Annotated in this window: 51 protein-coding genes and 1 pseudogene (2 of these 52 running past the window's edge); 18 read left to right on the top strand and 34 right to left on the bottom strand. The window is 66.5% G+C overall.

Annotated features, from left to right (window positions below):
* Positions 1–1,064, bottom strand: the 5' portion of a protein-coding gene (gene xdhA / locus PKB_RS28370; protein ID WP_043256644.1) for a xanthine dehydrogenase small subunit. 361 nt of this gene lie to the left of the window's left edge; the window shows 1,064 of its 1,425 coding nt (coding positions 1–1,064); the start codon lies at positions 1,062–1,064; its stop codon lies off the left edge, out of view.
* A 211-nt stretch (positions 1,065–1,275) separates the two neighbouring features.
* Between xdhA and PKB_RS28375 the strand changes: the two genes are divergently transcribed.
* From PKB_RS28375 to ahpF, 5 genes are all read left to right on the top strand, one after another.
* Positions 1,276–2,805, top strand: coding sequence for an ABC transporter ATP-binding protein (locus PKB_RS28375; RefSeq protein ID WP_043256647.1), 1,530 nt, complete (start codon positions 1,276–1,278; stop codon positions 2,803–2,805).
* A 10-nt stretch (positions 2,806–2,815) separates the two neighbouring features.
* On the top strand, positions 2,816–3,916 hold the full coding sequence (locus PKB_RS28380) for an ABC transporter permease (RefSeq protein ID WP_043256650.1): 1,101 nt from the start codon (positions 2,816–2,818) through the stop codon (positions 3,914–3,916).
* 66 nt (positions 3,917–3,982) lie between these two features.
* Positions 3,983–4,909, top strand: a complete 927-nt coding sequence (locus PKB_RS28385; RefSeq protein WP_043256652.1) for an ABC transporter permease — start codon at positions 3,983–3,985, stop codon at positions 4,907–4,909.
* Between the two features lie 213 nt (positions 4,910–5,122).
* Entirely contained in the window at positions 5,123–5,686 is a 564-nt protein-coding gene (gene ahpC, locus PKB_RS28390; protein WP_043256654.1) for an alkyl hydroperoxide reductase subunit C, read from the top strand.
* Positions 5,687–5,869: 183 nt separating this feature from the next.
* Entirely contained in the window at positions 5,870–7,435 is a 1,566-nt protein-coding gene (gene ahpF / locus PKB_RS28395) for an alkyl hydroperoxide reductase subunit F (RefSeq protein WP_043256656.1), read from the top strand.
* A 125-nt stretch (positions 7,436–7,560) separates the two neighbouring features.
* Here the strand turns inward: ahpF and cls are convergent, their stop codons facing one another.
* The 8 genes and pseudogenes from cls to choX form a co-directional block, all read right to left on the bottom strand.
* On the bottom strand, positions 7,561–8,985 hold the full coding sequence (cls, locus tag PKB_RS28400) for a cardiolipin synthase (protein WP_043256658.1): 1,425 nt from the start codon (positions 8,983–8,985) through the stop codon (positions 7,561–7,563).
* A 40-nt stretch (positions 8,986–9,025) separates the two neighbouring features.
* Positions 9,026–10,509: pseudogene (locus PKB_RS28405) on the bottom strand (amidase).
* A 243-nt stretch (positions 10,510–10,752) separates the two neighbouring features.
* Complete coding sequence (locus PKB_RS28410; protein WP_043256659.1) at positions 10,753–11,001, bottom strand: hypothetical protein; 249 nt, start codon at positions 10,999–11,001, stop codon at positions 10,753–10,755.
* Between the two features lie 566 nt (positions 11,002–11,567).
* Positions 11,568–12,488 carry an alpha/beta hydrolase gene (locus PKB_RS28415; RefSeq protein WP_242411203.1) on the bottom strand — a complete coding sequence of 307 codons (921 nt, stop codon included), beginning with the start codon at positions 12,486–12,488 and terminating at the stop codon, positions 11,568–11,570.
* A 2-nt stretch (positions 12,489–12,490) separates the two neighbouring features.
* Positions 12,491–12,964 carry a thioesterase family protein gene (locus PKB_RS28420; RefSeq protein WP_043256661.1) on the bottom strand — a complete coding sequence of 158 codons (474 nt, stop codon included), beginning with the start codon at positions 12,962–12,964 and terminating at the stop codon, positions 12,491–12,493.
* Positions 12,965–13,015: 51 nt separating this feature from the next.
* Complete coding sequence (locus PKB_RS28425; protein WP_043256663.1) at positions 13,016–13,981, bottom strand: L-carnitine dehydrogenase; 966 nt, start codon at positions 13,979–13,981, stop codon at positions 13,016–13,018.
* Positions 13,982–14,106: 125 nt separating this feature from the next.
* Positions 14,107–14,994 carry a 3-dehydrocarnitine:acetyl-CoA trimethylamine transferase CdhC gene (gene cdhC, locus PKB_RS28430; RefSeq protein WP_043256665.1) on the bottom strand — a complete coding sequence of 296 codons (888 nt, stop codon included), beginning with the start codon at positions 14,992–14,994 and terminating at the stop codon, positions 14,107–14,109.
* Between the two features lie 69 nt (positions 14,995–15,063).
* On the bottom strand, positions 15,064–16,002 hold the full coding sequence (choX, locus tag PKB_RS28435; protein WP_043256667.1) for a choline ABC transporter substrate-binding protein: 939 nt from the start codon (positions 16,000–16,002) through the stop codon (positions 15,064–15,066).
* A gap of 212 nt (positions 16,003–16,214) precedes the next feature.
* Here choX and PKB_RS28440 point away from each other — a divergent pair, with 212 nt between their 5' ends.
* On the top strand, positions 16,215–17,168 hold the full coding sequence (locus tag PKB_RS28440) for a GlxA family transcriptional regulator (RefSeq protein WP_043256669.1): 954 nt from the start codon (positions 16,215–16,217) through the stop codon (positions 17,166–17,168).
* A 170-nt stretch (positions 17,169–17,338) separates the two neighbouring features.
* Positions 17,339–17,809 (top strand): nuclear transport factor 2 family protein, encoded by a 471-nt coding sequence (locus PKB_RS28445; protein ID WP_043256670.1) that lies wholly within the window; start codon positions 17,339–17,341, stop codon positions 17,807–17,809.
* Between the two features lie 74 nt (positions 17,810–17,883).
* On the opposite strand, the gene PKB_RS28450 is transcribed toward PKB_RS28445, so the two are convergent.
* The 4 genes from PKB_RS28450 to PKB_RS28465 form a co-directional block, all read right to left on the bottom strand.
* The gene (locus tag PKB_RS28450; RefSeq protein WP_043256672.1) at positions 17,884–19,503 is read right to left on the bottom strand and encodes a GMC family oxidoreductase; all 1,620 of its coding nucleotides are present in this window, start codon (positions 19,501–19,503) and stop codon (positions 17,884–17,886) included.
* A gap of 122 nt (positions 19,504–19,625) precedes the next feature.
* On the bottom strand, positions 19,626–20,459 hold the full coding sequence (locus tag PKB_RS28455; protein ID WP_043256673.1) for an ABC transporter ATP-binding protein: 834 nt from the start codon (positions 20,457–20,459) through the stop codon (positions 19,626–19,628).
* Positions 20,447–21,253: an ABC transporter permease gene (locus tag PKB_RS28460; protein ID WP_043256675.1), complete on the bottom strand. Its 807-nt coding sequence runs from the start codon at positions 21,251–21,253 to the stop codon at positions 20,447–20,449. The genes PKB_RS28455 and PKB_RS28460 overlap by 13 nt, the downstream gene beginning before the upstream one ends.
* An 89-nt stretch (positions 21,254–21,342) precedes the next feature.
* Entirely contained in the window at positions 21,343–22,326 is a 984-nt protein-coding gene (locus PKB_RS28465; RefSeq protein ID WP_043256676.1) for an ABC transporter substrate-binding protein, read from the bottom strand.
* 604 nt (positions 22,327–22,930) lie between these two features.
* Between PKB_RS28465 and PKB_RS28470 the strand changes: the two genes are divergently transcribed.
* The 3 genes from PKB_RS28470 to PKB_RS28480 all read left to right on the top strand — a co-directional run bounded on the left by PKB_RS28470 (position 22,931) and on the right by PKB_RS28480 (position 25,227).
* A complete protein-coding gene (locus PKB_RS28470; protein WP_043256677.1) occupies positions 22,931–23,635 on the top strand; it encodes a sulfotransferase family 2 domain-containing protein in 705 nt (234 codons plus the stop codon).
* An 11-nt stretch (positions 23,636–23,646) separates the two neighbouring features.
* Positions 23,647–24,246 carry an adenylyl-sulfate kinase gene (gene cysC / locus PKB_RS28475; RefSeq protein ID WP_043256679.1) on the top strand — a complete coding sequence of 200 codons (600 nt, stop codon included), beginning with the start codon at positions 23,647–23,649 and terminating at the stop codon, positions 24,244–24,246.
* A 66-nt stretch (positions 24,247–24,312) separates the two neighbouring features.
* Positions 24,313–25,227 (top strand): AEC family transporter, encoded by a 915-nt coding sequence (locus tag PKB_RS28480; protein ID WP_043256690.1) that lies wholly within the window; start codon positions 24,313–24,315, stop codon positions 25,225–25,227.
* 4 nt (positions 25,228–25,231) lie between these two features.
* Here the strand turns inward: PKB_RS28480 and PKB_RS28485 are convergent, their stop codons facing one another.
* Positions 25,232–25,720, bottom strand: a complete 489-nt coding sequence (locus tag PKB_RS28485) for an LEA/WHy family protein (RefSeq protein WP_043256692.1) — start codon at positions 25,718–25,720, stop codon at positions 25,232–25,234.
* Between the two features lie 260 nt (positions 25,721–25,980).
* On the opposite strand from PKB_RS28485, the gene PKB_RS28490 reads away from it, so the two are divergent.
* The 5 genes from PKB_RS28490 to PKB_RS28510 all read left to right on the top strand — a co-directional run bounded on the left by PKB_RS28490 (position 25,981) and on the right by PKB_RS28510 (position 33,106).
* Entirely contained in the window at positions 25,981–27,702 is a 1,722-nt protein-coding gene (locus PKB_RS28490) for a Na/Pi cotransporter family protein (protein WP_043256694.1), read from the top strand.
* Between the two features lie 66 nt (positions 27,703–27,768).
* Positions 27,769–28,815 carry an AraC family transcriptional regulator gene (locus PKB_RS28495; RefSeq protein WP_043256695.1) on the top strand — a complete coding sequence of 349 codons (1,047 nt, stop codon included), beginning with the start codon at positions 27,769–27,771 and terminating at the stop codon, positions 28,813–28,815.
* Positions 28,816–28,885: 70 nt separating this feature from the next.
* Entirely contained in the window at positions 28,886–29,209 is a 324-nt protein-coding gene (locus PKB_RS28500; protein WP_043256697.1) for a hypothetical protein, read from the top strand.
* 157 nt (positions 29,210–29,366) lie between these two features.
* Positions 29,367–31,544, top strand: a complete 2,178-nt coding sequence (locus tag PKB_RS28505; RefSeq protein ID WP_043256698.1) for a putative bifunctional diguanylate cyclase/phosphodiesterase — start codon at positions 29,367–29,369, stop codon at positions 31,542–31,544.
* Positions 31,541–33,106 carry a methyl-accepting chemotaxis protein gene (locus PKB_RS28510; protein WP_043256700.1) on the top strand — a complete coding sequence of 522 codons (1,566 nt, stop codon included), beginning with the start codon at positions 31,541–31,543 and terminating at the stop codon, positions 33,104–33,106. Before PKB_RS28505 ends, PKB_RS28510 begins: the two co-directional genes overlap by 4 nt.
* Here the strand turns inward: PKB_RS28510 and PKB_RS28515 are convergent.
* Positions 33,103–34,068, bottom strand: coding sequence for an SDR family oxidoreductase (locus PKB_RS28515; RefSeq protein WP_043256701.1), 966 nt, complete (start codon positions 34,066–34,068; stop codon positions 33,103–33,105). The genes PKB_RS28510 and PKB_RS28515 overlap by 4 nt on opposite strands.
* A 213-nt stretch (positions 34,069–34,281) precedes the next feature.
* Between PKB_RS28515 and PKB_RS28520 the strand changes: the two genes are divergently transcribed.
* On the top strand, positions 34,282–35,673 hold the full coding sequence (locus PKB_RS28520; protein WP_043257886.1) for a M16 family metallopeptidase: 1,392 nt from the start codon (positions 34,282–34,284) through the stop codon (positions 35,671–35,673).
* On the opposite strand, the gene PKB_RS28525 is transcribed toward PKB_RS28520, so the two are convergent.
* The 6 genes from PKB_RS28525 to PKB_RS28550 all read right to left on the bottom strand — a co-directional run bounded on the left by PKB_RS28525 (position 35,670) and on the right by PKB_RS28550 (position 41,755).
* Entirely contained in the window at positions 35,670–36,224 is a 555-nt protein-coding gene (locus tag PKB_RS28525; RefSeq protein ID WP_043256703.1) for a GNAT family N-acetyltransferase, read from the bottom strand. The two genes, PKB_RS28520 and PKB_RS28525, sit on opposite strands and share 4 nt — an antisense overlap.
* Positions 36,225–36,344: 120 nt before the next feature.
* A complete protein-coding gene (tcuC, locus tag PKB_RS28530; protein ID WP_043256704.1) occupies positions 36,345–37,634 on the bottom strand; it encodes an MFS transporter in 1,290 nt (429 codons plus the stop codon).
* Positions 37,635–37,850: 216 nt separating this feature from the next.
* Positions 37,851–39,080: a nucleoside recognition domain-containing protein gene (locus PKB_RS28535; RefSeq protein WP_043256705.1), complete on the bottom strand. Its 1,230-nt coding sequence runs from the start codon at positions 39,078–39,080 to the stop codon at positions 37,851–37,853.
* A 259-nt stretch (positions 39,081–39,339) separates the two neighbouring features.
* Positions 39,340–40,674: a glutamate/aspartate:proton symporter GltP gene (gene gltP, locus PKB_RS28540; RefSeq protein ID WP_043256707.1), complete on the bottom strand. Its 1,335-nt coding sequence runs from the start codon at positions 40,672–40,674 to the stop codon at positions 39,340–39,342.
* A gap of 642 nt (positions 40,675–41,316) precedes the next feature.
* Positions 41,317–41,478: a DUF1328 domain-containing protein gene (locus PKB_RS29480; protein ID WP_043256709.1), complete on the bottom strand. Its 162-nt coding sequence runs from the start codon at positions 41,476–41,478 to the stop codon at positions 41,317–41,319.
* A 37-nt stretch (positions 41,479–41,515) separates the two neighbouring features.
* Complete coding sequence (locus tag PKB_RS28550; RefSeq protein ID WP_043256710.1) at positions 41,516–41,755, bottom strand: hypothetical protein; 240 nt, start codon at positions 41,753–41,755, stop codon at positions 41,516–41,518.
* Between the two features lie 358 nt (positions 41,756–42,113).
* Here PKB_RS28550 and algB point away from each other — a divergent pair, with 358 nt between their 5' ends.
* Positions 42,114–43,460 carry a sigma-54-dependent response regulator transcription factor AlgB gene (gene algB, locus PKB_RS28555; RefSeq protein ID WP_043256712.1) on the top strand — a complete coding sequence of 449 codons (1,347 nt, stop codon included), beginning with the start codon at positions 42,114–42,116 and terminating at the stop codon, positions 43,458–43,460.
* Entirely contained in the window at positions 43,457–45,244 is a 1,788-nt protein-coding gene (locus tag PKB_RS28560; protein ID WP_156958102.1) for an ATP-binding protein, read from the top strand. Before algB ends, PKB_RS28560 begins: the two co-directional genes overlap by 4 nt.
* Here PKB_RS28560 and PKB_RS28565 read toward each other — a convergent pair.
* The 13 genes from PKB_RS28565 to PKB_RS28625 form a co-directional block, all read right to left on the bottom strand.
* The gene (locus tag PKB_RS28565; RefSeq protein WP_043256714.1) at positions 45,223–46,038 is read right to left on the bottom strand and encodes an N-acetylmuramoyl-L-alanine amidase; all 816 of its coding nucleotides are present in this window, start codon (positions 46,036–46,038) and stop codon (positions 45,223–45,225) included. The genes PKB_RS28560 and PKB_RS28565 overlap by 22 nt on opposite strands.
* 11 nt (positions 46,039–46,049) lie before the next feature.
* Positions 46,050–46,637 carry a MarC family protein gene (locus PKB_RS28570; protein ID WP_043256716.1) on the bottom strand — a complete coding sequence of 196 codons (588 nt, stop codon included), beginning with the start codon at positions 46,635–46,637 and terminating at the stop codon, positions 46,050–46,052.
* Positions 46,638–46,795: 158 nt separating this feature from the next.
* The gene (glmU, locus tag PKB_RS28575) at positions 46,796–48,163 is read right to left on the bottom strand and encodes a bifunctional UDP-N-acetylglucosamine diphosphorylase/glucosamine-1-phosphate N-acetyltransferase GlmU (protein WP_043256718.1); all 1,368 of its coding nucleotides are present in this window, start codon (positions 48,161–48,163) and stop codon (positions 46,796–46,798) included.
* 135 nt (positions 48,164–48,298) lie between these two features.
* Positions 48,299–48,724, bottom strand: a complete 426-nt coding sequence (locus PKB_RS28580) for a F0F1 ATP synthase subunit epsilon (protein ID WP_043256720.1) — start codon at positions 48,722–48,724, stop codon at positions 48,299–48,301.
* 41 nt (positions 48,725–48,765) lie between these two features.
* Positions 48,766–50,142 carry a F0F1 ATP synthase subunit beta gene (gene atpD / locus PKB_RS28585; protein ID WP_043256722.1) on the bottom strand — a complete coding sequence of 459 codons (1,377 nt, stop codon included), beginning with the start codon at positions 50,140–50,142 and terminating at the stop codon, positions 48,766–48,768.
* Between the two features lie 30 nt (positions 50,143–50,172).
* Positions 50,173–51,033 carry a F0F1 ATP synthase subunit gamma gene (atpG, locus tag PKB_RS28590; RefSeq protein ID WP_043256724.1) on the bottom strand — a complete coding sequence of 287 codons (861 nt, stop codon included), beginning with the start codon at positions 51,031–51,033 and terminating at the stop codon, positions 50,173–50,175.
* A 53-nt stretch (positions 51,034–51,086) separates the two neighbouring features.
* Positions 51,087–52,631: a F0F1 ATP synthase subunit alpha gene (gene atpA / locus PKB_RS28595; RefSeq protein WP_043256725.1), complete on the bottom strand. Its 1,545-nt coding sequence runs from the start codon at positions 52,629–52,631 to the stop codon at positions 51,087–51,089.
* Between the two features lie 18 nt (positions 52,632–52,649).
* The gene (locus tag PKB_RS28600) at positions 52,650–53,186 is read right to left on the bottom strand and encodes a F0F1 ATP synthase subunit delta (RefSeq protein ID WP_043256727.1); all 537 of its coding nucleotides are present in this window, start codon (positions 53,184–53,186) and stop codon (positions 52,650–52,652) included.
* An 11-nt stretch (positions 53,187–53,197) separates the two neighbouring features.
* Positions 53,198–53,668, bottom strand: a complete 471-nt coding sequence (locus PKB_RS28605; RefSeq protein ID WP_043256729.1) for a F0F1 ATP synthase subunit B — start codon at positions 53,666–53,668, stop codon at positions 53,198–53,200.
* A 51-nt stretch (positions 53,669–53,719) separates the two neighbouring features.
* Positions 53,720–53,977, bottom strand: a complete 258-nt coding sequence (atpE, locus tag PKB_RS28610) for a F0F1 ATP synthase subunit C (RefSeq protein WP_043256731.1) — start codon at positions 53,975–53,977, stop codon at positions 53,720–53,722.
* 113 nt (positions 53,978–54,090) lie between these two features.
* On the bottom strand, positions 54,091–54,960 hold the full coding sequence (gene atpB / locus PKB_RS28615; protein ID WP_043256732.1) for a F0F1 ATP synthase subunit A: 870 nt from the start codon (positions 54,958–54,960) through the stop codon (positions 54,091–54,093).
* A 16-nt stretch (positions 54,961–54,976) separates the two neighbouring features.
* Positions 54,977–55,384 (bottom strand): F0F1 ATP synthase subunit I, encoded by a 408-nt coding sequence (locus PKB_RS28620; RefSeq protein WP_043256735.1) that lies wholly within the window; start codon positions 55,382–55,384, stop codon positions 54,977–54,979.
* 149 nt (positions 55,385–55,533) lie between these two features.
* A protein-coding gene (locus PKB_RS28625) for a ParB/RepB/Spo0J family partition protein (protein WP_043256737.1) crosses the window boundary here: on the bottom strand, positions 55,534–56,142 show its 3' portion. It continues 264 nt past the right edge of the window; 609 of the gene's 873 nt are visible here — the last part of the coding sequence; its start codon lies off the right edge, out of view — the gene reads right to left on this strand; it ends in the stop codon at positions 55,534–55,536.

Consider the following 56,142-nt stretch of genomic DNA (forward strand, 5'->3'; position numbering starts at 1 on the left):
AGCCTGGGGATAACGATGGTTTCGATGTACTCGCCCGGCTGCAGCACGCTCTGCCGGTAGCCGGTGAAGAAGCCGTCGACGGGCACCTCACGCACTTCGCCGGCCCTCCGCAGGCGCAGGCGCGCGTCCAGCGCCAGCAGCACCGGCGGCATGTCGCCGATGGGTGAGGCGTTGGCGACGTTGCCGCCAAGCGTGCCGCGCTGGCGGATCTGCAGCGAGCCCAGGCGCTCCAGCAGCTCGGGCACGCCGGGGAAGGCATGCAGCGCATCCAGGCAGTCGGCGTAGGGACGCGCGGCGCCGATCAGCAGGTGGTCGGGGTGCTCCTCCAGGCGGCGCAGCTCGGCCACGCGCTCCAGGTGGATCAGTTGCGGGAAGCTCTTCAGCGCCTGGGTCGCCTCCAGCGCGAGGTCCGTCGCGCCTGCCACCAGGCGCGCCTGTGGATAATTCGTCAACAGGGCGTCGAGCGCGTCCAGCGAGGTCGGCAGGAAGGCGTGCTGCTCGTCGCAGTCGAGGCTGGCGTCGGCCGGCAAGGCGCGCAGGCGCTCGGCGATGGCCTGTTCGTTTGCGCTGAAGCGGTCGGCATCGGGTTCGGCGGCGATCTTTCCAGCTGCATCGAGGATCGGCCGGTAGCCGGTGCAGCGGCACAGGTTGCCCGACAGTGCCGTCAGCGCGCTCTCGCGGTCGTGGCTACAAGGCGCGTGGTGCCAGGCGAACAGCGACATGACGATGCCCGGCGTGCAGAAGCCGCACTGCGCGCCGTGGCAATCGACCATCGCCTGCTGCACCGGGTGCAGGCGCTCGGCTTCGGCGAGGCTCTCCACGGTCAGCAGCTGGCGGCCATGCACGGCGCCGATTGGCGTGATGCAGGCATTCACTGCGCGATAGCGCAGCCCTTCCCCCTCGGGTTCGGCGAGCACCACGGTGCAGGCGCCGCAGTCGCCGGAGGCGCAGCCCTCCTTGGTGCCGGTGCGCCCCAGTTGGGTGCGCAGGTAGTCGAGCAGGCTCGTTTCCGGTGCCAGACCATCGACCTGGCGCAGCTCTTCGTCGAGCAGGAATTGGATCATGCGAAACCTCGTCGGAACACGGCCAACGGCAGGTAGGAATATGCCGGGAAGGCCGTGCTAAAGCTGTCCATATGGTCAGGTAATGCACGAAATCTGCCAGTGGAAGAATCCTACAGACCTGAGTGAAAGCATAGGCTTGCGGCGCTCTTTGACCAGCTGGCCAGGAACTTGCTACGGCCCCGCCACTGGTGAATTCCCGACCGAGCCCTCCATGTCCACGACCGCCCCTCCCCGCCTGGAACTGCGCGCCATCAGCAAGCGCTATCCGGGCTGCCTGGCCAACGACCGCGTCGACCTCAGCATCCAGCCCGGCGAGATCCACGCCATGCTCGGCGAGAACGGCGCCGGCAAGAGCACCCTGATGAAGATCATCTACGGCGTGACCCGCCCGGACAGCGGCGAGCTGTTCTGGGATGGCCGCGCGGTGAGCGTGAAGGACCCGGCGCAAGCCCGCGCGCTGGGCATCGGCATGGTGTTCCAGCACTTCTCGCTGTTCGAGACGCTGACGGTGGCAGAGAACATCGCCCTAGCCCTGGGCGCGGCCGCCGGTACCCCGCGCCAGCTGGCGCCGCGCATCCGCGAGGTGTCGCAGCGCTATGGCATGCCGCTGGAGCCCGAGCGCCTGGTGCACGGGCTGTCCATCGGCGAGCGCCAGCGAGTGGAGATCGTCCGCTGCCTGATGCAGGACATCCGCCTGCTGATCCTCGACGAACCGACCTCGGTGCTCACCCCGCAGGAGGCCGAGGACCTTTTCGCCGTGCTGCGCCGGCTCGCCGCCGAGGGCTGCAGCATCCTGTTCATCAGCCACAAGCTGGCCGAGGTGCGCGCGCTCTGCGAACGGGCGACCGTGCTGCGCGGCGGGCGCGTCTCCGGCGATTGCGTGCCGGCGCAGTGCTCGGACCTGGAGCTGGCGCGGCTGATGGTCGGCGATGCCGAAGGGCTCGAGGCGCAGTACCCGAAAGCCCAAGGAGGCGAGGCGCTGCTGCAAGTGAGCGGGCTGCACCGGCGCAGCGCCGATCCCTTCGGCGTGTCCTTCGCCGGGCTCGACCTGGAGGTGCGCGCCGGCGAGATCGTCGGCATCGCCGGGGTCGCCGGCAACGGCCAGGACGAACTGCTCGCCCTGCTCAGCGGCGAACAACGCCTGCCGCGCGCCCAGGCCGAAGCCATCCGCATCGCCGGCGAAGCCATCGCCCATCTGCCACCGGATGCCCGCCGCGCGCGCGGCCAGGCCTTCGTCCCGGCCGAGCGCCTGGGCCACGGCGCAGTGCCGGAGATGAGCCTGGCCGACAACGCCCTGCTCACCGGCTTCCAGCACGGCCTGGTGCGTCACGGGCTGGTGCAGCGCGGCAAGGTGCGCGCTTTCGCCGACGCCATCATCCAGCGCTTCGGCGTGAAGACCCCGGACGCCCAGGCCGCCGCGCGCAGCCTCTCGGGCGGCAACCTGCAGAAGTTCATCCTCGGCCGCGAGATCCTCCAGCAGCCGCGCCTGCTCATCGCCGCGCACCCGACCTGGGGTGTCGATGTCGGCGCTGCAGCGGTTATCCACAGGGCGCTGATAGCCCTGCGCGATGCCGGCGCGGCCATCCTGGTGATCTCCGAGGACCTCGACGAGCTGTTCCAAATCAGCGACCGCATCGGCGCGCTCTGCTCCGGACGGCTGTCGCCGCTGGTGGAGACCGCCGCCACCGATCCCCTCGCCGTCGGCCGCTGGATGGCCGGGCAATTCGACGCCGCCGCCTGAGGAGCCCGTCATGCTGCTTTCCCTCGATCCGCGCGGCCAGCAATCGCGCCTGATGCTGCTGCTCTCGCCGCTGCTGGCCGGGCTGCTCACGCTGCTCTGCGGCGCGGCGCTGTTCGCCGCCCTCGGCCATCCGCCGCTGGCTACGCTGCACACCCTGCTGATCGAACCGGTGCAGGACTGGTACGGCGTCGGCGAACTGCTGGTGAAGGCCACGCCCATCCTGCTCTGCGCCCTGGGCCTGGCGCTGGCCTACCAGGCGCGCATCTGGAACATCGGCGCCGAAGGCCAACTGCTGGTCGGCGCCCTCGCCGGCAGCGCCATGGCGCTGCAACTGCTCGGCTGGGAAAGCCGCTGGGCGCTGGTCTGGACGCTGCTGGCCGGTATCGCCGGCGGCGCCGCCTGGGCCGCGCTGGTGGCCTGGCTGCGCACGCACTGCAACGCCAACGAGATCCTCACCAGCATCATGCTCAACTACATCGCCCTGAACCTGCTGCTGTTCTGCGTGCACGGGCCACTGAAGGACCCGCAGGGCTTCAACTTCCCGCAGTCGGCGCTGTTCGCCGATTCGGCGCGGCTGCCGACGCTGTTCGACGACAGCCGCATGCACCTGGGCGCCCTCTTCGCCCTGTTCGCCCTGGTCGCGGTCTGGGTGCTCGCGCAGCGCAGCTTCGTCGGCTTCCAGATCAAGGTGCTCGGCCTCGACCGCCGCGCCGCCGGTTTCGTCGGTTTTCGCGAGAAGCGCCTGGTGTGGCTGGCGTTGCTGCTTTCCGGCGCGCTGGCGGGGCTGGCGGGCGTCTGCGAAGTGACCGGGCCGATCGGCCAGCTGGTGCCGCAGGTGTCGCCTGGCTACGGCTATGCGGCCATCACCGTGGCCTTCCTCGGCCGCCTGAACCCCATCGGCATCCTCTTCGCCAGCCTGCTGATGGCGCTGCTGTACCTCGGCGGCGAGACGGCGCAGATGAGCCTGAACCTGCCCTTGGCGCTGACCGGGCTGTTCCAGGGAATGATGCTGTTCTTCCTGCTCGCCTGTGACGTGCTGATCCTGTACCGGCTGCGCTTCTCGGGCGGTTTTCGCCTGCAGGCCGCGCGCCGCAAGCTGAGCTTTTCGTAGGAGCGGACCTTGTCCGCGAAATCGCGGGCATGGCCCGCTCCTACAGGGATTGATCGGAGAATCACGATGGATATCGATCTGCTGGGCAACGTGCTCTTCGCCATGGTCCGCACCGGCACGCCGCTGCTGCTGGTGGCGCTGGGCGAGCTGGTCTGCGAGAAGTCCGGGGTGCTCAACCTCGGCCAGGAAGGAATGATGCTGTTCGGCGCGGTGATCGGCTTCATGGTCGCCTTCAGCACCGGCAGCCTGTGGCTCGGCGTGCTCTTCGCGATCCTCGCCGGGATGCTCCTGGCCAGCCTGTTCGCCGCCGTGGCCCTGGGCCTGAACGCCAACCAGGTTGCCTGCGGGCTGGCGCTGACCATCTTCGGCGTCGGCTTGTCGTCGTTCGTTGGCGCGGCCTGGGTCGGCAAGCCGCTGCAGGGCTTCGCGCCCCTGGCTCTTCCCTGGCTGGCGCAGCTGCCGGTGCTCGGCAAGATGCTGTTCGCCCAGGACGCGCTGGTCTACCTGAGCTTCGCGCTCTTCGCCGGGGTTGCCTGGCTGCTGCTGAAAAGCCGCGCCGGGCTGGTCATCCAGGCAGTCGGCGAGAACCCCGACGCAGCCGCCGCCATGGGCCTGCCGGTACTGCGCGTGCGCCTGCTGGCGGTGCTCTTCGGCGGCGCCATGGCCGGGCTGGCCGGCGCCTACCTGTCGCTGGCCTACACGCCGATGTGGGCGGAGAACATGAGCGCCGGGCGCGGCTGGATCGCCCTCGCCCTGGTGGTGTTCGCCAGCTGGCGGGTGCTGCGCGTGCTGCTCGGGGCCTGGCTGTTCGGCCTGGCGAGCATCCTCCACCTGGTGGCCCAGGGCGTCGGCCTGAGCATTCCGGCCAACCTGCTGGCGATGCTGCCGTACGTGGCGACCATAGTCGTGCTGGTGCTGCTGTCTCGTGACGGCCTGCGCACCCGCCTGTTCGCCCCGGTGTCCCTTGGCCAGCCGTGGAAGGCCGGGCACTGAACGGCCCTGTCATGCGGCGGTCGCATGCACTCGGCAGGATGGAAAGGAGCCACGCTCGATAGCGTGGCTCTTCCTTTTATATATCCGGTGATAGAGAGAGCCAATTTTTTCGATGCCTTAAATCAATGAGGCATTCGGGCTCTCAATCGATACTCTTGCCCACGTCGAATTTCCAAACCCGATTCGATCCACTCACTTTACGAGGAATGCCGAATGAACCTGATCAACACCCAAGTCCAACCGTTCAAGGTCAATGCCTTCCACAACGGCAAGTTCATCGAAGTCACCGAGCAGTCCCTGAAGGGCAAGTGGTCGGTCCTGATCTTCATGCCGGCAGCCTTCACCTTCAACTGCCCGACCGAGATCGAAGACGCCGCCAACAACTACGCTGCGTTCCGTGACGCCAACACCGAGGTGTACATCGTCACCACCGACACCCACTTCTCGCACAAGGTCTGGCACGAAACCTCGCCGGCCGTTGGCAAGGCCCAGTTCCCGCTGATCGGCGATCCGACCCACCAGCTGACCAACGCTTTCGGCGTGCACATCCCGGAAGAAGGCCTGGCCCTGCGCGGCACCTTCGTGATCAACCCGGAAGGCGTGATCAAGACCGTCGAAATCCACAGCAACGAGATCGCTCGTGACGTCGGCGAGACCCTGCGCAAGCTGAAAGCCGCCCAGTACACCGCCGCTCACCCGGGCGAAGTCTGCCCGGCCAAGTGGAAAGAAGGCGAGAAGACCCTGGCTCCGTCGCTGGACCTCGTCGGCAAGATCTAAGCCCTTCGCGCAGCGTTCGCGCTGCGTCGATCGAGCGCCGGCACTCGTCGGCGCCCGATCCGCACCACGCAATACCCCGGGGGCGCCTACCTGCGCCCTTCCTACCCAGCCACAAGCGTGCCGTAGGGCGAGCATTCAGCTTGCCGGGGCCCCCTTTTGCTCGAAATTCGCAGGAGATGAATCATGTTGGACGCCAATCTGAAGACCCAGTTGAAGGCCTACCTGGAAAAGGTCACCCAGCCGTTCGAGATCGTCGCGTCCCTCGATGACAGCGACAAATCCCGCGAGCTGAGCGAACTGCTGCACGACATCGTCGGCCTGACCGACAAGATCACCCTGCGCGAAGACGGCAAAGACGCCCGCGTCCCGTCCTTCTCGCTGAACCGCCCGGGGGCGAACATCGGCCTGGCCTTCGCCGGCATCCCCATGGGCCACGAATTCACCTCCCTGGTCCTGGCCCTGCTGCAGGTCGGCGGCCACCCGTCCAAGCTCGAGGCCGAGGTCATCGAGCAGGTGAAGGGCATCCAGGGCAAATTCGAATTCGAAACCTACTTCTCGCTGTCCTGCCAGAACTGCCCGGACGTGGTCCAGGCGCTGAACCTGATGGCCGTGCTCAACCCGAACATCCGCCACGTCGCCATCGACGGCGCGCTGTTCCAGGAAGAAGTCGAGCGCCGCCAGATCATGTCGGTGCCGAGCATCTACCTGAACGGCGAAGTCTTCGGCGCGGGCCGCATGGGCGTGGAGGAAATCCTCGCCAAGATCGACACCGGCGCCGCCGCTCGCGAAGCTGAGAAGCTGTCGGCCAAGGACGCCTTCGACGTGCTGGTGGTGGGCGGTGGCCCGGCCGGCGCCGCAGCGGCCATCTACGCCGCGCGCAAAGGCATCCGCACTGGCGTTGCCGCCGAGCGCTTCGGCGGCCAGGTGCTGGACACCATGGCCATCGAGAACTTCATCTCGGTGCAGGAAACCGAAGGCCCGAAACTGGCCCGCGCGCTCGAAGAGCACGTGAAGCAGTACGAGGTCGACATCATGAACCTGCAGCGCGCCAGCGCACTGGTTCCGGCCAAGAATGCCGGCGAGCTGCACGAAGTGAAGTTCGAGGGCGGCGGCAGCCTCAAGGCCAAGACCCTGATCCTCGCCACCGGCGCCCGCTGGCGCGAAATGGGCGTGCCCGGCGAGCAGGAATACAAGGCCAAGGGCGTGTGCTTCTGCCCGCACTGCGACGGCCCGCTGTTCAAGGGCAAGCGCGTGGCGGTGATCGGTGGCGGTAACTCCGGCGTCGAAGCGGCCATCGACCTGGCCGGCATCGTGTCCCACGTGACCCTGCTGGAGTTCGACAGCAAGCTGCGCGCCGACGCCGTGCTGCAGCGCAAGCTGTACAGCATGCCCAACGTCGAGGTGATCACCAGCGCGCTGACCAGCGAAGTGAAAGGCGACGGCCAGAAGGTCACCGGCCTGGTCTACAAGGACCGCAACACGGATGAGTTCAAGTCCGTGGAGCTGGAAGGCATCTTCGTGCAGATCGGCCTGCTGCCGAACAGCGAATGGCTCAAGGGCAGCATCGAGCTGACTCCGCGCGGCGAAATCATCGTCGACCAGCGCGGCGAAACCTCGCTGCCGGGCATCTTCGCCGCCGGCGACGTGACCACGGTGCCGTACAAGCAGATCGTGATCGCGGTCGGTGAAGGCGCGAAAGCCTCGCTGTCGGCCTTCGACCACCTGATCCGCAGCTCGGCGCCGGCCTGATAGCCACCCGCCCCTGAAAACGCCCGGCATGTGCCGGGCGTTTTTGTTTTCGGGGGTTGGCATTCGTGCCGTGCGGTTCGCGAGCAAGCTCGCTCCTACGAGAAGCAGAAAGGCGTGGCAGGCGTTCAGAGAATCGGCGCCGCCAGCCGCGCCACGCGCATGCCCAGCTGCTGCAGCCGGCCGCTGCGCTCCAGGCCCATCTCCACCGAGTCCTCGAAGTCCGCCAGAAGCATGCTTTCCACTTCGCTGGCGAAACCTTCGTCGACGGTGACCAGGGTCGCCTCGAAGTTCAGGCGGAACGAGCGGTTGTCCAGGTTGGCGCTGCCCACGCTGGCGAAGTCGCGGTCGACCAGCATCACCTTCTGGTGCAGGAAGCCCGGCTGGTAGCGGAATACCCGCACGCCGGCACGGACCGCGTCCTGGGCGTAGAGGCTGGACACTGCGTACACCGTGCGGTGGTCGGGGCGCGAGGGCAGCAGGATGCGCACGTCCACCCCGCGCAGCACCGCCAGGCGCAGGGCTGCAGCGACTGCCTCGTCGGGGATGAAGTACGGCGTGGTTATCCACACCCTTTCGCTGGCCGCGTGGATCGCTTCGACGAAGAACAGCGAGCAGGTTTCCTGCTTGTCCGCCGGGCCGCTGGGGACCACCTGGCAGAGCATGCCGTCGCTGTCGAACGCGTCCGGCACCAGCAGCGTCGGCAAGGCGCGGGCGGCCCAGAACCAGTCCTCGGCGAAGGATTCCTGCAGGCAGGCTACGGCCGGGCCCCGCAGCGCCACGTGGGTGTCGCGCCAGGGCGACAGCGGCGGCTTCTCGCCGAGGTATTCGACGCCGACGTTGAGCCCGCCGAGGAAGCCGGTTGCGCCGTCGACCACCACGATCTTGCGGTGGTTGCGGAAATTCAGCTGGAAGCGGTTGATCGCCCCGCTGCCGGTGCTGAAAGCCTGCACTTGAACGCCGCCGGCACGCAGCTGCTCGACGTAGCGCCCCGGCAACGCGTGGCTGCCGATCGCGTCGTAGAGCACGAAGACCTCCACACCATTCGCCGCGCGTTCGAGCAGCAGCTGGGCGAGGCGCTGGCCGAGGGCGTCGTCGCGGAGGATGAAGAACTGCACCAGGACCACCTTCCGCGCCTGGCCGATGGCCTCGAACATGGCATCGAAGGCGGCCTTGCCGTTGATCAGCAGGCGCACCCGGTTGTTCGCCAGGGTCGGCATGCGCGCCAGCGCGGACATCGCCTTGAGCGCCTTGTAGCGGCTGGACTGGCGCGCTGCCAGGGCCTCGTCGACCCAGGGCCGCCAGTCCAGCTCGGCGGCCACGCGGTGCATCTCCTGGTCGGCCTGGCGGCGTGCCTCGATATAGGCGTCGAAGCGCCGGAGACCGAACACCAGGTAGGGCAGCAGCGTCAGCAGCGGCATGAACGCCAGAGAAGTGGCCCAGGCGATGGCGCCCTGCGCGGTGCGCACGGTGAGCACGGCATGCACCGCGGCGACGATGCCGAGCAGCTGGATCAGCACCAGCAAGTGGGCGATGTAGGTGGAGTAGGACATGCGCGCGAGCGTTTCCCTGCGGGCGGCGATGGACCTGAGCTTAGCTGCCGGCGGGCGGCTGCGGCCACTGCGGCGGTGCGCCGCGCCATTCTTCCCAGGCCCGGCCCAGGCGCAGCACCTCGATATCGGCGAAGCGCGGACCGACGATCTGCAGGCCGATGGGCATGCCGGCGGCGGTGAAGCCGCAGTTGATCGACAGCGCCGGCTGCTCGGACATGTTCCACGGCACGGTGAAGCCGATGTGCTCGAACGGCCGCGCCGGATCGTTGGTCGGAGCGGCGAATTCGGCGGGGAAGGAAGCGATCTGGTTGGTCGGGCTGAGCAGGAAGTCGATACCCTGGAACTGCGCGGCGGCGCGCTTGCGCATCTCGAAGGTGCGGTTGAAGCCGCGCACCGCGTCGACGCCGCTCACCTGCGCACCCGCCTCGGCCCATTGGAAGATGTACGGCAACACCCGCTCGCGGCGCTCGGCCGGCAGGTTCTCAAGCTCCGCCCAGAGACGCGCGCGCCAGAACTTGTCGAGCCCGTCGAGCAGCTCGCTATCGAGGATGGGCGTGACCTCGACGATTTCCGCACCCGCCTCGGCGAAGCGCTGCGCCGCCGCGCACACCGCGTCGCGCACTTCGGCTTCCGGGCGCAGGCCGCAGCCGGCATCGAGCTGCAGGCCGATGCGCAAGCCGCGCACATCCGCCGCCTGCAGGGCCCAGTCGAGTTCGGCGGGCGGCAGGCTGGTGGCGTCGCGCCAATCCGCGCGAGCGAGGTGCTTCATCATCAGCGCCGCGTCGTCCAGGGCCCGCGTCATGGGCCCGGCGCAGCGCCCGGTGTAGTACGGGTCGATGGGGATACGCCCGAGGCTCGGCTTGAACCCGGCCAGCCCGCACCAGCCGGCCGGCAGGCGCACCGAGCCACCGATGTCTGTGCCGACGTGCACCGAGGCTCGGCTTGAACCCGGCCAGCCCGCACCAGCCGGCCGGCAGGCGGGCCCACCGAGCCACCGATGTCTGTGCCGACGTGCAGCGGGCCGTAACCGGCAGCGGCAGCCGCGGCGGCTCCGGCGCTGGAGCCGCCGGGGTTCATGCGCAGGTCCCAGGGGTTGCGGGTCAGCTTGTGGAAGCTAGACAGCCCGGAAGACAACATGCCGAAGTCCGGCACCGTGGTCTTGGCCAGCAGGATCGCCCCGGCCTCGCGCAGCCGCGCGGTGGGCGGTGCATCCTCGGTGGCAGGCAGCAGCGGTACGGCGGCGCTGCCCTGGGGAATGGGGTCGCCACGGCTGGCGATCAGTTCCTTGATGGTCACCGGCACGCCGTCCAGCTCACCGCAGGGCTCGCCCTTCAGCCAGCGCGCCTCGGACGCCCGCGCCTCTTTCATCGCCCGCTCGGGCGCGAATGCATAGAGCGCACACAGGTGCGGCTCCCAGCGTTGGATGTGCGCGAGCAGGTGATCGAGGTATTCGACGGGCGAAAGCTGGCGCGAACGGTACAGGGCCAGCAGCTGGATGGCGGTGAGGTCATGCAGCGCGGTCATGGCGGACTCCGTGAAGGGGTATCCGACAAGCGTAGGATGGGCGGAGCGAAGCGATACCCATGCTGCAAACATGTTTTGCATGACTGCGCATTGGGGCGAAACCGGCTCTTGTACGTTGTTTTCTGGGTCCCCGCGTTCGCGGGGATGACGTCGGGGAAAGCGCCCCCCAATACCGTCACTCCCGCGAACGCGGGAGCCCAATAGACGGTTGCTCCTACCAGCAGATCCGTTGCAACGGTGCGATCAGGGACGCGGCACCAGCGCCGGCAGCAACTGCCGGGAGATCGCCTCGCGCACGGCGGGCAGCAGGGTCGCGTGGCCGCCGAGCATTTCTTCCACCAGCCGGCGCAGGGCCATGGAGCGCTCCGGGGTCAGGGCGCGCACCGCGTATTCGCAGGCCTGCTCGGCGGTGACGTCCGGCGGCACGGCGAAGCCCAGTGCCTGCAAGCGTTCGCGGAAATCGTCCTGGTCGATCAGGTCGGCGTGCATCATCGCGGGGTCCTCCGGGAGATTGGGCTCTCCCGGATTCTCGGAACAGCCTCGGCCGGGCGCAAGCACCCGGCCGTTGGTGTGTCCCTGACAGACAAGAGCAGGTCGTTTTCCGACCCGCTGGCGGCCCGGCACATGCTCGCCGCGCCGGGTGCGTTAAGAATCACATAACGCAGCGAGCCTATGGTCGTTGCCTGTCCGCGGTGGATACGCACAGGTCGCTTTCGGCAAACCCGGCAAACGCAAAGCAGCCACACTGGAGCCATACCACTGCGGTCACACCGAAGTAGGTGCTTGTCACACTGAGAGCCCATACCGGCTCGCTTTCTCCCCCGTTGCGCGTCGGGCGCAGCGGGGGATTTTTTTTCCGGGGCAATTGCGAATACGGGTAGACCTGCCCGCAGGAGCGAACCTGCTCACGAACCTGGCCGCACCCGATCTTCGATAACGTCTTCCCCGCGAGCGCGGGACGCGGCTCCATCGCGCACAGCGCTTGCGCAGGCGCTAAGGGGAATAAGTTGCTCTTTCAGGGTGACGCCGTGCCTTGAGGTTCGCGAGCAAGCTCGCTCCTACAAAAGCCGTTTGGCCAAGGCTTCGAAGAGGGCTTCGTAGAGACGGTCCACCTCGGGCAACTGCCGCGCGCGCAGGCAGCCGTGGACCAGGCCGGCGCCGGGGAAATAATCCACAGGCACGCGCGCTTCCTGCAGGCGCTGTGCATAAAGCTGCCCGTCATCGCGCAGGGGGTCGAACTCGGCGACCGCGATGACGGCCGGCGCCAGGTCGGACAGGTCGTGGGCGCGCAGAGGCAACGCCAAAGGGCAATGGCGCAGGGAATCGACCGGCAGGTAAGCGTCGAGGCAAGCCTGCATATCGGCTGTGGATAACAAAGGCGCGTCGGCGCATTCCGTGCTCGACGCCGTGGGCTGGTCGCCCAGTGCCGGGTAGATCAGCGCTTGCAGGCGCGGTTGCGGTTCGTCGGCATCGCGCAGGGCCAGGCACAGCGCCGCCGCGAGGTTGCCGCCGGCGCTGTCGCCGGCCACGGCCAGGCGGGAGCGGTCGAGGGGGATACCCAGGGCGCCGTCGCGCAGGAAGCGCCAGGCCGCCAGGCTGTCTTCCAGGGCCGCCGGGAAGGGGTGTTCCGGCGCCAGCCGGTAATCCACCGCCAGCACCGCCACCTTCAGGCGCAGGGCCAGTTCCTGGCAGAGGAAGGCGTGGGAATCCAGGCCGCCGAGCATCCAGCCGCCGCCGTGGAGGAACAGCACGGCCGGCCAGCCAACCTCGGGCGCAGCCACTTTCGGTAGATACAGGCGCAGCGGCGGCAGTCCGGTGGGCGCGAGGTCGCGGACCTGCAGCCCCGCCGGCAGCGGCGGCGAGAAGGCCGTCGCCATCCGCGCGTAGGCCTCACGTTGCGCCTGCAGCGACGGATCAGCGCTGGCGAAGGAACGCGTCAGCGCGACGAAGGCCGCCATGCCGGCCGACAGCGGATACATGCTCAGCCCGGCAGGCCGATGGTGCGCCCGACGTAGTCCGGACGCGGCAGGCTGCGGTGCGCCTCGGCCAGCGCCAGCACGCGTTCGAGCACCACGCCCTCGAAGGGCGCCGAGCGTGCGCCGCCTTCCAGGTTCACGTGCAGCAGCATCTGCTCGCTGGCGGCCAGGGCGAGGTCTTCGCCGGCGCGATGCAGGCTGTGGAAAACATGCAGGCGCTTGCGGTCGTGGGCGATCAGCTGGGTGCGTACTTCCACCGCTTCGCCCTGCTTCACCTCGTGCAGGTAGTTGAGGTGGATTTCCAGGGTGAACAGCGAGTCGTGGGTCGCCGCGCGATGCGCCTCGTCCAGGCCCAGGTGGTCCATCAGGGCGTCGGTGGCGTAGCTGAAGATCAACAGGTAGAAGGCGTCGCGCAGGTGGCCGTTGTAGTCGGTCCACTCGGCGAGCACCGGGGTTTCGTAGGTTTTCAGGGCGTGCATGGCTAGGCATCCGGCAGGCGCCCTCCCCATGGGGAGGGCGATGGGGCGAGGTTAGTCGACGAAGGCGAAGCCGTGGCGTGCTTTCGTGTCCTTGATCGCGCCGAGCACGGCCAGCAGGCAATCGTCCCGATAGCGTTCCAGCTCGGCGATGCTGCGGCTGCCCTGCTGTTCGCTGGTGCCTTCGACCACCTTGTCGATCAGCGACTCGGTGAGTTCCGGCGCCGGCAGGTAGGTCCAGGGCAGCTGCAGGGCCGGGCCGAACTGCGCCATGAAGTGGCGCATCCCGGCGTTGCCGCCGGCCAGGGTGTAGGTCAGGAAGGTGCCCATGAACGACCAGCGCAGGCCGGCGCCGAAGCGGATGGCGTCGTCGATCTCGCCGGTGCTCGCCACGCCGTCGTTGACCAGGTGCAGAGCCTCGCGCCAGAGCGCTTCGAGCAGGCGGTCGGCGATGAAGCCGGGGACTTCCTTGCGCACGTGCAGCGGGCGCATGCCGAGGCTGCTGTACACCGAGATGGCTGCCTGCACGGCTGCCGGGTCGGTCTTTTCGCCGCCCACCACTTCCACCAGCGGCAGCAGGTAGACCGGGTTGAACGGGTGGCCGACCACGCAGCGTTCGGGGTGGATGGCGTCGGCGTAGAACTCGCTAGGCAGCAGGCCCGAGGTGCTGGAGGCGATGATCGCGTCGGGCTTGGCGGCGGCGCTGATCTTGGCGTGCACGTCGAGCTTCAGGCCCAGGCGCTCGGGGGCGCTTTCCTGGATGAAGTCGGCATTGCGCACGCATTCCTCGATGGTGGCGACGAAGGTCAGGCGGTCCTGCGAGGCCCCGGGCGCGAGGCCTGCCTTCTGCAGCGCCGGCCAGGCGTTGGCGACGCGCTGGCGCAGCACGGCTTCGGCGCCCGGCGCCGGGTCCCAGGCGATGACGTCGAGGCCGTGGGCCAGGGCGCGGGCGATCCAGCCGCTGCCGATGACGCCGCTGCCAAGGGCGGCGAAGGTCTTGATTTCGGTGATGTACGCCATGTTCGATTCCTGCTGTTTTCTGGGCCCCCGCGTGGGGGGGGGTGACGAAGGTGGGACGGGGCGACGTGCGCGGTGTCGATCACAGGAGCGTCGTCCCCGCGCACGCGGGGATCCAAAAACGCCCTTCAGCCACGCGGCTTGAGGTTCATCTTCTTGCGCCCTTCGGCGGGCGTCAGGGCGCGGCCGCCGAGGCGTTCGATGATCTCGATGGCGCGCTCCACCAGTTGGCCGTTGCTGGCGTGTACGCCGCGGTCCAGCCAGATGTTGTCTTCCAGGCCGACGCGCACGTTGCCGCCCAGCAGCATGGCTTGCGCGACCATCGGCATCTGCGAGCGGCCGATGCCGAAGCCGGCCCAGGTGAGGCCGTCGGGAATGTTGTCGGCCATGGCCTTCATGGTGGTGGTGTCGGCCGGCGCGCCCCACGGGATGCCCAGGCAGATCTGGATCAGCGGGTCTTCCAGCAGGCCTTCCTTGAGCATCTGCTTGGCGAACCACAGGTGCCCGGTATCGAAGATTTCCAGCTCGGCCTTCACGCCCAGCTCGGTGATGCGTTTGGCGCCAGCGCGCAGTTGGGCCGGGGTGGAAACGTAGATGAAGTCGCCGTCGCCGAAGTTCAGGGTGCCGCAGTCCAGGGTGCAGATTTCCGGCAGCAGTTCCTCGACGTGCTTGAGGCGCTCCAGCGGGCCGACCAGGTCGGTGCCGGCGCCGAACTCCAGCGGCTGCTCGCCCTTGCCGATCTCCAGGTCCCCGCCCATGCCGGCGGTGAGGTTGATGATGACGTCGGTGTCGCTCTCGCGGATGCGTTCCACCACTTCGCGGTAGAGGTTCACGTCGCGGCTCGGCTTGCCGGTCTTCGGATCGCGCACGTGGCAGTGGGCGACCGTGGCCCCGGCCTTGGCGGCCTCGATGGCGGCGGCGGCGATTTCCTTGGGGGTGACGGGGATCGCCGGGTGCTTGCCGACGGTGTCGCCGGCGCCGGTCACCGCGCAGGTGACGATCACTTCGTAGTTCACGGTTGCAGTCCTTCCTTCAGGCGTACGGAGGCCGTGCGCGGCGGCTGCCGCGCAGCGGGGAGTCGGTGATCAGTTGGCGGCGGTGAGGGCCGCGGGGTCGGCGGGCTTGCCGTCGAAGGTGGTCACGCCGTCGAGCCAGCGCTTGGCGTCCTCGGGGTGATCCTTGAGCCACTGCCGGGCCACGTCCTTCGGGTCCTTGCGTTCCATGATCGGCACCATCAGCTGGCTTTCCTGGGCGGCGCTGAAGGTCAGGTTGGAGAGCAGGCGGCTGACGTTGGGGCAGCGCTGCGCATAGTCCGGCGCGGTGACCACCGAGACGCTGGCGCGGCCTTCGTCGGGGCCGAAGACGTCCTGGCTGCCGGTGAGGTAGTGCATCTTCATGTTGATGTTCATCGGGTGCGGGGTCCAACCGACGAACACCACCCACTCGTTGCGCTGCCCGGCGCGCTTGACCGCGGCGAGCATGCCGGCTTCGCCGGACTCGACCAGCTGGAAGCCCTTCAGGCCGAACTGGTCCTTGTCGATCATGCCCTTGATGTTGGCGTTGGCGCCGGTGCCTGGCTCGATGCCGTAGATCTTGTTGCCGAGCTTGTCGCGGTACTTGGCGATGTCGGCGAAGGTCTTCAGGCCGCCGTCATATACATAGTCGGGCACCGCCAGGGTGGCCTGGGCGTCGGCCAGGCTGGGTTTCTCCAGCACGGTGACCTGCTTGGCCTGGAGGAAGGGCGCGATGTTCTTGTCCATCGCCGGCTTCCAGTAGCCGAGGAAGATGTCCAGGCGGTTGTCGCGGATGCCGGAGAAGATGATCTGCTGCACCGCGTTGGTCTGCTTGACCCGGTAGCCCAGGCTTTCGAGCAGCACATCGCCCATGGCACTGGTGGCGACCACGTCGGTCCAGGCGACCACGCCCATCCGCACGTCCTGACAGGACGCCTGTTCGGCGGCCCACGGCGACTGGCTGGCGAGTACAGCAGCGGCGCAGCCTACCGCTTTGATCATTCGCTTCATGACTTCTCCCTCAAGGCCTTTGCGGCAATGGTTATCGTTGTTGTGTCATGCGGCCCCGCCCGGCGGTGGCTGGAGTCAAAACTACGCAGTGCCTGCGGCGAAAAATCGCACACCGGCGACCACCTCTTGCACAGCAGCGACCTCCCCGATTGCCAGCGCCCAATAAATGCTCCATACCGGTTGATCACCGCCCGAATCGCCCGGATGACGCCGTGTCCAATGACTTCTGGTTTCTCCTGCTGCCCGGATTTTCCGTGATGGGTTTCGTCTCCGCCGTGGAGCCGTTGCGCGTGGCCAACCGCTTTCGCGGCGAGCTGTACCGCTGGCACCTGTGCAGCGTCGACGGCGGCCCGGTGCTGGCCAGCAACGGCATGTCGATGAACGCCGACAGCGGCCTGGAGACGCTGCGGCGCGGCGATACGCTGTTCGTGGTCGCCGGCTTCGATCCGTTGGGCACCTGCAACCCGGCGCTGGTGCACTGGCTGCGCTGGCTGGATCGCGAGGGCGTGACCCTCGGTGGCATCGACACCGGCAGCTTCGTCCTCGCCGAGGCCGGGCTGCTCGAAGGCCGGCGCTGCACCCTGCACTGGGAGGCGCTGGACGCTTTCCGCGAGAGTTATCCACAACTGGAGGCAACCCAGGAGCTGTTCGAGATCGACGGCCCGCGCATCACCAGCGCCGGCGGCACCGCGTCCATCGACCTGATGCTCGACCTGATCGCCCGCGCCCACGGCCCGGAGCTGGCGGTGCAGGTCTCCGAGCAGTTCGTCGTCGGGCGCATCCGCACCCGGCAGGACCACCAGCGCCTGCAGTTGGCTAGCCGCTACGGGGTAACCAACAAGAAGCTGATCCAGGTGCTCGGCAAGATGGAGCGGCACACCGAACCACCGCTCTCGACCCTGGAGCTGGCCGAGCACATCCAGGTCACCCGCCGCCAGCTGGAGCGCTTGTTCCGCCTGCACCTGCACGACACGCCATCGAACTTCTACCTCGGCCTGCGCCTGGACAAGGCGCGCCAGCTGCTGCGGCAGACCGACATGAGCGTGCTGGAAGTGGGCCTGGCCTGCGGCTTCGAGTCGCCGTCGTACCTGTCGCGCAGCTACCGGGCGAAGTTCGGTGTGTGCCCGAGCCATGACCGGGCGGCGTTGCCGAGGGTGGCGACCTGATCCGTATCCCCTGTAGGAGCGCGCCATGCGCGCGATTCGCGGCCATGGGCCGCTCCTACACGGTGGAATGAAGCGATTGGCAAGATCCGTGGGGTCTTCGTCATTTATCCATAACCCGGCCAGGCGCAGCATTACAGCAACTGCAACGCCACTCTCCGAGGAAAACAGCCATGAGCGAACAACGTCCCCCGCTTCCGCCCTTCACCCGTGAAACCGCCATCCAGAAGGTCCGCGCCGCCGAGGACGGCTGGAACAGCCGCGATCCGCAGCGCGTGTCCCTGGCCTACAGCCCGGACAGCCAGTGGCGCAACCGTTCGACCTTCCTCCGCGGCCGCCCGCAGATCGTCGAGTTCCTCGCTGCCAAGTGGCGCCGCGAGCAGGAATACCGGCTGATCAAGGAGCTCTGGGCGTTCACCGACAACCGCATCGCCGTGCGCTTCGCCTACGAGTGGCGCGACGACTCGGGCAACTGGTTCCGCTCCTACGGCAACGAGAACTGGGCCTTCGACGAGAACGGCCTGATGTTCGAGCGGCACGCATCGATCAACGACCTGCCGATCAGCGAGGGCGAGCGGCTGTTCCGCTGGCCGCTGGGACGGCGGCCGGATGAGCATCCGTCCCTCAGCGACCTGGGGCTGTGACGGTTTCTGGGTTATTCCCCGTCAGGCCATCGCAAGCGCTGGCCCGAAGGGGAATAACCCAGTGAATAACGCCGTTACGCGGGCACCGCCGCGCTCGCTACCGGCGCGAAACGCTCCGCCAGGATCATCGCCGCCGCCTTCTCGCCGATCATGATGCAGGGCGCGTTGGTGTTGCCGCTGACCAGGGTCGGCATGATCGAGGCATCGACCACGCGCAGGCCCTTCAGGCCGTGGACGCGCAGCTGCGGATCGACCACCGCCATCGGGTCGTGGCCCATCTTGCAGGTGCCCACCGGGTGGAACACGGTGGCGGCATGGTCGCGCAGGTGTTCGAGCAGTTGCTCGTCGCTCTGCACCTGCGGGCCGGGCAGCATCTCGGCGCCGCGGATGGCATCGAACTCGGGCTGGGCGAGGATCTTGCGCGCCAGCTTCACGCCTTCCACCAGCACCCGGCCATCGGCCTCGTCGGCGAGGAAGTTGTAGTCGATCTCGATGTCGCCGCCGGGCTTCACGCGCAGTTCACCGATGCTTTTCGGGCGCAGCACGCAGGTGTGGATGGCGTAGCCGTGGCCCCACTCGAACAGCCGGCCGCGATGGCTGCGGTAGCCGGGCACGAAGTGGAATTGCACGTCGGCCAGGCCGTCCGCCAGCGAGGTGCGGGCGAAGCCGCCGGCCTCGACGTAGTTGGTGGTCAGCCAACCCTTCCTGCGCAGCAGGTACTTGAACGGCGAGAGCAGCACCTGGCCCAGCGAACCGAGGGAGAAGCCCAGGCTCAGCGGGCTCGGCGAGCGCACCGTGACCAGGCCGTCGAGGTGGTCCTGGAGGTTCTTGCCGACGCCCGGCAGGTGGTGCCGCGCCTCGATGCCGGCGGCCTGCAGCTCGTCGCGCGGGCCGATACCGGAGGCCAGGAGAATCTGCGGCGAACCCAGCGAGCCGGCGCTCAGCAGCACTTCGCGGCTGGCCAGCAGGCGTTCGCCGCTGCGCAGCTCAAGGCCGGTGACGCGCGCGCCGTCGAGCAGCAGGCGATGCACCTGGCAGTCGGTCAGCACGGTGAGATTCGGGCGCTGCAGCGGTGCGACGAAGGCGCGATAGCTGCTCAGCCGCTTCGCGTCTTTCTGAGTCACGTTGTAGATGCCGGCGCCTTCGAGCTCGCGGCCGTTGAAGTCGTCGTTGTGGCGCAGGCCGATGCGCTGCGCGGCCTTCACGAACAGGTGCGACAGCGGGTTGGGGTCGCGCGGGCGGTCGACCCAGAGCTCGCCCTGGGTGCCGTGCAGCGCCAGGTCCTGGCCGAGGCGATTGCCTTCTGATTTGCGGAAGTACGGCAGCACTTCGCGCCAGCTCCAGCCCTCGCAGCCGAGCTCGGCCCAGCGGTCGTAGTCCGAGGCGTGGCCGCGGATGTAGATCATGCTGTTCATCGAGCTGGAACCGCCGAGGGCCTTGCCGCGTGGGCAGTGCAGCGCGCGGTCGTTCAGGCGCTTCTGCGGCGCGGAGAAGAAGTTCCAGCTGTATGTGCGGCTCTTGTACAGGGTGATGGTGCCGGCCGGGGTCTGGATGCGCGGGCTGGCGTCGCTGCCGCCGGCCTCCAGCAGGCAGACGCGCACCGAGGGGTCGGCGCTCAGGCGGTTGGCCAGCACGCAGCCGGAGGAACCGGCGCCGACGATGAGGTAGTCGTAGGCGTTGGGATCGTGGGGCATGAGGGTCTCCTTGTTGCCCGAGGGCCATTCGCTGGGCCCCCGCGTTCGGGGGGGAGACGATGCAGAGCACGTGCCGACATTCACCGGCTCTTCACGTCATCCCCGCGAACGCGAAAACCTAATCAGTGCGCCTCTTCCAGGTCGTCGTGCAGCAGCCCGAGAATCTCGCGCTTCATGTCGATGAACTGGCGGTCCATGACCATGTCCAGCGAGCGCGGGCGCTCGATCGGCACATCGAGGATGCGCTTGATGCGGCCTGGGCGGGCACCCATGACGTAGACGCGGTCGCCCAGCAGGATGGCCTCGTCGATGTCGTGGGTGACGAACACCACGGTCTTCTTGCTGTGGTCCCAGACGCGCAGCAGCAGCTTCTGCATCTGCATGCGGGTCTGGCTGTCGAGGGCGCCGAAGGGTTCGTCCATCAGCAGGATCTGCGGGTCGTTGGCCAGCGCGCGGGCGATGGCCACGCGCTGCATCATGCCGCCGGAGAGCTGCTTGGGATAATTGCCGGCGAAGTTCGCCAGGCCCACTTCGTTGAGGTAGTAGTCGACGATTTCCTTGCGCTCGGAGGCCGGCATGCCGCGGCGCTTGAGGCCGAACTCGATGTTCTCGCGCACGGTGAGCCAGGGGAACAGGGTGTAGCTCTGGAACACCATGCCGCGGTCCGGGCCCGGGCCCTCGACGCGCTTGCCGCCGACGTAGATGTCGCCGTCGGTGGGCTCGGAGAGTCCGGCGGTGAGGTACAGCAGGCTCGACTTGCCGCAGCCGGAGGGGCCGACGATGACCGCGAACTGCTGGTCCGGCACTTCGAAGGAAACCTTGTCCAGCGCGGCGAAGGTGCCGCCGTCCGGGGTGCGGTAGCGCAGGCTGACCTGCTCCACGCGCAGCCGGGGTTGCTGCGCGCCCTGTGCGGCGGGAGCCGCGTCGTTGCGATGCATAGCGGTTACTGCGCCCATGAGGCCACCTTCAGACGGATGATGCGGAACAGTTGGTCGGTGATCAGCCCGAGCAGGCCGATGATGGCGATGGCGAGGAAGATCACGTCCACCTGGAAGCCACGCATGGCCTTCAGGCTGATGTAGCCCAGGCCGCTGCTGGCGGCGACCAGCTCGGCCACCACCAGGTAGGTCCAGGCCCAGCCCATGGTGACGCGCAGGGTGTCGAGCACGCCGGGCAGCGAAGCCGGGCCGAGCACGTGCATGACCACGTCGCGGCGGTTGCAACCGAGGGTGTAGGAGGCGTTGACCAGGTCCTTGGAGACCCCGCGGGAGACGTCGGAGATCATCACCAGCTGCTGGAAGAAGGTGCCGAAGATGATCACCGCGACGCGCTGCTCGATGCCGATGCCGATCCACAGGATGAACAGCGGCACGAAGGAGGTCACCGGCAGGTAGCGGATGAAGTTCACCAGGGGTTCGAGGAACGCCTGGACGATGCGGAAGCTGCCCATCAGCAGGCCCAGCGGCACGGCGACCACCGAGGACACCAGGAAGCCGATCATCACCACTTCGACGCTGGCCAGCACATGGGTGCCGAGGGTGCCGTCGCCGGCCAGGCGGAATGCGGCCTCGACCACCGCGCCGGGGCTGGGCAGGAACATCGAGGGCACCAGGCCACCGTAGGAGAACAGGGCCCAGAGGCCGAGCACCAGGAGCCAGCAGACGGCGCTGGCGGACCACACCAGGCGCACCGGCAGCTCGACCTTGGGGGTCAGGCAGCGGCTGAGCCAGGATTGCGCGGGACGAGACATCGATTACCTCCATGCGGCCGGCCGGGGGCCTCCGCCAGGATCAGGGGTGGAAAAATCGGGTGGGAAGGCGGGCACGGAGCCCGCCGGGATCACTGGACGACGTAGCGGGTGTCGACCAGGTCGTCGTAGCTGACCTGGAAGGTCTTGCCCTGCAGCTGGGTCCAGGTGCTGTTGGCCAGTCCGATGATGTCCTTGATGTCGCCTGGCTTGCCGGGCGCACCGAGGAGCTTCTCGCTCATGGCCTCGTCGTAGAAGCGCACGCCCTTGGCGGCGTCGGCCAGGTCCTTCGGATCGGCCAGGTAGCCGCCGACGCCCTTGGCCATGATCGCGTAGGCCTCCTGCGGGTGCTCCTTGGTGTACTGCACGGCCTTGTACAGGCCCTTCACCAGCGCCTTGACGTCCTCGGGCTGCTTCTCGATGACGTCGCAGTTCAGCGCCACCACGTCGACGATCACGCCGGGGGTGCTGGTACTGTCGATCAGCACCTTGCCGGTCTGCTTCTGGCGCACCAGCGACAGGTGCGGCTCCCAGGTCACGGCGGCGGGCACGCGGCCGGCGATGAAGGCGGTGGCGGCATCGTCGGCGGTCATGTTCTGCACCTTGATGTCACTCATGCTCATGCCGGCGTTCTTCAGCAGGTAGGACAGCCAGAACTGCGACACCGAGCCTTCGTTGACCGCCACTTCCTTGCCCTTGAGCTGGGCCAGGCTGGTGACGTCCTTGCCCACCAGCACGCCGTCGCCGCCATGGCTGTCGTCCAGCGCGGCTACAGCCTTGAAGCAGAACTGCGGGCGGTACTTGAGGATTTCGTCGATGGTCGAGGCGGAACCTGAGAGCTTCCCTGAGGCCTGGGCGGCCATGTACATCGAGGCTTCCTCGATGGGAGTCAGCTGCAGGTCGAGACCCTGTTCCTTGAAGTAACCCAGGTCGCGGGCGAGGTACAGGGTGCCGTAGCCGACCCAGGTGGTGTGGCCGATGGACAGGGTGCCGGCCTGGGCGGCACCGGCGGCGCCGGCGAGCAACCCGGCGAGGGCGAGGGGACGAGCGAGACGCACGAGCAAGGACTTGTTCATGAAGCACTCCCACAGCCGATTTGGCTTGTTATTGGATAACTGCGGCAGTGGCCAGGTGGCCGAAGATCGACTCTCACCGAATCTGTGCGACGCGGAGCTCTGCGGCTCCTGCACCTGTTGGCAGGCGGCGGTTGGCAAGAGGTGACAGGCCGATGGTGGCCGAAGCGAGAGGCTCGGAAAATTATTATTTATGTGGTTGCGACATAAGAAAAAGCTGCCTTCAGCTGGCCGCCCGGTCAGGATGTAAACCGCGGCCGAGTACAGGGTCGGCCAGGCTCTATCGTTGATCGATGTGCCCTCTTTCGTCGAAACAGGTTTCCTGCCCTGGCGCTGCATCCCCTGCTGCGCGCCCCGACCGACGCGGCCTAAGCGGCCTGCCACGGCGGTAAGGCGGCGGCATCGGCGATGCCGGCGAGGGATGCGGATGGCGCTTCTTCCGCTAAATTTCGGACAGGCCGAAGTCGCCATGTATCAAGGCCTTTACGGTCTTGACCTGGATGGCATATTCCCGGATCAGAGTTTTGTTAAGATTTGCTGAACTTCGATCGTCCCTTCCAGTCCGACGCACTTCATTGAAGGATGCCCAGGACGTACCGAGAGTCCCATGCTGCAACGCTATTTCTGGAAGCTGCTGCCAAAGAGCCAGCGCGCCTTCCTGCTCAGCCGAATGCCGGCCGAGGAGCGCCCGCTGGTGAACAAGGCAATGTCGGCGAAGGCGCACTTCCCCGACTACTTCCGCCAGCAGAGGTGCCTGTTCATCCACGTACCCAAGTGCGCCGGCAGCAGCCTTTGCGCCGCCCTGTTCGGCAAGGGTCGCCCCGGCCACCTGCCGCTGTACTGGTACGAACAGCAGTTCCCCCGGGATTACGCCGAAAGCTTCAAGTTCAGCTTCGTCCGCGATCCGCTGGAGCGCGCCTATTCGGCCTACGCCTACCTGCGCGGCAACCAGCTGGCCAAGCGCGACCAGGCGGCCCACGAGCTGGTCAGCCGCTACCGCGACTTCGACGACTTCATCCAGCAGTGGCTGCATCCGGAAAACCTGCACAAGCAACTGCATTTCGTGCCGCAGACCGATTTCCTCTGCGACTCCCTCGGCCACCTGGCGATGGATTTCATCGGCCGCCAGGAGAGCCTCGATGCGGACTTCCGCGCGCTCTGCGAACGCCTGAACCTGGACGTGCAGCTGCCGCACCTGAACGCCTCGCGCGAGCGCAGCGAACAGCCCGCTCGCGACCTTTGCAGCACCCGTACGCGCCGCCTGGTGCGTCGCGCCTACCAGCGCGACTACCAGCTGCTCGGCTACGAATGACGAGCCTGCCCATGACCGACGCCCTGCACATCCACCCCCACGCCAGCAGCATCAGCCCGCAAGACCGCGCCCTGCAGAAAGGCCAGCAGCCCTGCTGCGTCTGGCTCACCGGGCTGTCCGGCTCGGGCAAGTCGACCCTGGCCAATGCCCTCGAAAAGGCCCTCCATGCGCAGGGCATCCACAGCTTCCTGATCGATGGCGACACCCTGCGCAGCGGACTGAACTGCGACCTCGACATGAGCGAGGCCGGGCGTCGCGAGAACATCCGCCGGCTGACCGAAGTGGCGCGGCTGATGCTCGACGCCGGGTTGGTGGTGATCGTCTCCGCCATCACGCCGTTCCGCGCTGACCGCGAAGCCGCGCGCCAGCGCCTGGGCAAGGATGCGTTGCTCAGCGTCTACGTCAGCACACCGCTGGAAGTTTGCGCCGAACGTGATCCGAAAGGCCTGTATCGTGCCGCTCGCGAAGGACGCATCCGCAACTTCACCGGCATCGACAGCCCCTACGAACCGCCGCTGGACGCCGACTGCGCGATCGACACCAGCCGCGTCGATACCGAACAGGCCACCGCCGCCCTGCTGGAGCAGGTCCTGCGCCGCTGCCGCGGCTGAGCCGCGCTTGCCCGCGGGTATCGCGGCTCGGCAAGATGCCGGCTCTATCCCTGCCGCGGAGTAGCCGTGTCCATCCTGTTCGAGGCCCTCTGGCCACTCTTCGCGCTCATCGTCGGCGGCTTCCTGTTGCGCCGTCGCGGCTTTCCCGGCGAAGCCTTCTGGCCGGCCGCAGAACGCCTGAACTACTTCATCCTGTTCCCTTCCCTGCTGTTCGCCAGCCTGGCCAAGGCGCCGCTGCACGATCCCGGCATCGGCCGGCTGGCGCTGGCGGTACTGCTCGGGCTGGGCGCGGCCTGGCTGCTGCTGTTGCTCTGGAGGCGCCTGCGCAGCTGGAGCGCGGCGCGCTTCGGCGCCCTGGCACAAGGAGTGCTGCGCTTCAACACTTACCTGGGCCTTGCGGCGATCGGCAGCCTGTACGGCAAGGATGGCCTGACCCTGGCCGCGCTCATGCTGGCGCTGCTGGTGCCGGCGGTGAACCTGATGTCGGTCTGGGCGCTGACCGCCGAGCGCGGCATCGGCCCGCGCGCTCTGTTGCTGCCGATACTGAAGAACCCGCTGATCCTCGCCTGCGCCGCCGGCGCGCTGGTCAACCTGGCCGGCATTTCGCTCGACGGTGGCGGTGCCCGGCTGTTCGATCTGCTGGCAGTAGCCAGCCTGCCGCTGGGCTTGCTCTGCGTAGGCGCTGCGCTGCAACCCAAGGAGCTGCGCGCGGAGCTGCCCGCCCTGCTCGGCTGCTGCGCCACACGCCTGCTGGCGATGCCGGCGCTGGCCTTCTGCATCACCCGGCTGCTCGGCCTGGCGCCATTGGAGAGTGCGGTGCTGGTGCTGTTCTTCGCCCTGCCGACCGCACCGACCTCCTATGTGCTGACCCGCGAGCTGGGCGGCGACAGTCACCTGATGGCCGGCGTCATCACCCTGCAGACCCTGCTGGCCGGCGCCAGCCTGCTGCTGGTGATGGGCCTGGTGCAGGCTGCGGGCTGAGGCCTCAGAGCGAAGGCACCGGCGCATTGGCCGGCCAATCGAGCACGCCCTTGTCGTTGAAGCGCACGGTGCCGAACAGCCCACCGGCGAGCTTGCCGCTGAGCTCGTAGGGCAAGCCCTTCAGCGGTTGCGCGTTGCCCAGCCCCCAGGCCTGGCGCACCAGGCGGAAGGCGGAAATGCTCACCGGCACGCTCAACACCTGTTCGCCGAAGCGCGGCACCTGGCCGCTCTGGTCGCTGACGCCACTGGCCAGCGGCCGCCCGTTGACGCTCAGGTCCAGCGCCACGCCGTGGTAATCGATGTTGCTGTCGTTGGGGTTCTGCACCCGCAACTTGACCGCGAAGCGCGCCTCCATGCCCTGCGCGGGCAAGGGCTCCAGGCCGACCAGGTCGACCCGCAGCGGATCGCTGCCACCGAACCAGCTGGCGCAGGCACTCAGGGTGAGCAGCAGGGCCAGGGTCAGCAGATGGCGTAGAACGGAGCGGATGGGCATGCGGTTTGGCCTTTCGGGGACGGAGGTCGGGAAAGTCTAGCTGGGTGTGCCTGCGCCACGGCGATCCTACAAATTCTCCACAGGCTCATCCCGTCGGGGCTTTACTCAGGGAAAGCATCACGGAAAGCACTGCCGGGCGAACCCTCGCGGGAATACGAGGGTCTACCATGACAGTCAGATGACAAAGAACGGCCATGCTGACCCTGCCGTCCACGGGCACCAAGGGACGTCGGGCGGCGCGCTGTACGAGGGGGGCCGCCATGCTGAAGCTGCTCGATCTGCTGTCCGCCGTTGCCCTGCTGGTGTGGGGCACCCACATAGTCCGCACCGGCATCCTGCGGGTGTACGGCGCCAACCTGCGGCGCATCCTCAGCCGCAGCGTGCAGAAGCGCCCGCTGGCCTTCGCGGCCGGCATCGGCGTCACCGCGCTGGTGCAGAGCAGCAATGCCACCGCCCTGCTGGTCACCTCCTTCGTCGCCAGCGGCCTGATGGCGCTGGCCCCGGCGCTGGCGATCATGCTCGGCGCCGACGTCGGTACGGCGCTGATGGCGCGGGTGTTGACCCTCGACCTGTCGTGGCTGTCGCCGCTGGCGATCTTCTTCGGCGTGGTCTTCTTCCTGACGCGCAAGCAGACGCCGCTAGGGCAACTCGGCCGGGTCTTCATCGGCCTCGGGCTGATCATCCTGGCGCTGCAGTTGATAGTCGCGGCGGCCGAGCCCATGACCCAGGCCAAAGGTGTCAAGGTGCTGTTTTCCAGCCTGACCGGCGACGTCATGCTCGACGCCATGACCGGTGCGCTCTTCGCCATGATTTCCTACTCCAGCCTGGCCGCCGTACTGCTCACCGCGACCCTGGCGACGTCCAAGGTGATCTCGCTGAAGGTCGCGCTGTGCCTGGTGGTCGGCGCCAACCTGGGTAGCGGCATCCTCGCCCTGATCGGCACTACCGCACAGAACGCCGCCGGGCGCCGCGTGGCGCTGGGCAGCTTGCTGTTCAAGGTCGCCGGCTGCGTGCTGGTGCTGCCGCTGATCGGCCCGTTGTCGCAGTGGGTCGACGGCTGGCCGTTCCGCACCCAGGAGCTGGTGATCGCGTTCCACGTGCTCTACAACTCGGTGCGCTGCCTCGCCTGCCTGCCGCTGACCAGCCACATGGCCGCCTTCTGCACGCGCCTGCTGCCGGACCGGCCGACCCCGGAAGATCGCGTGCGCCCCCGCCACCTCGACCCGGCGGCACTGGAAACGCCGAGCCTGGCGCTGGTCAACGCGGTGCGCGAGACCCTTCGCATGGGCGATATCGTCGAGCAGATGCTGAACAACCTGCTGGACGTGATCCGCACCGGCAACCCGCTGCTGGGCAAGGAGATCCGCAAGCTCGACGACGACGTCGACGCCCTCTACACGGCGATCAAGCTGTACCTGGCGCGCATGCCCCGCGAGGACCTGGTGGAGCGCGACAGCCGGCGCTGGGCGGAGATCATCGAACTGGCGATCAACCTCGAGCAGGCCGGCGACATCATCGAGCACATGCTCAGCGCCGTGCAGGACAAGAAGACCTCGCGCAGCCGCTCCTTCTCCGACAACGGCCTGGCCGAGATCACCGCGCTGCACAGCCAGCTGCAGGTCAACCTGCGCCTGAGCCTGTCGGTGTTCCTCAATGGCGACCAGGAAGGCGCGCGCCGCCTGCGCCGCGCCAAGCAGCGCTTCCGCCTGCAGGAACGGCGCTACGCGCACTCGCATGTCGAACGCCTGCGCCAGCAGGTCGTGCAGAGTATTGAAACCAGTTCACTGCACCTGGACCTGATTTCCGATATGAAACGCCTGAACTCGTTGTTCTGCGCCATCGCCTACGCCGTGCTGGACAACCCCGACACGCTCCCCGGCGAGCTCGAGGAAGCCCTGGAGGCACTGCAGGAGGACGACGTTCGAGGACTGGAGGAACAGCGCCTGCCGACATCCCCTTCGGATTCCAGCGCCATCGGATAAGTGCGCTCCGAAGCATGACGTCAAGACGCTGACACTTTTCATCCGGATCGGGCAGAATCAGCCGCCATGGACGACAGCAGCCCCCTCAGCCATTGCCAACCCTCGGTCAGCGCCGGCCTCACGCAGGCTGTACTGGTCGCCGCCGAACGCCTGGGCCTGCAGCGCAGCGAATTGCTCAGTGCTTCGGACGTGCAGGAACGCCAACTGGCCGACCCCGACGGACGCATCGCCTTCCGCAACCAGGAAGCCCTCTGGCACTACATCCAGACGCACCTGCAGCATCCCGAACCCGGCCTTGCCCTGGGCGGGAACCTGCCAGCGGCGTCATTCAGCGTCCTCAACTACCTGTTGCAGACCAGCGCCACCCTCGGCGAGGCGCTGGAGACCGCCCTGCGCTACCAGCGCCTGGGCGGTGAGGGTGGCGAAGTGCTGATGAGCGAGGCCGGCGACCTGGCCTGGATCAGCTACCTGCCGCTGAACCCGCTGGTACCGGCAACCCGCGCGCGGGTCCTGGCGCTGATGAGCTTCTGGGTCCTGCAATTGCGCGCCCTGCTGCCGGAATTCGAACTGGCCGGCTGCCACTTCATCCATGCCGAGCCGCCGACGCTGGACCACTACCGCGAGCGCTTCGCCTGTCCGCTGCATTTCGGCGGCAACGAATACTCCCTGTGCCTGCCGCGACGCCTGCTCGCCAAGCAGCTGCCGCAAGCCAACCCGCCCCTGCGCAACCTGCTGCGCCAGCACGCCGAGAGCCTGCTGGCCAAGCTGCCCAGCGCCAGCGTGCGGGCGCGGGTCACGGCGCTGCTCGGCAACCAGCTCAGCCGCGGCGAACCCGGTCGCGCGGCGCTGGCCCAGGAACTGGGGTTGAGCGAGCGCACCCTGCAGCGGCGCCTGGCGGAAGAAGGCAGCAGTTATCAACAGCTGCTCACTGACACTCGCCGCCAGCTCGCCGAGCGCTACCTGGAGGAAGGCCAGTTGCCGGCGACCGACATTGCCCTGCTGCTCGGCTATTCCGAGCCCAGCGTGTTCTTCCGTGCCTTCCGCCACTGGACCGGGAAGACTCCAGGCGAATACCGTCAATCGGCTGCCAAGATCACTCCAGCGTCGAACTGACCCGGATCAATGTCACGGATTGGCCATTCACTAACCTAATGGCCAGTTGATATTACCGAGCCGTATCGAAATGACCCTCAGCCGGTTTCCAGCGCAATTGCTGGTCACGTCCCAAGACCCGACACTAGCCCGCGAGCTGCGTGCCCTGCTGGCGGCCCACGAGATGCCCTGCGCAGTGCTCAGCGGCCGCCAGGACTGCTCGCAGGCGCCACTGTGCCGCTGGTTCAAGGACGCGCCCCTGAGCGACAGCGCACGCGTGCTGGCCCTGCTGGACGACGCCATCACGGTGCTCGAACGCAGCCGCCACGCCTTCAAGTCCCGAGAGCTGGGCGAACTCCGACTGCGTCTCAGCAATGCACTGAAGGAGTTGTCTGACAGATATCCGCTGGTGTAAAAATCGCCGACCAGAACTCCGCTACATCCGGAGCCGGCTTTGCCGGGCAGGACGCCAGGGCCTGCAAGACAAAGCGCCGCCACCGTCACCGATCACTCGGTCGACACGGGGCGGCGCTTTTTTCATGCCCGAAGAAAAGTACAAGGAGAACAATGGCATGGGCCTGGGACCCAAGTTCGACAGCGTTCTAGACCGCATCGGCCTGTCGCCGGCGGAGGTCGAGCAACGCCTGAGCTACCTCGACTGGCAGGAGGCCGACGGCCGCCGCTTGCACGAGTTCGAGGACCTGGAGGACAGCCACCTGCTGTTCATCGACCGTCTCTACGACCACCTCGCGCAATTCCCGCCGCTGGCCTCGATCATCGGCAACCCGGCCATCCTCACCCGCCTCAAGCACAGCCAGACCGAGTACTACCGGCAGCTGTGGAGCGCGCCCTTCGACCCCACCTACGTGCGCGACCGCCTGCGCATCGGCATGGTCCACCAGCAGGTCGGCGTCGACCTCAAGTGGTACCTGGGCGCCTACCGCCAGTACCTCGACCACATCCTCGACGAACTGCTTGGCGCGCATCCCCATGCCCCGGTCTTCGCCAGCCTGCTCAAGCGCGTGTTCTTCGACATGTCGCTGGCCATCGACACCTACACCGCAGCCCAGCGCCAGGCCCTGGAAGACAGCGAGGCGCGCTTTGCCCGCGCCCTGCGCGGGGCCAACGACGGTATCTGGGACTGGGACCTGGGCAACGACCGCCTGTACGTTTCCGAGCGCTGGGCCGGCATGCTCGGCCTGAACCGCGACAGCCTCGGCGAAGGCAGCGCCAGCTGGTTCGCACGCGTGCATCCCGACGACCTGCCCGGGCTGAACCAGGCGATCGAAGCGCACCTGCGCGGCAACTCCACCCTGCTAAGCCACGAGTACCGGATTCGCCAACGCGACGGCAGCTACCTGTGGGTGCTCGCGCGCGGCGTGATCACCGAAGGGCGCATGGCCGGCTCGCAGACCGACATCAGCCAGCGCAAGGCCAGCGAGCACCAGCTCAGCCACGCCGCGCGCCACGACCCGCTGACCGGCCTGGCCAACCGCCTGCGCCTGGACGAGCTGCTGCAACAGGCCCTGCAGCGCCAGCGCCGGCCCGGCGCGCGCGAGGCCGGGCTGCTGTTCATCGACCTCGACCGCTTCAAGCTGATCAACGACAGCCTCGGCCACGCCGTCGGTGACCGCGTGCTGGTCGACGTCGCCCAGCGCCTGCTGCGCTGCCTGCGTCCGGGCGATCACCTGGCCCGCTTCGGTGGCGATGAATTCGTCGTGCTGCTCGACGACATGGCCAGCCTGGCCGATGCCGAGGGGGTCGCCCAACGCATGCTCGACTGCCTGCACCAGCCGCTGCACCTGGACGGCCGCACCCTGGTGGTCAGCGCCAGCATCGGCATCACCGGGCTGATCGGCGATGGCCAGGCGCTGGACACCCTGCAGGCGGCCGACCTTGCGCTGTACCGCGCCAAGGAAGCCGGCAAGGCGCAGTACGCGCGCTTCAGCAGCGAATTGCAGGCCGCCGCGCAGCACCGCCTGGCGCTGGAAAGCGACCTGGCGCAAGCGCTCGACCGCGGGGAGTTCGACCTGCATTACCAGCCGATCCTGGATATCGACATCGACCCGCCGCGCTGCATCGCCGTCGAGGTACTGCTGCGCTGGCGCCGCGACGGCGAGGCGGTCTCGCCGTTGCAGTTCATTCCGGCGCTGGAGGAATCCGGGGAAATCGTCCGCGTCGGCGACTGGGTCCTGCGCCAGGCCTGCCGGCAGACCCTGGCCTGGCAGCGCGAAGGGCAGCCGCAGTTGTACTGCTCGGTGAACCTGTCGATCCGCCAGCTGCAGCAGCCGGGCTTCGCCGAGCGCCTGCAACAGATCCTCGGCGAGACGGGCCTGGCGCCCTCCAGCCTGGTGCTGGAGATAACCGAGAGCCTGATGATGCAGGACGCTCCCGATACCCTCGCCTGCCTGCGCGAGCTGGCCGCGCTCGGCGTGTACCTGGCCCTCGACGACTTCGGCACCGGCTATTCCTCGCTGGGCTACCTCAAGCGCTTCCCGCTGCACCTGCTGAAGGTCGACCGCAGCTTCATCGCCCGCGTCCCCGACGATCCCGAGATGAGCGCCATCTGCCGGGCGATCATCGGCCTGGGCCACAGCCTGGGCCTGGAAGTGGTGGCCGAAGGCGTCGAGCACGAAGACCAGCTCAAGTTCCTCCACGAAGAAGGCTGCCGTTTCGCCCAGGGCTTCCTGTTCAGCCGCCCCATGGCCGCCGACCAGTTGTTCGCCAGTAACCCGGAGACTCCGCGATGAAGCTCAACCTGCCGGTCAGCGGGCGCCAGGTCGAGGTACCGGCCAGCGCCAACATCCTTTCCACCACCGATCTCAAGGGTGCGGTTAGCCACATCAACCCGGACTTCATCAGCATCAGTGGCTTCAGCGCCGAGGAGCTGCTGGGCCAGAACCACAACCGCGTGCGTCACCCGGACATGCCGCCGGCCGCCTTCGCCCACCTCTGGCAGACGCTGAAGGACGGGCGCAGCTGGATGGGCCTGGTGAAGAACCGCTGCAAGAACGGCGACCACTACTGGGTGAGCGCCTTCGCCACGCCGATCCGCCGCGACGGCAAGGTGGTCGAATACCAGTCGGTGCGCACCCGCGCCGAACCCGCCCAGATAGAAGCGGCCGAGCGACTTTATGCACAGGTGCGCGCCGGCGCCCGCCTCGCTCGGCCGCGCCTGGGACTGTTGCCGCGACTGCTCGGCGGACTGCTCCTGGCGCAAGGCCTGGGCGCCCTGCTGGCCTTCGCCGTGCCGGGCCTGTCTTTCCTTTCGCCATGGCTCGCCCTGCTGCTCGGCGGTGCCTGGCTGATCCATCAGTTGCGCCCGTTCGGTCCGTTGCTCGCGCGCGTCCGACGCATCGCCGACAACCCGCTGAGCCAGCGTCTGTACAGCGGCCGCGACGACGAGTTCGGCGAGATCGATTTCGCCCTGTGCATGCTCGAAGCCGAGACCGGCGCGGTGGTCGGGCGCATGGCCGAAGCCGCGCGCCAGCTCGCCGAGCAGGCCGGACAGCTGGCCACGGCGGTGGCCAGCAGCTACGCCGGCACGCGGCGCCAGCAGCAGGAGACCGACCAGGTGGCCAGCGCCATGCAACAGCTGGCGCAGAGCGTCCAGGACGTTGCGCGCAACGCCCAGCACAGCGCGGTGGCCGCGCAATGCAGCGACCGCGTGACCCAATCCGGACAGGGTGAAGTTCAAGCCACGCGCAACCGCCTCTCGGAGCTGGAGTCCGGCGTGCGCCAGGCCAGCAGTGCGGTAGAGCAGCTGCACGGGCACAGCGAGGGCATCTCGCGGATGCTCCAGGTAATCCAGGACGTCGCCGAGCAGACCAACCTGCTGGCGCTCAACGCCGCCATCGAGGCTGCGCGCGCCGGCGATGCCGGCCGGGGCTTCGCCGTGGTCGCCGACGAGGTTCGCGCGCTGGCCTCGCGCACGGCCGACTCGGCGGAAGATATCCACAGGCTGGTCGGCGACCTTCAACGCGGCGCCGGAGATTCGGTACAAGCCCTGCGCCAATGCTGCAACCAGGCGCAGGCCAGCCTCGAGCAGGCTGGCCAGGCCGCCGGCGCGCTGCAGCAGATAGGCGCGCAGACCGCGGCGATCCAGCGCATGAGCCTGGAGATCGCCGGCGCCATCGAGGAACAGGGCTGCGCCAGCGAAGAGGTGCAGCGCAGCCTGCTGGCGATCCGCGAATCGGCCGACGGCAATGCCGTGAGCGCCGGCGCGAGCCAGGCCAGCGCCTCGCGCATGGCGCAGCTGGCCGAAGACCTGCGGCTGCTCGCCGGCAGTTTCTGGGAGGGTCGGCGTGGCTAGCGCTTGTCCGCCTTGATGCCACGCGCGGCGAGGAAGGCCAGGAAGGCCTCGCGGCTGGAGTAGCGCGGCTGGTAGCCGAACTCCTCCTTGAGTCGCCGGTTGGCGAGCACCGGACGGTAGCGCAGGAAGTCGACTTGCTCCGGGCCATACTGCGACAGGCCCAGCGGCTTGAGCACGGCGAGCGCACTGCGCATCACCAAGGCCGGATAGGGGCGGTAGGGCTTGCCGAGGATCTCGGCGATCTCGCGCATGCTCAGGGCGCCGTCGCCGGCCAGGTTGAAGATGCCTTCGCTGTTGCGCTCCAGGCCCTGGCGGATGATGTTCACCACGTCCTGGTCCCAGATGAACACGAAGCGGCTGCAACGCCCGCTGATGCCCAGCACCGAGCGGCGCTTGAACAGGTCGGTGATCGGATTGTGTGCGCCGCGGCCGAGGATGGTGCCGGGGCGCAGGACCAGCTGGCGCATCTGTGGATAAGTCTTCCGCGCCTTGGCCAGCAGCTCCTCGACCTCGTGCTTGTGCCGCGCATAGACGAACTGCGGATGGCCGCGCAGCGGGTCCTCCTCGTCGATCCACTCGGCGTTTTCCGGGTGATAGCCGTAGGCGGCGCCGGAACTGGTGACGATCAGCTGGCCCACGTTGCACTCACCGGCGGCTTCGATCAGCGTCCGCGTGCCGCCGACTTCGATGGTGTGCAGCAACACCGGCGACATGTCGCGCGGCGGATTGATCACCGCGGCCAAATGCACGATGGCGTCCGGCCGATAGTTGCGCACGCAGTCCATCACCTGCTTGGGATGGCTCAGGTCCATGCGCACGGGTTCGACGTTGGGCTTCAGATTGTGCCCGGGCAACGCGCGTACGTCGGCGGCAATCAGGTGCCAGTCCAGGTGCTGGACGGCCAGGTCGCTGAGCAGATTCTGCCCGATGTAGCCGGCCGCGCCGGTAATCAGAACCCGCATGGGGAAGCCTCGACGAGAAGCGGGAAGAGCCAGGGTAAGGCTAGTCGCAATAGGCCAGCAGTGATACTTCGCGCCACTGTCGATGATCGGCGGAGACAACCGCTCGCCGGTCGGATGCCGAGCATGCCCTCCATCGCCGGCGGGCGCGCAGCGGGTAGGTAGATGCGGATCAATCCGCTATTCTCGTGGCTTTGCTTCGCCGGGCCCGGTTCCATGCGTTGGTTGTTCGTCCCTCTGTTCCTGCTGCTGCTCCTTTCCCGGGCAGGCGCCGACCCACGCGCGGCGGTCGAGGGCTACCAGTTGCAGAACGGCATGGGTGTGCTGTTCAAGCCCACTTCGCAGAGCGGCTCGGTGTCGATCCGCCTGGTGGTCGGCGTCGGCTTCTCCGACTTCTCCTGCCAGGACCGCCAGCTCCCGCACCTGATGGAACACCTGTTCTTCAGCGGCCTGAACGGCGGCGACGAAGCCGACCTCGAAGCCCGCATGCAGGCCCTGGGCGGCCAGTGGAACGCCTACACCAGCGAGGGTGACACCACCTTCGTCATCGAGGCGCCGGCCGCCACCCAGCGCCAGGTCCTCGACCTGCTGCTGGAAGTGCTCACCCGCACCCGACTCGACACCGCCAAGATCGCAGCCACCAAGCAGGTGCTGGTGCGCGAGGACGGTGGGCACTACTCGCACCTGCAGCGGTTCCTCGACCACCAGAACACCAGCCGGCCCGGACAGGAACAACTGGCCGTGGAACTCGGCCTGGCCTGCACTGAGCGGCCCGAGGTGGCGCAGTTGACCCAGGCACAGCTGGAGAAGCTGCGCAGCGACTGGTACGTGCCGAGCAACATGACCCTGATCGTGGTCGGCGACCTCGACCCGCGCCTGCCCGCCTACCTCAACCGCACCTTTGGCAGCCTGCCCGACCACACGACGCCGGAACGCCGCGAGCTGCCGAGCATGAAGGGCCCGGCCGCGGCCATGCGCACCCTCAACACCGGGTTGTTCGGCGAGGGGGCGGTGGTGCATTGGATCTATCCGGAACCTGAGGAAGCCGACGGCGCCGCCCTCGACCTGCTGCAGGCCTATCTGAGCGACCTGCTGTACAGCGAGCTGCGCGTCCACCACGGCCTGTCCTACGGCCCCTGGAGCGAGCGCGCGGCCTACGCCAACCAGGGTTTCCTCAGCCTCAACGCGGACATCGCACGGGAAGACCAGGACGCCACCGTCCAGGCCATGCGCCAGTTGCTCGACAACATCCGCGAGCACGGCCTGGACCCGGCGCGCTTCGCCCGCATCCAGCGCGTGGCGCGGGCGCAGCTGGCCTGGAGCACGCCGAGCAATGCGAGCCTGGCCGACTACTACTGGGGCGCGCTGGGCGACTACGACGGCGAACGCTTTCCCAACGAAGACCGGCGCCTGGCCCAGGTCAGCCTGCAACAGGCCAACGCGGCGGCGCGCGAGCTGTTCAAGGGCGACGGCTACCTGCGCATCGAACGTCCACTGCTGGACGACGACATGGTCTATCCGCTCGGCGCCGCGGCGGCGCTACTCCTGCTCGCGCCCCTGGGCTTCGCCCTGCTGCGCGTTCGCCGCCGCGACGACAAAACCGCTTAGAGCTCCAGGCGGCGCACCACGCGGGTGGCGTCGTCCGGATCGAGCTGTGCACAGAAGCCCAGCTCGCGGGCGAGGTCGCGCATGTCGCGGTCGATGGCCTGGTCGACGCTGTACATCTCGCTGAAACCGTTACGCCGCGCCACTTCGATCAGCCGGCGCATCAGCACCTGCTCCAGACCGCGGCGCTTCCACTCGTCCGCTACGGTGAGGGCGCATTCGCATTGGCCGCTGGCTTCGCCCGCCGCATAACGGCTGATGCCGACTTCGCGCAGCTCGCCATCGACATGGGCAAGCGCGATGAAAGCCATGTTCTGCTGGTAGTCGACGTCCATCAGGCTATCGAGCAGCGCATCGCTGATCTTCACCACGGCGTGGAAACGCAGCTTGCGGGTCAGGGGCGACAGGCGCTCGAGGAAGGCGCGTTCCAGCTCGCGATCCTCGCTGCGCAGCGGACGGATCAGCACGTGGCTGCCGTCTTCCAGCGTTTCGATCCAGTGGTCGTGGCCGGCAGCGGCAAGGGCCGCCGCTTCGGACTGCAGGTGGGTGGACATGGCTCGTCTCCAGAGAGAACAGAAAGGGATGGCGCATCCTCTCTCTTCCCCATCCGGCCTCCCTTGACGGGGGTCAACTGGCGCCCGGAGGCGCCAGGGACGATTTGTCGCAGGGCTGACTCAGGCGCCAGCCAGGGCGCCGCCGGGCAGCGCACGGCCGCCACGGCGGAACAGCACCAGGGTGGCCACCAGGCCGAACAGCGCCGCGCCGCTCAGCCACAGGCCGGGCGCCGCCTTGTTGTCCAGGCTGTGGATAAGCCAGGTGCAGACCGCCGGCGTGAAGCCGCCGAAAGTCGCGGTGGCCAGGCTGTAGGCCAGGGAGAAGCCGGTGGTGCGCACGTCGGCCGGCATCACCTCGGTCAGCGCCACCACCATGGCGCCGTTGTAGCTGCCGTAGAGGAACGACAGCCACAGCTCGACCATCAGCAGGCGCGCGAAGCTCGGCTCGGCGACCAACCAGGACAGCGCCGGGTAGGCGGTCAGCAGCGCCAGGCTGGTCGCGGCGATCAGCAGAGGACGACGGCCGATGCGGTCGGACAGCGCGCCCATGACCGGCAGCCAGATGAAGTTCGACAGGCCGATGCACATGGTCACCAGCAAGCTGTCGAAGTCCGACAGGTGCAGCTCGTTCTTGCCGAAGGTCGGGGTGTACGCGGTGATCAGGTAGAAGGACACGGTGGTCATCACCACCATGGCGGTGCCGGCCAGCACCAGGCCGAAGTTCTGGCCGATGGAGCGCAGCACTTCGCCCAGGCTCGGATGGTGCTTGCGCTTCTGGAAGGCTTCGGTCTCTTCGAGCGAGCGACGGATGATGAACAGTGCCGGGACGATCATGCAGCCGACGAAGAACGGCACGCGCCAGCCCCACTCGCCCATCTGCTCGGGGCTCAGCCAGTGGTTGAGGATCACCCCCAGCAGCCCGGCGAAGACCACCGCCACCTGCTGGCTGGCGGACTGCCAGCTGACGAAGAAGCCGCGCTTGCCGGGGGTGGCGATCTCCGCCAGGTACACCGACACCCCGCCCAGCTCGACGCCAGCCGAGAAGCCCTGCAGCAGGCGGCCGACCAGCACCAGAATCGGCGCCACCACGCCGAGGGTGGAATAGCCCGGCACGAAGGCGATCAGCAGGGTGCCCATGGCCATCAGCCCGAGGGTGATGATCAGGCCCTGGCGACGGCCATGGCGGTCGATGTAGGCGCCGAGGAAGATGGCGCCCAGCGGACGCATCAGGAAGCCGGCGCCGAAGGTGGCCAGCGACAGCATCAGCGAGGCGAAAGCGTTGTCGCCGGGGAAGAAGGTCTTGGCGATGGCGGTGGCGTAGAAGCCATACACCATGAAGTCGTACATCTCGAGGAAGTTGCCGCTGACCACACGGAAAACGGCTTTGGCCTTGGAATTGTTGGAAGCCATTGGAAGCACCACTCAGGCAGACACGGGGTCCTTCCCGAGCGCGAAGGATCGGGGCAGCGGCCGGGAAGATATTTGTAACCCTATGTGTAAAAACTCCCGGAGAGCAATCGGAAAATCGCCGAAAGGCCCGAAATACAAGGGTTTGAAAGCCTCGTGAAAGCTTCGCGACAGCTCGTCGGATGTATTTGACCCGAACCAGAAAATTCGAATTCGAACTCAGCCGAAGAACCAGTAGCAGACCGCGATGGACGCCAGGACGCCGGCGAGGTCGGCCAGAAGCGCACAACCCACGGCATGGCGCGCACGCTGGATGCCGACCGAGCCGAAATACACCGCCAGCACGTAGAAGGTGGTCTCGGTGCTGCCCTGCATCACCGCTGCCAGGCGACCGGGGAAACTGTCCACACCCTGGCTGTGCATGGTTTCCAGCAGCATGGCGCGCGCGGCGCTGCCGGAGAACGGCTTGACCAGCGCGGTGGGCAGCGCCTCGACGAAGCGCGTGTCCCAGCCCATGTGCAGCACCAGCCAGCGGATGCCATCGAGGACCAGCTCCAGCGCGCCCGAAGCACGCAGCACGCCAACGGCGCAGAGCATCGCGACCAGGTACGGCAGCAGGTTCTTCGCCACGTCGAAACCTTCCTTGGCGCCTTCCACGAAGGTTTCGTAGACCGGCACCTTGCGCAGCCAGCCGAGCACCACGAAGGCCAGGATCAGGCCGAACAGCGTGAGGTTGCCCAGCAGCGAGGACAGCTGCGCCAGCGCCGTGGCCGAAAGCCCGGCGAGCAGCGCCATGAAGGCGCCCAGGCCGAGGGCGCCGGGGATCAGGTAGGCGAGCACCACCGGATCCCACAGGCGCAGGCGCTGCATGAAGGCCACCGAGAGCAGCCCGGTGAGCGTCGAGGCGCTGGTGGCCAGGAGGATCGGCAGGAACACCAGGGTCGGGTCGACCGCGCCCTGCTGCGCGCGGTACATGAAGATCGTCACCGGCAGCAGGGTCAACGACGAGGCGTTGAGCACCAGGAAGAGAATCTGCGCGTTGCTCGCGGTGGTGCTGCTGGGGTTGAGCTCCTGCAGCGCCTTCATTGCCTTGAGGCCGATCGGCGTGGCGGCATTGTCCAGGCCCAGGCCGTTGGCGGCGAAGTTCAGGGTGATCAGGCCGATCGCCGGGTGCCCGGCCGGCACCTCCGGCATCAGCCGGCGGAACAGCGGGCCGAGCAGGCGCGCCAGGCCCTCGACCAGGCCGGCCTTCTCGGCGATGCGCAGGAACCCCAGCCACAGCGTCAGGGTGCCGAACAGCAGGATCATCACCTCGACCGACAGCTTGGCCATGGCGAACAGGCTCTCGACCATGGCGGCGAACACGCCGGCGTCGCCACCGAGCAGCCAGCGCGACAGCGCGGTGACCGCCGCGACCACGAAGAAGCCGAGCCAGAGGCCATTGAGCATGGGAATCCCCCCGAGGATGTTGGCCGGGGATGATAGCGGCGCGCGTCGGCCGCGACCAGAAACGCCAAGGCCCCGGACGCTGACGGGGCCTTGGCGATGCTGCTTTTCGTAGGAGCGAGCTTGCTCGCGAATGACCTCGCGCCGGGGCTGTTCGCGAGCAAGCTCGCTCCTACACAAGTCAGCGGCTGAGTTCGGCGTCACCCTGTAGGAGCGGATTTATCCGCGATGCGCGGACAAGGTCCGCGCGCACAGTCACGCCTCAGTGCGCGCTGGCAGCCTTGGCTTCGTTCAGCAGATCCTCGCCACGGCCCTGCTCCACCGCCTGCCAGTAGAGCTCGCCCTGCTTGCCGTCGTAGATGCCTTCCCACTTGGCGATGACCAGCACCGCCAGGGCGTTGCCGATCACGTTCAGCGCGGTGCGCGCCATGTCCATGATGCGGTCGACGCCGGCGATGAAGGCCAGGCCTTCCAGCGGGATGCCGACGCTGCCCAGGGTCGCCAGCAGCACCACGAAGGACACCCCCGGCACTCCGGCGATGCCCTTGGAGGTCACCATCAGGGTCAGCACCAGCAGCAATTGCTGGCTGATCGACAGGTCGATGCCGTAGAGCTGGGCGATGAAGATCGCCGCGATGCTCTGGTACAGGGTCGAGCCGTCGAGGTTGAAGGAGTAGCCGGTGGGCACCACGAAGCTGCTCACCGCCTTGGGCGCGCCGTAGGCCTCCATCTTCTCGATGATGCGCGGCAGCACGGTTTCCGAGCTGGCGGTGGAGTACGCCAGGACCAGTTCGTCCTTGAAGATGCGCATCAGCTTGATGATCGAGAAGCCGAACAGCCGCGCCACCAGGCCCAGCACCATGAAGGCGAAGAAGGCGATGGCGAAGTACACCAGCAGCACCAGCTTGGCCAGCGGCAGCAGCGAGGCGAAGCCGAAGCTGGCGACGGTCACGGCGATCAGCGCGAACACCCCGACCGGGGCGTAGAGCATGATCATGTGGGTCACGCGGAACATCGCCTCGGCCACGCCCTGGAACATCTTCACCAGCGGCTCGCGGGTCGGCGCCGGCAGCGAGGACAGGCCCAGGCCGAACATCACCGAGAAGAAGATGATCGGCAGCATCTCGCCGCGCGCCATGGCGGCGAAGATGTTCGACGGGATCAGGTTGAGGATGGTCTCGATGAACGCGTGGTGGTGCTCGACTTCCTTGGCGGTCTGCGCGTACTTGGAGATATCCACAGTGCCGAGGGTGCTCATGTCGATGCCGGCGCCGGGCTGGAACAGGTTGGCCAGCAGCAGACCGACGACGATGGCAACGGTGGTGATGATCTCGAAGTAGACGATGGTCTTCAGGCCGATGCGCCCGAGCTTCTTCGCGTCGCCCATGCCGGCGATGCCGACCACCAGCGAGGAGATGACGATCGGTACGACGATCATCTTGATCAGGCGGATGAAGATGTCGCCCGCCGGTTGCAGGATATTGCTGGTCCACCAGGCCTTGTCTGCGCTGAAGTGGTTCAGCGCGGCGCCGACGGCGATGCCCAGGAGCAGACCGATGACGATCTGCCAGGCGAGGCTGAGCTTGGCTTTGCCCATGTGTAGTCACCCTTGGTTCTTGTGGAAGTCGGGGGTTCCGCTGCCCGCCGGGTTGGCCGGGGGCGCGAAAAAAGGGGCGCATGATTCCCAGCGCCTCCCCCGACGTCTAATGCCGGAAACGACTAGCCCATGCCGAATCGGCATGGAAAAAGACAAACGGAACGAGGGTTCCAGCTGGTTGGAACCTTCATATCTGGCATGACGTTGCACCCACCTGATCTTCCGCGCATGACGCGGAAAGCGGCGGGCCAGGCGGCTCGCATGGATGCAAGAAAATGAATGCCAGCGGGACGAACCCGGCGGATATCGGCACCCGACCGGTGCCGAAGCCTCACCCAGTAGAAGGGTTAAGGCTCGCCCGGGCATTGATCGAAATCAGATCTGTCCGAGGTCGGCGGCGCCTTTCGGACCGCCGGTCGAGCCGGCCCTCCGGGGCGCAGCCTGTACAAGGCAGCCACCCCGTCGCGGCCTTTTCACCTGGCCCGGCCCTCTGCGGAGGTACTCCCTGTACCCCTGGGTGGCTGCGGCTCCACTGCTCCCCCCAGCCTCCCGGCCCCCTGACCAAGCCCCGCCCGTGACCAGGCGAGGCAACGACGCAGCCCGCTCGGCGCGGCCTGACAGCGCCGCACCAGCGGGTGCCGGTCAGCCGCGCCGGCGGCCGGCGATGAAGGACAACACGAAGAGCACCAGGAACAGCACGAAGAGAATCTTCGCGATGCTGGTCGCGGCCCCGGCGATGCCGCCGAAACCGAGAACCCCGGCGATGATGGCGATGATCAGGAAAGTCAGTGCCCAGCTCAGCATGGCGTTTCTCCTTTATGGCGTGGCGGAACTCGTCGGCTCAGAACACCCAGCGCTCCAGGCGCGGCGGGTTGGCCGAAGCCTGGCTGCCGGTGTTTTCAGCTGGCGCCGCCCAGTGTTCGTGCGAGGCGGGCGCGGCGGCAGCGAAAGGCACGGGCGTCAGCATCTGGACCGGTTGCGCCGGCGCGGACGGATACACCCCGCCCAGCAGCAGCGCCAACGCGAAGCCGGCCAACAGCAGCCTGCCCCGAGGGTCGGTTGGCGATTCATGGCCGTTCATCTGCGCATTCCTCCCGACGAAGTCGTGATGGGCCGGAGCGGTGGGAACGCTCCTGGATAACCCTGCCCGATCCTTCCTCGCATGCGCCGTGCCAGATACCGCCGTCTCGCTTAATTCTTCCTAATCAATAACTTGCAACCAATCGAAGGTCGCACGATGCCCGCATCCTGCACGATGCAAGGCGCCGGGCCGGGCGTTTTGCACGATGAGCACCCTGGAGCGGGCTGTGCCGTCCGGCGTATGGCCCGCACAACCACTCTCGCCAAGGGCTTCACTGTTTCCTTGCAACTTGCAGGAAATTTCCTGGACTAAATGCGCAGATTCCTAAATTAGACGCTGAGAGCGAGGACGTAACCGCATGGAGCCCACCACCGAGCAGTCAGGCCGAGTCCTGTTGGTCGATGACGAACCCGCCATCCTGCGCACCTTCCGTTACTGCCTGGAGGACAGCGGCTACGCCGTGGCCACCGCCAGCAGTACCGCGCAGGCCGAAGCGTTGCTGCAGCGCCAGGTGTTCGACCTGTGCTTCCTCGACCTGCGCCTGGGCGACGACAACGGGCTCGACCTGCTGGCGCAGATGCGCCTGCAGACGCCCTGGATGCGCGTAGTGATAGTCACCGCGCATTCCGCCGTGGATACCGCCGTCGATGCCATGCAGGCTGGCGCCGCCGATTACCTGGTCAAACCCTGTACCCCCGAGCAATTGCGCATGGCCGCGGCCAAGCAGCTGGAGCTGCGCCAACTGACCGCGCGCCTGGAGGTGCTTGAGGGCGCCCAGGCCGGCCAGGGTGGGCAGCTCGAATCGCACAGCCCGGCGATGACCGCGGTGCTGGAAACCGCGCGGCAGGTGGCGGCCACCGACGCCAACATCCTCGTGCTCGGCGAATCCGGCTCGGGCAAGGGCGAGCTGGCGCGCGCCATCCATGGCTGGAGCAAGCGCGCGAAGAAGGCCTTCGTCACCATCAACTGCCCGTCGCTGAGTGCCGATCTGATGGAGAGCGAGCTGTTCGGCCACAGCCGCGGCGCCTTCACAGGTGCCAGCGAAAGCACTCTGGGACGGGTCAGCCAGGCCGACGGCGGCACCCTGTTCCTCGACGAGATCGGCGACTTCCCGTTGCCGCTGCAGGCCAAGCTGCTGCGCTTCATCCAGGACAAGGAGTACGAACGCGTCGGCGACCCCGTGACGCGCCGCGCCGACGTGCGCATCCTCGCCGCGACCAACCGCGACCTGGCCGGCATGGTCGCCCAGGGCCTGTTCCGCGAGGACCTGCTCTACCGCCTCAACGTCATCGTCCTCAACCTGCCGCCGCTGCGTGAGCGCGCCGAGGACATCCCGGACCTGGCCGAGCGCTTCCTTGCCCAGTTCGTCCGCGACTACGGCCGCCCGGCGCGCGGTTTCGCCCCTGAAGCGCAGGCGCTGCTGCGCCAGTACGCCTGGCCGGGCAACGTGCGCGAACTACGCAACGTGGTGGAACGCGCAAGCATAATTTGCAACCAGGAGCTGGTGGAGCCCGAGCACCTGGGCCTGGGCGAACAGGCCGGCAGCAACCTGCCGCGGATCGGTGAAGCGCTGAGCCTGGAAGAGCTGGAGAAAGCCCACATCGCCTCGGTGATGGCCAGCAGCCCGACCCTCGACCAGGCCGCCAAGACCCTCGGCATCGACGCCTCCACGCTGTACCGCAAACGCAAGCAGTACAACCTGTGAAACGCCCGCCCAGCCTGCGGTCGCGGATGTTCCTGAGCATCTCGGCGCTGATCACCCTGGCCCTGATCGGGCTGCTGCTCGGGGTGTTCAGCGTGATGCTGCTGGGCCGCGAGCAGGAACGGGTGATCGCACACAACTTTGCCATCGTGCGCAGCAGCGAACAGCTGCGCCAGGCGCTGGACGAGCAACTCGCCCAGCTGCTCAGCGACAGCGCCAGCGCGGAACGCCTGGCCATCCAGCGCAAGGCCTTCGCCGACTATCTCAATGAAGGTCGGCAAAAAGCGGAGAACGACGTCGAACGGGCGCTTTACGAGCGCATCGACCTGGCCAACCAGCGTTTCCTCGATCAGGTCAAAAGCTCCCGCAACAGTCGCTTCAACCTCGTGGAAGACAGCAGCTTCAGCCGCGCCTTCAACGCCCTGCACCAGTACCTGTTGGCCCTGCATAGCCACGCCATGCAGACGATCAGCGACGCCGAGCAGCGTTCGCGCCAGCATGCCTGGCTGATCTCCGGCCTGCTCGGGCTGGTCGGGCTGGCCGTGCTGCTGATCGGTTTCGTCACCGCCCACGGCATCGCCCGCCGTTTCGGCGCGCCCATCGAGGCACTGGCGCAGGCCGCCGACCAGATCGGCAAGGGTGATTTCAAGGTGAAGCTGCCGCTTTCCAAGGTCGCCGAGATGGCCTCGCTAAGCCGGCGCTTCGGCCTCATGGCTCAGGCCCTGGCCGACTACAAGGCGACCAACATCGAGGCTGTGATGGCCGGCCAGCGACGCCTGCAGGCGGTGCTCGACAGCATCGACGATGGCCTGGTGATCCTCGACCGGCGCAGCCGCATCGAGCACGCCAACCCGGTCGCCAGCCGCCAGCTGTTCTCGCAGAGCGACCCGCACGGCCGCCTGCTCGGCGAGCTTGTGGATAACCCGGAGCTGCTGCAGGCCACTGGCCTGGTGCTGCGCGGCGAGACTCTTGCCGAGTCATCGGCTGACCTGGAGGTGCAGATTTCCGGAGAATGCCGCCTGCTGGCCTGGACGCTGGTCCCGGTCACCCACGACGACGGCCGCAACATGGGTGCAGTGCTGGTGCTGCGCGATGTAACCGACAGCCGGGCCTTCGAACGTGTGCGCAGCGAATTCGTGCTGCGCGCCTCTCACGAGCTACGCACCCCGGTGACGGGCCTGCACATGGCCTTCGCACTGCTGCGCGAGCGCCTGCAGCTGCCGGAGGGCGGACGCGAGCGCGAGCTCGCCGATACCGTCGACGAGGAAATGCAGCGCCTGGTCCGGCTGATCGACGACCTGCTGAACTTCTCGCGCTACCAGGAAGGCCAGCAGAAGCTGGAACGCGAGCCCTGCAATCCGGGCGAGCTGCTCGAACAGGCGCGCCAGCGCTTCGCCGCGCGGGCCGACGCTCAGGGAATCTCGCTCCAGGTGGAGCTGGCGCCCAACCTGAGCCTGCTGGAAGGCGATCGGCTGCGCCTGGAGCGGGTGCTCGACAACCTGCTGGTCAACGCGTTGCGCCACACCCCGGCGGGCGGGCGGGTTCGCCTGCTGGCGCAGCACCAGGACAAGTTCCTGAGCCTGGCGGTCGAGGACAGCGGCGAAGGCATCGCCTACAGCCAGCAGGCCCGCATCTTCGAGCCCTTCGTCCAGGTCGGCACGCGCAGCGGCGGCGCCGGGCTTGGCCTGGCGCTGTGCAAGGAGATCGTGCAACTGCACGGCGGGCGCATCGGCGTGCAATCCCAGCCGGGCGCCGGCACGCGCATCTACATGCTGCTGCCGGTCTGAACGGCTGGCGCCGGCAGCGAGGTGGGCACCGCGAGCAGTAGTGCAGCGGTTTCCAGATCAGGCTCGCCATCAAAACGCTGCGGGCGGTAGCGCATCTGGAAGGCCGCGATGACGTTGCGCGTGGCCTGGTTCAGCACGCCATCGAGCGGCACTGCATAACCCTGGCGCGCCAGTTGTTGCTGGAACCAGCCCGGCGCGGGCAGCTGACCGTTCAAATCGGCCAGGTGGCGCTGCACGTCAGCCTGTTGCGGCCAGGGGATCAAGCCGGCATCGGCCAGGCGCTTCCAGGGGAACGCAGGGCCCGGATCGACCTTGCGCTGGGGCGCGATGTCGCTGTGCCCGAGGATGTGTTCGGGAGCGATGCCCTGGCGCTTGACGATGTCCTTGAGCAGCAGGATCAGCGCATCGATCTGGCCCTGTGGATAAGCTCCCCAGGTGCGCCCATTGGGCCCGTCGATGTAGCCCGGGTTGACCAGCTCGATACCGATGGACGTGGAGTTCAGCCAGGTCCGCCCCTGCCATTCGCTCTGCCCGGCATGCCAGGCGCGGCGGTTCTCGTCGACCAGCTGGTAGATGGTCGGCGGGTTGGCGCCGATCAGGTAATGCGCGCTCACATCGCCCTGAGTCAGGATCTTCATCGAGCGTTCGAGGTCGGTCGAGGTGTAGTGGATGATCACGTACTGGACGCGGCTGTCCTGGTTGCGCGAGGGATGCTCGCGGTCGATCTGCAGGCCGCCCTTGCCGGCGCAGGCAGCCAGCAGCAGGCTGGCGAGGATCAGGCACAGGTGGCGCATGGCGACTCCGCTTAGCCGGTGATGTGCAGCACGCTGCGCAGGTTCTGCAGCAGCATGTTGACGCTCAGCATGATCAGCAGCATGCCCGCCAAGCGTTCCACCGCGGTCAGCCCGCGCGGACCGAGGAAGCGCTGCAGGAAGGACGCCTGCAGGAGTATGGCCGCAGTCGCCGCCCAGGCCAGGACCACGGCCAGGTACAGCTCCCACAGCGGTCCGTTGTAGGTGGTCCGCAGGGTGATCAGCATTGCCAGCGCAGAAGGGCCTGCCACCGCCGGGGTGGCGAGCGGAACCAGCAGCGGCTCGCTGTCCGGCATGTCGCCGAGCACGCCCTGCGGCGTCGGGAAGATCAGGCGCATGGCGACCACGAAGAGGATGATGCCGCCGGCGATGCCGGTCGCCTCGCGGGTCAGGCCCAGCCCGGTGAGGATGTGTTCGCCGAGGGTCAGGAACAGCAGCAGCAGGCCGAGGGCGAGCAGCAGCTCGCGCAGCGCGACCTTGAGCCGACGCTCCGCCGGTACCGACTTGAGGGCGGCGAGAAAGACCGCGATGTTGCCGAAGGGGTCGGTGATCAGAAAGATCAGGACGGCTACGCCGAGCATTGTGGATAACTCCAGGAGTTGGATAGATGGCGCCTGGGCGCCTCGGTCGGATTCGTCCCTGTGGATAGATCAGCTGCGGACGAGAAGGCGCGGATGCCTGTGGATGATTTCCTCCGCAGGCACCCGTTGAGTGTGGACGTTGGTTTATCCACAAGCCATCAGGATTTCTTGATCTTCTCCGGGCGTTTCCAGCCCTCGATCACCCGCTGCTTGGCTCGGCCGACCGCGAGGGCCTTCTCCGGGACTTCGGCGGTGATGGTGGAACCAGCGCCAGTCGTGGCGCCGGCACGAATATCCACAGGCGCCACCAGCGAGTTGTTGGAGCCGATGAAGACGTCTTCGCCGATCACGGTGCGCCACTTGTTGGCGCCGTCGTAGTTGCAGGTGATGGTGCCGGCGCCGATGTTGGTGCGCGCACCGACGTCGCTGTCGCCGAGATAGGTCAGGTGGCCGACCTTCACCCCGTCGTGGAGCAGGGCGTTCTTCAGCTCGACGAAGTTACCCACATGCACCTGGTCGCGCAGGACGCTACCCGGACGCAGACGGGCGAACGGACCTACATCGCTGCCGGCGCCGACATCCGCACCTTCCAGGTGGCTGTTGGCCTTGATGATCGCGCCACGGCGCAGGGTGCTGTTCTTGATCACACAGTTCGGGCCGATCTGCACGTTGTCCTCGATATCCACACGGCCTTCGAGAATCACGTTCACATCGATCAGCACGTCACGGCCGACGTTCACCTCCCCACGCACGTCGAAGCGTGCCGGGTCCAGCAGGGTCACACCCTGGGCCATCAGGCGGCGAGCGATGCGCTGCTGGTAGAAGCGCTCGAGCTCGGCGAGCTGGATGCGATCGTTGGCACCCTGGACTTCCATGGCTGCCGCCGGTTGTGCAGTAGCCACGCGCAGACCATCGCCGACGGCCATGGCGATGACATCGGTGAGGTAGTACTCACCCTGGGCGTTGCTGTTCGACAGCCGGCCCAGCCAGCCTTCCAGACGCGCACGCGGCACGCAGAGGATGCCGGTATTGCCTTCGCGGATGGCGCGCTGCTCGGGGCTGGCGTCCTTCTGCTCGACGATGGCGGCGACCTCGCCGTCGGCGCCGCGGATGATGCGTCCGTAGCCGGTCGGATCGTCCAGCGTCACGGTCAGCAGCGCGAGCTGCTCGGCGCTGGCCTGTTCAAGAAGACGCGCCAGGGTCGGATGCTCGATCAGCGGCACGTCGCCGTAGAGGATCAGCACGCGGTCGGCGCTGAGGAAGGGTGCAGCCTGGGCCACCGCGTGGCCGGTGCCGAGCTGCTGCTCCTGGACCACGAAATTCAGGTCATCGGCCTGCAGTTGCTCGCGCACTTTCTCGGCGCCATGGCCGATCACCACGTGGATGCGCTGAGGCGCCAGGGTCCGCGCGGTATCGATCACGTGGGCCAGCATGGGCTTGCCGGCGACCGGGTGGAGGACTTTCGGCAGGGCGGAACGCATGCGCGTGCCCTGGCCAGCGGCGAGGATGACGATCTCGAGGGACATGGGAGTTGAACCGTCCTGGAAAACCATGGAGTGGAAAAAGAAAAAGGGTAGCCAAGGCTACCCTTTTCCCCTAGGTCGCTGAACCCTCGGCAACCGCTTCGTTGCCAAAGCGGTGGGAGGGATTCGCGATCCGGCTTAGCCGCCGAACTTCTTGCGAACCTGCTGGACCGTGCGCAGCTGGGCTGCGGCTTCGGACAGGCGGGCTGCAGCGGCGCTGTAGTCGAACTCTGCGCCCTTGGCGTTCAGAGCCTTCTCAGCTTCCTTCAGTGCGGTCTGAGCAGCTGCTTCGTCGAGGTCGCCAGCGCGGATCACAGTGTCGGCCAGGACCTTCACCATGCTCGGCTGTACTTCGAGGAAGCCGCCGGAGATGTAGTACACCTCCTGCTCGCCGCCCTGCTTGACGATGCGGATCGGACCCGGCTTGAGCTCGGTGATCAGCGGCGCGTGGCCCGGAGCGATACCCAGATCACCCAGCGAACCGTGCGCGACGACCAGCTCGACCAGACCGGAGTAGATCTCCGCTTCGGCGCTGACGATGTCGCAATGGACAGTAATAGCCATACCCTTGCCTCACGTAAGCGCCCGTTTCCGGGCGCACGGGATTACAGCTTCTTCGCTTTCTCGATGGCTTCTTCGATGCCGCCGACCATGTAGAACGCCTGCTCGGGCAGGTGGTCGTAGTCGCCGTTGAGGATGCCTTTGAAGCCAGCGATGGTGTCCTTCAGGGAGACGTATTTGCCCGGCGAGCCGGTGAATACTTCAGCCACGAAGAACGGCTGGGACAGGAAGCGCTGGATCTTACGAGCACGGGCCACCAGCAGCTTGTCGGACTCGGACAGTTCGTCCATGCCGAGGATCGCGATGATGTCCTTCAGCTCTTTGTAGCGCTGCAGAACGTACTGCACGCCACGAGCGGTGTCGTAGTGATCCTGGCCGATGACCAGCGGGTCCAGCTGACGCGAAGTCGAGTCCAGCGGATCGACGGCCGGGTAGATACCCAGCGAGGCGATGTCACGGGACAGTACGACGGTGGCGTCCAAGTGGGCGAAGGTGGTCGCCGGGCTCGGGTCGGTCAGGTCGTCCGCGGGAACGTAGACGGCCTGGATCGAGGTGATCGAGCCTTTCTTGGTGGAGGTGATGCGCTCCTGCAGAACGCCCATCTCTTCGGCCAGGGTCGGCTGGTAACCTACTGCGGAAGGCATACGGCCCAGCAGTGCGGATACTTCGGTACCGGCGAGGGTGTAACGGTAGATGTTGTCGATGAACAGCAGTACGTCACGGCCTTCGTCGCGGAACTTCTCGGCCATGGTCAGGCCGGTCAGTGCAACGCGCAGACGGTTGCCCGGCGGCTCGTTCATCTGGCCGTAAACCAGGGCTACCTTGTCCAGTACGCCGGAATCCTTCATCTCGTGGTAGAAGTCGTTGCCCTCACGGGTACGCTCGCCCACACCAGCGAACACAGAGTAACCGCTGTGCTCCATGGCGATGTTACGGATCAGCTCCATCATGTTTACGGTCTTGCCTACACCGGCACCACCGAACAGACCGACTTTACCGCCCTTGGCGAACGGGCAGACCAGGTCGATTACCTTGATGCCGGTTTCCAGCAGGTCGTTGCCGCCAGCTTGGTCAGCGTAGGACGGAGCGTCGCGGTGAATACCCCAGCGCTCTTCTTCGCCAATCGGACCAGCTTCGTCGATCGGGTTGCCCAGTACGTCCATGATACGGCCCAGGGTCTTGGTACCGACCGGGACGGAGATGGCTGCGCCGGTGCTGTCCACGTTCAGGCCACGCTTGAGGCCTTCGGTGGAACCCATTGCAATGGAACGAACCACGCCGTCGCCCAGCTGCTGCTGAACTTCGAGGGTGGTTTCGACGCCCTGAACCTTCAGGGCCTCGTAGATGCTCGGCACGGCATCGCGCGGGAATTCCACGTCGATCACGGCGCCGATGATTTGAACGATACGTCCGCTACTCATGTCTGGTTCCTCTGAATTTTGAACCTGTTCTTACACCGCGGCAGCGCCGCCGACGATTTCCGAGATTTCCTGGGTGATCGCCGCCTGACGTGCCTTGTTGTAGATCAGCTGCAGTCCGCTGATCAGATCGCCGGCGTTGTCGGTAGCGTTCTTCATTGCAATCATCCGGGCCGCCTGCTCGCAGGCGTTGTTCTCAACCACCGCCTGATACACCTGGGATTCCACGTAGCGCACCAGCAGGCCGTCGAGCAGCGCCTTGGCGTCGGGTTCGTAGAGGTAGTCCCAGTGGTGCTTCAGGTTCGCGTCGTCCTCGGCCACCAGCGGAATCAGCTGTTCCACGGTCGGCTTCTGGGTCATGGTGTTGACGAACTTGTTGGAAACCACGTACAGGCGATCAATACGCCCATCCAGGTAGGCATCCAGCATGACCTTGACGCTGCCGATCAGATCATTGATCGACGGCTCTTCGCCCAGGTGACTGATGGCTGCAACCACGTTGCCGCCAAAGTTCTTGAAGAAGGATGCACCCTTGGCACCAATCACGCACAGGTCGACTTCCGCGCCCTGTTCGCGCTTGGCGGACATGTCCTTGACGAGCGCCTTGAACAGGTTGATGTTCAGGCCGCCGGCCAGGCCACGGTCGGAGCTCACGACGATATAGCCGACGCGCTTGATTTCGCGCTCGACCATGAACGGGTGACGGTACTCCGGGTTGGCGTTGGCCAGATGGCCGATCACCTGGCGAATGCGCTCCGCGTAGGGACGGCCGGCCGCCATGCGCATTTGTGCCTTGCGCATCTTGCTCACCGCCACCTTTTCCATGGCATTGGTGATTTTCTGCGTGCTTTTGATGCTCGCAATCTTGCTGCGAATCTCTTTTGCGCCTGCCATTTGACACCTATCGGGTTAGCAGGCGGGGGCCCTTACCGGACCCCCGCTGCGGCTTACCAGGTTTGGGTGGCCTTGAACTTCTCGATACCGGCTTTGATGCCAGCGTCGATTTCGTCGTTGAAGTCACCCTTCTCGTTGATCTTGGCCAGCAGAGCGGCGTGCTCACGCTGGAAGTAACCGATCAACGCCTGTTCGAAGGCGCCCACCTTGGCGATCTCGACGTCCTGCAGGAAGCCACGCTCGGCGGCATACAGGGACAGCGACATCTCGGCGATGGACATAGGCGCGTACTGCTTCTGCTTCATCAGCTCGGTAACGCGCTGACCATGCTCAAGCTGCTTGCGGGTCGCGTCGTCCAGGTCCGAAGCGAACTGGGCGAAGGCCGCCAGTTCACGGTACTGGGCCAGCGCGGTACGGATGCCGCCGGACAGTTTCTTGATGATCTTGGTCTGAGCCGCGCCACCCACACGGGATACCGAGATACCGGCGTTGACGGCCGGACGGATACCCGAGTTGAACATGGCCGATTCCAGGAAGATCTGACCGTCGGTGATGGAGATCACGTTGGTCGGAACGAACGCGGAAACGTCGCCAGCCTGGGTTTCGATGATCGGCAGAGCGGTCAGGGAACCGGTCTTGCCAGTCACGGCGCCATTGGTGAACTTCTCTACGTACTCTTCGGAAACGCGGGATGCGCGCTCCAGCAGACGGCTGTGGAGATAGAACACGTCGCCCGGGTAGGCTTCACGGCCCGGCGGACGGCGCAGCAGCAGGGAGATCTGGCGGTAGGCAACGGCCTGCTTGGACAGGTCGTCGTACACGATCAGGGCGTCTTCACCGCGATCGCGGAAGTATTCGCCCATGGTGCAGCCGGAGTAGGGAGCCAGGTACTGCAGAGCAGCGGATTCGGAAGCACTGGCAACGACCACGATGGTGTTGGCCAGGGCGCCGTTCTCTTCCAGCTTGCGTACGACGTTGGCGATGGTCGATTGCTTCTGACCGATGGCAACGTAGACGCAGCGGATGCCGCTGTTCTTCTGGTTGATGATGGCGTCGATGGCCAGAGCGGTCTTACCGATCTGACGGTCGCCGATGATCAGCTCGCGCTGGCCACGGCCTACCGGGATCATGGCGTCGACCGACTTGTAACCGGTCTGTACCGGCTGGTCTACCGACTTACGCCAGATCACGCCCGGAGCCACTTTCTCGACGGCGTCGGTCAGCTTGGCATCGATCGGGCCTTTGCCATCGATCGGGTTGCCCAGTGCGTCGACCACGCGACCCAGCAGTTCCGGACCAACCGGGACTTCCAGGATGCGGCCGGTGCACTTGGCATTCATGCCTTCTTTGAGGTCCTGGTATTCACCCAGAACCACAGCACCAACGGAGTCTTGCTCCAGGTTCAGCGCCATACCGAAGACGCCGCCCGGGAATTCGATCATCTCGCCGTACATGACGTCGGCCAGACCGAAGATGCGCACGATACCGTCGGACACGCTGACGATGGTGCCTTCGTTACGCGCTTGCGAGGCGACATCGAGTTTCTCGATACGCCCCTTGATGATTTCACTAATTTCGGAAGGATTGAGTTGCTGCATGCCGCTGCCCCTTCAAACTCAAGATTTCAACGCTTCGGCCAGTTTCGCGAGCTTGCCGCGCACCGAGCCATCGATTACCAAGTCGCCGGCGCGGATCACCACGCCGCCGATCAGGCTCGCGTCTTCCGACGCATGAAGTCGCACTTCGCGACTGAGCCGGGCGCTGAGAGCCTTGGCGAGTTTGTCCTGCTGTTCCTGGTCCAGGGCGAAGGCACTGGTGACCTCGACCTCGACCAGCTTTTCCTGCTCGGCCTTGAGCTGCTCGAACATCTCGAAGATGGTCGGCAGCAGGTCGAGCCGCTTGTTTTCAGCCACAGTCCGGACGAAGTTCTGGGCTGGAGCATTGAGCTTGTCGCCACATACGTCGATCAGCGCATCGGCCTTGGACGCAGCAGTCAGCTGAGGCTCTTTGAGCAGCTGGCGCACGGTGTCGTCCTGCGACACTGCAGCCAGCACACCCAGAGCAGCGGACCAAGCGGCCAATTGCTGATGAGCCTGGGCGTACTCGAAAGCCGCCTTCGCGTAGGGACGAGCCAACGTGGTCAGTTCTGCCATATCGCCCTCGCTTAGATCTCAGCGGCCAGTTGATCAACCAGCTGCTTTTGCGCGTTGGCGTCGATCGAAGCACCCAGGATCTTCTCGGCGCCGGATACGGCCAGTGCACCCACTTGGGCACGCAGAGCATCCTTGACGCTGTTCAGCTCCTGTTCGATCTGGGCTTTGGCCTGGGCGATCATGCGATCACCTTCGACACGGGCCTGATCACGGGCTTCATCAACGATCTGGTTAGCGCTCTTCTTCGCCTGCTCGATGATTTCGGCTGCCTGAGCCTTGGCCTCGCGCAGTTGCTGGCCCGCTTTCTCGTGAGCCAGTTCCAGATCACGAGCCGCACGGTTGGCAGCATCCAGGCCGTCGGCAATCTTCTTCTGACGCTCGTGCAGAGCCGCGATGACCGGAGGCCATACGAACTTCATGCAGAAGATGACGAAGATGGCGAACGCAATGGCCTGGCCGATCAGAGTTGCATTAATGTTCACGCCAACACCTCGCTCGTTCGTTGTCAGTCACGTCTTTCCGGAAGCCGGAAATTAGTGGGCTACCTGAGCGATGAACGGGTTAGCGAAGGTGAAGAACAGCGCGATACCAACACCGATCATGGTCACGGCGTCGAGCAGACCGGCGACGATGAACATTTTCACCTGCAGCATCGGAACCATTTCCGGCTGACGAGCAGCGCCTTCCAGGAATTTGCCGCCCAGCAGGCCGAAACCAATGGCGGTACCCAGGGCGCCCAGACCGATCAGCAGAGCAACGGCGATAGCAGTGAGGCCAACTACAGTTTCCATTTTTCCTCCCGACTTTTTTGTCGTGTTGGTTAAAGGTTGAAGCAAGTTAAGGTGGTGAAACTTCTTTTCCGCGGCCCCTTCCGGGAAGGAAGGAGCCGGTCAGAACTGGTGGATCAGTGGCTGTCTTCGTGCGCCATCGACAGGTAGACGATGGTCAGCATCATGAAGATGAAGGCCTGCAGGGTGATGATCAGGATGTGGAACACAGCCCACGCCCAGTTCAGCACCACGCCCATGCCGCCCAGCCACAGAATGCCGGTGCCGAACATGACCGCGATCAGGATGAAGATCAGCTCGCCGGCATACATGTTGCCGAAGAGACGCAGAGCCAGCGAAACCGGCTTGGCGATCAGGGTCACGAACTCGAGCAGGAAGTTGACCGGGATCAGGATGATCTGAACCAGCATGTTGCTGCTGTGGAACGGGTGCAGGGTCAGTTCGCCGAGGAAGCCGCCGAGACCCTTGACCTTGATGCTGTAGAAGATGATCAGCGCGAACACCGCGATCGACATGCCGAAGGTGGCGTTCGGATCGGTGGTGGCTACGGCGCGGAAGAACAGGTGCTCGTTGCCGGTGACCTTGGCTGCGGCCAGCGGCAGGAAGTCCACCGGCACCAGGTCGATCAGGTTCATCAGGAAGATCCAGACGAACACGGTCAGCGCCAGCGGGGCGATCAGCGGGTTACGGCCGTGGAAGGTGTCCTTCACACTGCCGTCGACGAACTCGACCAGAACTTCGACGAAGTTCTGCAGGCCGCCGGGTTGACCGCTGGTGGCCTTCTTGGCCGCTGCACGGAAGATCAGGATGAACACCAGGCCGAGGAATACCGACCAGCCCAGGGTGTCAACGTGGAATGCCCAAAAGCCCATTTCCTTGGCTTGTTCGGCTGTGTGGGCGAACCCCCAACCACCTTCCGGCAGACGACCAAAGGTCAGGTTCTGCAAGTGGTGCTGGATGTAACCCGAAGCGCTTTCTGCTGCCATGTTTGCCTCAATCGCTCTAAGGTCTTGTAAATGTGTGTCCCATCAGCAGGGGTGCGCACCAGCTGACCAGCAAGGTCAGCAGGTAGATGCCGAACAGAGCCAGAGGCTCCAGCGGCTTCACTCCTGCAAACGCCAGTGCGAAGAGCACTGCCGTCAAAATCAGCTTCCCGGCCTCGCCCGCGTAGAAAGAACGGACGATCAGTTGAGCCGAGCGCGCTCCGCTGTAACGAAACGCCTTGAACGCGAAATAAACATTCGGCAGCCATGCGATGAAGCCTCCGAGCAAACCGGAGTACCCCGCGACCGGCCCCTTGATGAACCAAAGGGTTGCTGCACCAAAAAGCAGCACCACCAGCTGGACGAGCAACAGGCCTAGAGCCGGTTGGCGATGGAAGGGCAAACGAGTGGGCTTGCAGGGTTCCATCTGTCTCACAGTCCTCTGGTGTCGGCTTCGCAAATCAACAACTTGGCATACTTTGTGCCGACAAAATTGCGCGCAGAGTATAGGGGCCCCGGGATACCCGGGCAACAGCCCGGTAGTGATTTCCGACTACCGCTACACATCCGAAGGTTTCAACGGATGTGGGCCAGAACCCCTTGCAACTCGTCCAGCGAGTTGTAGCGGATGACCAGTTGGCCCTTGCCTTTCTGCCCGTGGCGAATCTGCACCGGAGCGCCCAGGCGCTCGGCCAGGCGCTGTTCCAGGCGGCTGATGTCCGGATCGGCCTTGACCGCTTTGACAGGTTCCGCCGGGGCATGCAGCCACTGGCGTACCAGTGCCTCGGTTTGGCGCACGGTGAGGCCACGTGCGACAACATGTCGCGCACCTTCGACCTGACGCTGCTCAGGTAGACCGAGCAGTGCACGGGCATGGCCCATCTCCAGGTCGCCATGGGACAGCAGCGTCTTGATCTCCTCGGGGAGGGCGATCAGGCGCAACAGGTTGGCCACGGTTACGCGCGACTTGCCGACCGCGTCGGCGACCTGTTGCTGGGTGAGTTGGAATTCCTGCTGCAGGCGTTGCAGTGCAGCAGCTTCCTCGATCGGGTTGAGGTCTTCGCGCTGGATGTTCTCGATCAGCGCCATGGCGATCGCGGCTTCGTCCGGCACTTCGCGTACCAGCGCCGGGATCTTGTCCAGGCCGGCTTGCTGGGTGGCGCGCCAGCGGCGCTCACCGGCGAT

The organism is Pseudomonas knackmussii B13, from assembly GCF_000689415.1.
Lineage (GTDB): Bacteria > Pseudomonadota > Gammaproteobacteria > Pseudomonadales > Pseudomonadaceae > Pseudomonas > Pseudomonas knackmussii.

Excerpts from the sequence above, each read along its gene's own strand:
- PKB_RS28415 (WP_242411203.1), bottom strand. The coding sequence starts at position 12,488 with ATGTATCCGCTGTCGGCCGGCATGGCGGCCTTCGTCGCGCTGACGCGT.
- PKB_RS28535 (WP_043256705.1), bottom strand. The coding sequence starts at position 39,080 with ATGCTCAATGGCCTCTGGCTCGGCTTCTTCGTGGTCGCGGCGGTCACC.
- PKB_RS28620 (WP_043256735.1), bottom strand. The coding sequence starts at position 55,384 with ATGGAACCCTGCAAGCCCACTCGTTTGCCCTTCCATCGCCAACCGGCT.
- PKB_RS28500 (WP_043256697.1), top strand. The coding sequence starts at position 28,886 with ATGACCCTCAGCCGGTTTCCAGCGCAATTGCTGGTCACGTCCCAAGAC.
- PKB_RS28420 (WP_043256661.1), bottom strand. The coding sequence starts at position 12,964 with ATGCACGCCCTGAAAACCTACGAAACCCCGGTGCTCGCCGAGTGGACC.
- choX (WP_043256667.1), bottom strand. The coding sequence starts at position 16,002 with ATGAAGCGAATGATCAAAGCGGTAGGCTGCGCCGCTGCTGTACTCGCC.
- PKB_RS28470 (WP_043256677.1), top strand. The coding sequence starts at position 22,931 with ATGCTGCAACGCTATTTCTGGAAGCTGCTGCCAAAGAGCCAGCGCGCC.
- PKB_RS28375 (WP_043256647.1), top strand. The coding sequence starts at position 1,276 with ATGTCCACGACCGCCCCTCCCCGCCTGGAACTGCGCGCCATCAGCAAG.
- PKB_RS28485 (WP_043256692.1), bottom strand. The coding sequence starts at position 25,720 with ATGCCCATCCGCTCCGTTCTACGCCATCTGCTGACCCTGGCCCTGCTG.
- PKB_RS28550 (WP_043256710.1), bottom strand. The coding sequence starts at position 41,755 with ATGAACGGCCATGAATCGCCAACCGACCCTCGGGGCAGGCTGCTGTTG.
- PKB_RS28520 (WP_043257886.1), top strand. The coding sequence starts at position 34,282 with ATGCGTTGGTTGTTCGTCCCTCTGTTCCTGCTGCTGCTCCTTTCCCGG.
- algB (WP_043256712.1), top strand. The coding sequence starts at position 42,114 with ATGGAGCCCACCACCGAGCAGTCAGGCCGAGTCCTGTTGGTCGATGAC.
- PKB_RS28385 (WP_043256652.1), top strand. The coding sequence starts at position 3,983 with ATGGATATCGATCTGCTGGGCAACGTGCTCTTCGCCATGGTCCGCACC.
- ahpC (WP_043256654.1), top strand. The coding sequence starts at position 5,123 with ATGAACCTGATCAACACCCAAGTCCAACCGTTCAAGGTCAATGCCTTC.
- PKB_RS28600 (WP_043256727.1), bottom strand. The coding sequence starts at position 53,186 with ATGGCAGAACTGACCACGTTGGCTCGTCCCTACGCGAAGGCGGCTTTC.
- atpE (WP_043256731.1), bottom strand. The coding sequence starts at position 53,977 with ATGGAAACTGTAGTTGGCCTCACTGCTATCGCCGTTGCTCTGCTGATC.
- cls (WP_043256658.1), bottom strand. The coding sequence starts at position 8,985 with ATGTCCTACTCCACCTACATCGCCCACTTGCTGGTGCTGATCCAGCTG.
- PKB_RS28505 (WP_043256698.1), top strand. The coding sequence starts at position 29,367 with ATGGGCCTGGGACCCAAGTTCGACAGCGTTCTAGACCGCATCGGCCTG.
- PKB_RS28460 (WP_043256675.1), bottom strand. The coding sequence starts at position 21,253 with ATGTCTCGTCCCGCGCAATCCTGGCTCAGCCGCTGCCTGACCCCCAAG.
- PKB_RS28465 (WP_043256676.1), bottom strand. The coding sequence starts at position 22,326 with ATGAACAAGTCCTTGCTCGTGCGTCTCGCTCGTCCCCTCGCCCTCGCC.
- PKB_RS28510 (WP_043256700.1), top strand. The coding sequence starts at position 31,541 with ATGAAGCTCAACCTGCCGGTCAGCGGGCGCCAGGTCGAGGTACCGGCC.
- PKB_RS28495 (WP_043256695.1), top strand. The coding sequence starts at position 27,769 with ATGGACGACAGCAGCCCCCTCAGCCATTGCCAACCCTCGGTCAGCGCC.
- PKB_RS28525 (WP_043256703.1), bottom strand. The coding sequence starts at position 36,224 with ATGTCCACCCACCTGCAGTCCGAAGCGGCGGCCCTTGCCGCTGCCGGC.
- atpG (WP_043256724.1), bottom strand. The coding sequence starts at position 51,033 with ATGGCAGGCGCAAAAGAGATTCGCAGCAAGATTGCGAGCATCAAAAGC.
- gltP (WP_043256707.1), bottom strand. The coding sequence starts at position 40,674 with ATGGGCAAAGCCAAGCTCAGCCTCGCCTGGCAGATCGTCATCGGTCTG.
- PKB_RS28455 (WP_043256673.1), bottom strand. The coding sequence starts at position 20,459 with ATGGGCGCAGTAACCGCTATGCATCGCAACGACGCGGCTCCCGCCGCA.
- PKB_RS28410 (WP_043256659.1), bottom strand. The coding sequence starts at position 11,001 with ATGATGCACGCCGACCTGATCGACCAGGACGATTTCCGCGAACGCTTG.
- PKB_RS28580 (WP_043256720.1), bottom strand. The coding sequence starts at position 48,724 with ATGGCTATTACTGTCCATTGCGACATCGTCAGCGCCGAAGCGGAGATC.
- ahpF (WP_043256656.1), top strand. The coding sequence starts at position 5,870 with ATGTTGGACGCCAATCTGAAGACCCAGTTGAAGGCCTACCTGGAAAAG.
- PKB_RS28570 (WP_043256716.1), bottom strand. The coding sequence starts at position 46,637 with ATGCTCGGCGTAGCCGTCCTGATCTTTCTGATCACCGACCCCTTCGGC.
- cysC (WP_043256679.1), top strand. The coding sequence starts at position 23,647 with ATGACCGACGCCCTGCACATCCACCCCCACGCCAGCAGCATCAGCCCG.
- PKB_RS28565 (WP_043256714.1), bottom strand. The coding sequence starts at position 46,038 with ATGCGCCACCTGTGCCTGATCCTCGCCAGCCTGCTGCTGGCTGCCTGC.
- PKB_RS28450 (WP_043256672.1), bottom strand. The coding sequence starts at position 19,503 with ATGCCCCACGATCCCAACGCCTACGACTACCTCATCGTCGGCGCCGGT.
- PKB_RS28380 (WP_043256650.1), top strand. The coding sequence starts at position 2,816 with ATGCTGCTTTCCCTCGATCCGCGCGGCCAGCAATCGCGCCTGATGCTG.
- PKB_RS28490 (WP_043256694.1), top strand. The coding sequence starts at position 25,981 with ATGCTGAAGCTGCTCGATCTGCTGTCCGCCGTTGCCCTGCTGGTGTGG.
- atpA (WP_043256725.1), bottom strand. The coding sequence starts at position 52,631 with ATGCAGCAACTCAATCCTTCCGAAATTAGTGAAATCATCAAGGGGCGT.
- PKB_RS29480 (WP_043256709.1), bottom strand. The coding sequence starts at position 41,478 with ATGCTGAGCTGGGCACTGACTTTCCTGATCATCGCCATCATCGCCGGG.
- PKB_RS28515 (WP_043256701.1), bottom strand. The coding sequence starts at position 34,068 with ATGCGGGTTCTGATTACCGGCGCGGCCGGCTACATCGGGCAGAATCTG.
- PKB_RS28425 (WP_043256663.1), bottom strand. The coding sequence starts at position 13,981 with ATGGCGTACATCACCGAAATCAAGACCTTCGCCGCCCTTGGCAGCGGC.
- atpB (WP_043256732.1), bottom strand. The coding sequence starts at position 54,960 with ATGGCAGCAGAAAGCGCTTCGGGTTACATCCAGCACCACTTGCAGAAC.
- tcuC (WP_043256704.1), bottom strand. The coding sequence starts at position 37,634 with ATGGCTTCCAACAATTCCAAGGCCAAAGCCGTTTTCCGTGTGGTCAGC.
- atpD (WP_043256722.1), bottom strand. The coding sequence starts at position 50,142 with ATGAGTAGCGGACGTATCGTTCAAATCATCGGCGCCGTGATCGACGTG.
- glmU (WP_043256718.1), bottom strand. The coding sequence starts at position 48,163 with ATGTCCCTCGAGATCGTCATCCTCGCCGCTGGCCAGGGCACGCGCATG.
- PKB_RS28445 (WP_043256670.1), top strand. The coding sequence starts at position 17,339 with ATGAGCGAACAACGTCCCCCGCTTCCGCCCTTCACCCGTGAAACCGCC.